At 38.5% G+C, this 57,671-nt stretch carries 63 protein-coding genes (2 of these 63 running past the window's edge); 56 read left to right on the top strand and 7 right to left on the bottom strand.

Annotation, left to right across the window (positions count from 1 at the left end; all coding sequences use genetic code 11):
- Both FLK20_RS00935 and FLK20_RS00930 read left to right on the top strand, forming a co-directional pair.
- Positions 1–325: the end of a M20/M25/M40 family metallo-hydrolase gene (locus FLK20_RS00935; RefSeq protein ID WP_152654684.1), read on the top strand. Its footprint begins 803 nt before the window's first position; the window shows 325 of its 1,128 coding nt (coding positions 804–1,128); the start codon falls outside the window, past its left edge; it ends in the stop codon at positions 323–325.
- 97 nt (positions 326–422) lie between these two features.
- Entirely contained in the window at positions 423–1,676 is a 1,254-nt protein-coding gene (locus FLK20_RS00930; RefSeq protein ID WP_152654683.1) for a DNA polymerase IV, read from the top strand.
- Positions 1,677–1,800: 124 nt separating this feature from the next.
- Here FLK20_RS00930 and FLK20_RS00925 read toward each other — a convergent pair whose 3' ends face one another.
- From FLK20_RS00925 to FLK20_RS00915, 3 genes are all read right to left on the bottom strand, one after another.
- A complete protein-coding gene (locus FLK20_RS00925; protein WP_152654682.1) occupies positions 1,801–3,180 on the bottom strand; it encodes an aldehyde dehydrogenase in 1,380 nt (459 codons plus the stop codon).
- A 42-nt stretch (positions 3,181–3,222) separates the two neighbouring features.
- Entirely contained in the window at positions 3,223–4,140 is a 918-nt protein-coding gene (gene rnz, locus FLK20_RS00920) for a ribonuclease Z (RefSeq protein WP_152654681.1), read from the bottom strand.
- 102 nt (positions 4,141–4,242) lie between these two features.
- The gene (locus tag FLK20_RS00915) at positions 4,243–4,986 is read right to left on the bottom strand and encodes a glycerophosphodiester phosphodiesterase (protein WP_152654680.1); all 744 of its coding nucleotides are present in this window, start codon (positions 4,984–4,986) and stop codon (positions 4,243–4,245) included.
- Between the two features lie 141 nt (positions 4,987–5,127).
- Between FLK20_RS00915 and FLK20_RS00910 the strand changes: the two genes are divergently transcribed.
- Complete coding sequence (locus tag FLK20_RS00910; protein WP_152654679.1) at positions 5,128–5,934, top strand: SDR family NAD(P)-dependent oxidoreductase; 807 nt, start codon at positions 5,128–5,130, stop codon at positions 5,932–5,934.
- Between the two features lie 97 nt (positions 5,935–6,031).
- Here the strand turns inward: FLK20_RS00910 and FLK20_RS00905 are convergent, their stop codons facing one another.
- Positions 6,032–6,952: an aldo/keto reductase gene (locus tag FLK20_RS00905; protein ID WP_152654678.1), complete on the bottom strand. Its 921-nt coding sequence runs from the start codon at positions 6,950–6,952 to the stop codon at positions 6,032–6,034.
- Positions 6,953–7,207: 255 nt separating this feature from the next.
- Here FLK20_RS00905 and FLK20_RS00900 point away from each other — a divergent pair, with 255 nt between their 5' ends.
- From FLK20_RS00900 to fur, 3 genes are all read left to right on the top strand, one after another.
- The gene (locus tag FLK20_RS00900) at positions 7,208–7,750 is read left to right on the top strand and encodes an NUDIX hydrolase (RefSeq protein ID WP_152654677.1); all 543 of its coding nucleotides are present in this window, start codon (positions 7,208–7,210) and stop codon (positions 7,748–7,750) included.
- Between the two features lie 209 nt (positions 7,751–7,959).
- Positions 7,960–8,604 carry a stage II sporulation protein M gene (spoIIM, locus tag FLK20_RS00895; protein ID WP_152654676.1) on the top strand — a complete coding sequence of 215 codons (645 nt, stop codon included), beginning with the start codon at positions 7,960–7,962 and terminating at the stop codon, positions 8,602–8,604.
- A gap of 181 nt (positions 8,605–8,785) precedes the next feature.
- Positions 8,786–9,259: a ferric iron uptake transcriptional regulator gene (gene fur / locus FLK20_RS00890; RefSeq protein ID WP_152654675.1), complete on the top strand. Its 474-nt coding sequence runs from the start codon at positions 8,786–8,788 to the stop codon at positions 9,257–9,259.
- 130 nt (positions 9,260–9,389) lie between these two features.
- Here the strand turns inward: fur and FLK20_RS00885 are convergent, their stop codons facing one another.
- On the bottom strand, positions 9,390–10,256 hold the full coding sequence (locus tag FLK20_RS00885; protein ID WP_152654986.1) for a fructosamine kinase family protein: 867 nt from the start codon (positions 10,254–10,256) through the stop codon (positions 9,390–9,392).
- 240 nt (positions 10,257–10,496) lie between these two features.
- On the opposite strand from FLK20_RS00885, the gene FLK20_RS00880 reads away from it, so the two are divergent.
- The 4 genes from FLK20_RS00880 to FLK20_RS00865 all read left to right on the top strand — a co-directional run bounded on the left by FLK20_RS00880 (position 10,497) and on the right by FLK20_RS00865 (position 14,342).
- On the top strand, positions 10,497–10,694 hold the full coding sequence (locus tag FLK20_RS00880; RefSeq protein WP_152654674.1) for a DUF4227 family protein: 198 nt from the start codon (positions 10,497–10,499) through the stop codon (positions 10,692–10,694).
- A gap of 2 nt (positions 10,695–10,696) precedes the next feature.
- A complete protein-coding gene (gene xerD, locus FLK20_RS00875) occupies positions 10,697–11,587 on the top strand; it encodes a site-specific tyrosine recombinase XerD (protein ID WP_152654673.1) in 891 nt (296 codons plus the stop codon).
- 135 nt (positions 11,588–11,722) lie between these two features.
- Positions 11,723–12,901: a phosphopentomutase gene (gene deoB / locus FLK20_RS00870; protein ID WP_152654672.1), complete on the top strand. Its 1,179-nt coding sequence runs from the start codon at positions 11,723–11,725 to the stop codon at positions 12,899–12,901.
- A 148-nt stretch (positions 12,902–13,049) separates the two neighbouring features.
- Positions 13,050–14,342, top strand: a complete 1,293-nt coding sequence (locus tag FLK20_RS00865) for a pyrimidine-nucleoside phosphorylase (protein ID WP_152654671.1) — start codon at positions 13,050–13,052, stop codon at positions 14,340–14,342.
- Between the two features lie 80 nt (positions 14,343–14,422).
- Here the strand turns inward: FLK20_RS00865 and FLK20_RS00860 are convergent, their stop codons facing one another.
- Entirely contained in the window at positions 14,423–15,145 is a 723-nt protein-coding gene (locus tag FLK20_RS00860; protein WP_152654670.1) for a 3-ketoacyl-ACP reductase, read from the bottom strand.
- A gap of 154 nt (positions 15,146–15,299) precedes the next feature.
- Between FLK20_RS00860 and FLK20_RS00855 the strand changes: the two genes are divergently transcribed.
- The 10 genes from FLK20_RS00855 (at position 15,300) to FLK20_RS00810 (ending at position 23,728) form a co-directional block, all read left to right on the top strand.
- Positions 15,300–16,478, top strand: a complete 1,179-nt coding sequence (locus FLK20_RS00855; RefSeq protein WP_152654669.1) for a D-alanyl-D-alanine carboxypeptidase family protein — start codon at positions 15,300–15,302, stop codon at positions 16,476–16,478.
- A gap of 182 nt (positions 16,479–16,660) precedes the next feature.
- Positions 16,661–17,014: an anti-sigma F factor antagonist gene (gene spoIIAA, locus FLK20_RS00850; RefSeq protein WP_152654668.1), complete on the top strand. Its 354-nt coding sequence runs from the start codon at positions 16,661–16,663 to the stop codon at positions 17,012–17,014.
- Positions 17,011–17,451: an anti-sigma F factor gene (gene spoIIAB / locus FLK20_RS00845; RefSeq protein WP_152654667.1), complete on the top strand. Its 441-nt coding sequence runs from the start codon at positions 17,011–17,013 to the stop codon at positions 17,449–17,451. Before spoIIAA ends, spoIIAB begins: the two co-directional genes overlap by 4 nt.
- Positions 17,447–18,214 carry an RNA polymerase sporulation sigma factor SigF gene (sigF, locus tag FLK20_RS00840; RefSeq protein WP_370453149.1) on the top strand — a complete coding sequence of 256 codons (768 nt, stop codon included), beginning with the start codon at positions 17,447–17,449 and terminating at the stop codon, positions 18,212–18,214. Before spoIIAB ends, sigF begins: the two co-directional genes overlap by 5 nt.
- 172 nt (positions 18,215–18,386) lie before the next feature.
- Positions 18,387–19,004, top strand: a complete 618-nt coding sequence (locus tag FLK20_RS00835; RefSeq protein ID WP_152654665.1) for a stage V sporulation protein AA — start codon at positions 18,387–18,389, stop codon at positions 19,002–19,004.
- On the top strand, positions 18,982–19,410 hold the full coding sequence (locus tag FLK20_RS00830) for a stage V sporulation protein AB (protein ID WP_152654664.1): 429 nt from the start codon (positions 18,982–18,984) through the stop codon (positions 19,408–19,410). Before FLK20_RS00835 ends, FLK20_RS00830 begins: the two co-directional genes overlap by 23 nt.
- 203 nt (positions 19,411–19,613) lie before the next feature.
- A complete protein-coding gene (locus FLK20_RS00825) occupies positions 19,614–21,086 on the top strand; it encodes a spore germination protein (protein WP_152654663.1) in 1,473 nt (490 codons plus the stop codon).
- 214 nt (positions 21,087–21,300) lie between these two features.
- On the top strand, positions 21,301–22,635 hold the full coding sequence (gene lysA / locus FLK20_RS00820) for a diaminopimelate decarboxylase (protein ID WP_152654662.1): 1,335 nt from the start codon (positions 21,301–21,303) through the stop codon (positions 22,633–22,635).
- A gap of 59 nt (positions 22,636–22,694) precedes the next feature.
- A complete protein-coding gene (locus FLK20_RS00815; RefSeq protein WP_152654661.1) occupies positions 22,695–23,126 on the top strand; it encodes a peptidylprolyl isomerase in 432 nt (143 codons plus the stop codon).
- Between the two features lie 236 nt (positions 23,127–23,362).
- The gene (locus FLK20_RS00810) at positions 23,363–23,728 is read left to right on the top strand and encodes a GNAT family N-acetyltransferase (RefSeq protein WP_152654660.1); all 366 of its coding nucleotides are present in this window, start codon (positions 23,363–23,365) and stop codon (positions 23,726–23,728) included.
- 49 nt (positions 23,729–23,777) lie between these two features.
- Here FLK20_RS00810 and FLK20_RS00805 read toward each other — a convergent pair whose 3' ends face one another.
- Positions 23,778–23,870: a YjcZ family sporulation protein gene (locus FLK20_RS00805; RefSeq protein WP_040981479.1), complete on the bottom strand. Its 93-nt coding sequence runs from the start codon at positions 23,868–23,870 to the stop codon at positions 23,778–23,780.
- Positions 23,871–24,147: 277 nt separating this feature from the next.
- Between FLK20_RS00805 and FLK20_RS00800 the strand changes: the two genes are divergently transcribed.
- The 36 genes from FLK20_RS00800 to spoIVA form a co-directional block, all read left to right on the top strand.
- Positions 24,148–24,903, top strand: coding sequence for a segregation/condensation protein A (locus FLK20_RS00800; protein ID WP_152654659.1), 756 nt, complete (start codon positions 24,148–24,150; stop codon positions 24,901–24,903).
- Entirely contained in the window at positions 24,894–25,469 is a 576-nt protein-coding gene (gene scpB, locus FLK20_RS00795; RefSeq protein ID WP_152654658.1) for an SMC-Scp complex subunit ScpB, read from the top strand. The genes FLK20_RS00800 and scpB overlap by 10 nt, the downstream gene beginning before the upstream one ends.
- A gap of 250 nt (positions 25,470–25,719) precedes the next feature.
- Positions 25,720–26,760, top strand: coding sequence for a D-alanyl-D-alanine carboxypeptidase family protein (locus FLK20_RS00790; protein ID WP_152654657.1), 1,041 nt, complete (start codon positions 25,720–25,722; stop codon positions 26,758–26,760).
- The gene (locus FLK20_RS00785; protein ID WP_152654656.1) at positions 26,753–27,343 is read left to right on the top strand and encodes a nucleoside recognition domain-containing protein; all 591 of its coding nucleotides are present in this window, start codon (positions 26,753–26,755) and stop codon (positions 27,341–27,343) included. The genes FLK20_RS00790 and FLK20_RS00785 overlap by 8 nt, the downstream gene beginning before the upstream one ends.
- A complete protein-coding gene (locus FLK20_RS00780; RefSeq protein WP_152654655.1) occupies positions 27,343–27,873 on the top strand; it encodes a spore maturation protein in 531 nt (176 codons plus the stop codon). The genes FLK20_RS00785 and FLK20_RS00780 overlap by 1 nt, the downstream gene beginning before the upstream one ends.
- Positions 27,874–28,236: 363 nt before the next feature.
- Complete coding sequence (locus FLK20_RS00775) at positions 28,237–28,971, top strand: pseudouridine synthase (protein WP_152654654.1); 735 nt, start codon at positions 28,237–28,239, stop codon at positions 28,969–28,971.
- Positions 28,972–29,036: 65 nt separating this feature from the next.
- Positions 29,037–29,615, top strand: a complete 579-nt coding sequence (gene resA / locus FLK20_RS00770; RefSeq protein WP_152654653.1) for a thiol-disulfide oxidoreductase ResA — start codon at positions 29,037–29,039, stop codon at positions 29,613–29,615.
- A gap of 25 nt (positions 29,616–29,640) precedes the next feature.
- Positions 29,641–31,281 carry a cytochrome c biogenesis protein ResB gene (resB, locus tag FLK20_RS00765; protein ID WP_152654652.1) on the top strand — a complete coding sequence of 547 codons (1,641 nt, stop codon included), beginning with the start codon at positions 29,641–29,643 and terminating at the stop codon, positions 31,279–31,281.
- A gap of 42 nt (positions 31,282–31,323) precedes the next feature.
- A complete protein-coding gene (ccsB, locus tag FLK20_RS00760; RefSeq protein ID WP_152654651.1) occupies positions 31,324–32,514 on the top strand; it encodes a c-type cytochrome biogenesis protein CcsB in 1,191 nt (396 codons plus the stop codon).
- 193 nt (positions 32,515–32,707) lie between these two features.
- A complete protein-coding gene (locus tag FLK20_RS00755) occupies positions 32,708–33,424 on the top strand; it encodes a response regulator transcription factor (protein WP_152654650.1) in 717 nt (238 codons plus the stop codon).
- Positions 33,424–35,178 (top strand): ATP-binding protein, encoded by a 1,755-nt coding sequence (locus FLK20_RS00750; protein WP_152654649.1) that lies wholly within the window; start codon positions 33,424–33,426, stop codon positions 35,176–35,178. Before FLK20_RS00755 ends, FLK20_RS00750 begins: the two co-directional genes overlap by 1 nt.
- 103 nt (positions 35,179–35,281) lie before the next feature.
- A complete protein-coding gene (locus FLK20_RS00745; protein WP_152654648.1) occupies positions 35,282–35,713 on the top strand; it encodes a DUF4430 domain-containing protein in 432 nt (143 codons plus the stop codon).
- A gap of 3 nt (positions 35,714–35,716) precedes the next feature.
- Complete coding sequence (locus tag FLK20_RS00740) at positions 35,717–36,223, top strand: ECF transporter S component (RefSeq protein WP_152654647.1); 507 nt, start codon at positions 35,717–35,719, stop codon at positions 36,221–36,223.
- 230 nt (positions 36,224–36,453) lie between these two features.
- Entirely contained in the window at positions 36,454–37,188 is a 735-nt protein-coding gene (locus FLK20_RS00735; RefSeq protein ID WP_152654646.1) for a YkgJ family cysteine cluster protein, read from the top strand.
- Between the two features lie 42 nt (positions 37,189–37,230).
- Positions 37,231–38,274 carry a YpbB family protein gene (locus tag FLK20_RS00730; protein WP_152654645.1) on the top strand — a complete coding sequence of 348 codons (1,044 nt, stop codon included), beginning with the start codon at positions 37,231–37,233 and terminating at the stop codon, positions 38,272–38,274.
- Between the two features lie 12 nt (positions 38,275–38,286).
- Positions 38,287–39,831, top strand: coding sequence for a RecQ family ATP-dependent DNA helicase (locus FLK20_RS00725; protein WP_152654644.1), 1,545 nt, complete (start codon positions 38,287–38,289; stop codon positions 39,829–39,831).
- Positions 39,818–40,384, top strand: coding sequence for a CPBP family intramembrane glutamic endopeptidase (locus tag FLK20_RS00720; protein ID WP_152654643.1), 567 nt, complete (start codon positions 39,818–39,820; stop codon positions 40,382–40,384). Before FLK20_RS00725 ends, FLK20_RS00720 begins: the two co-directional genes overlap by 14 nt.
- A 10-nt stretch (positions 40,385–40,394) precedes the next feature.
- The gene (locus FLK20_RS00715) at positions 40,395–40,673 is read left to right on the top strand and encodes a hypothetical protein (RefSeq protein ID WP_152654642.1); all 279 of its coding nucleotides are present in this window, start codon (positions 40,395–40,397) and stop codon (positions 40,671–40,673) included.
- A gap of 458 nt (positions 40,674–41,131) precedes the next feature.
- On the top strand, positions 41,132–41,719 hold the full coding sequence (locus tag FLK20_RS00710) for a genetic competence negative regulator (RefSeq protein WP_152654641.1): 588 nt from the start codon (positions 41,132–41,134) through the stop codon (positions 41,717–41,719).
- Between the two features lie 162 nt (positions 41,720–41,881).
- A complete protein-coding gene (locus FLK20_RS00705; RefSeq protein ID WP_152654640.1) occupies positions 41,882–43,165 on the top strand; it encodes a Glu/Leu/Phe/Val family dehydrogenase in 1,284 nt (427 codons plus the stop codon).
- A 303-nt stretch (positions 43,166–43,468) separates the two neighbouring features.
- Positions 43,469–44,440, top strand: a complete 972-nt coding sequence (locus FLK20_RS00700) for a YpdA family putative bacillithiol disulfide reductase (protein WP_152654639.1) — start codon at positions 43,469–43,471, stop codon at positions 44,438–44,440.
- Positions 44,441–44,573: 133 nt separating this feature from the next.
- Positions 44,574–45,539 carry an asparaginase gene (locus FLK20_RS00695; RefSeq protein WP_152654638.1) on the top strand — a complete coding sequence of 322 codons (966 nt, stop codon included), beginning with the start codon at positions 44,574–44,576 and terminating at the stop codon, positions 45,537–45,539.
- A 22-nt stretch (positions 45,540–45,561) separates the two neighbouring features.
- Positions 45,562–46,239, top strand: a complete 678-nt coding sequence (gene prsW, locus FLK20_RS00690; protein WP_152654637.1) for a glutamic-type intramembrane protease PrsW — start codon at positions 45,562–45,564, stop codon at positions 46,237–46,239.
- Positions 46,240–46,542: 303 nt separating this feature from the next.
- Complete coding sequence (gene sleB, locus FLK20_RS00685; protein WP_227994822.1) at positions 46,543–47,253, top strand: spore cortex-lytic enzyme; 711 nt, start codon at positions 46,543–46,545, stop codon at positions 47,251–47,253.
- 16 nt (positions 47,254–47,269) lie between these two features.
- Complete coding sequence (gene ypeB / locus FLK20_RS00680) at positions 47,270–48,613, top strand: germination protein YpeB (protein ID WP_152654635.1); 1,344 nt, start codon at positions 47,270–47,272, stop codon at positions 48,611–48,613.
- A 198-nt stretch (positions 48,614–48,811) separates the two neighbouring features.
- On the top strand, positions 48,812–49,498 hold the full coding sequence (cmk, locus tag FLK20_RS00675; protein ID WP_152654634.1) for a (d)CMP kinase: 687 nt from the start codon (positions 48,812–48,814) through the stop codon (positions 49,496–49,498).
- Positions 49,499–49,584: 86 nt separating this feature from the next.
- Complete coding sequence (locus FLK20_RS00670; RefSeq protein WP_152654633.1) at positions 49,585–50,166, top strand: lysophospholipid acyltransferase family protein; 582 nt, start codon at positions 49,585–49,587, stop codon at positions 50,164–50,166.
- A 116-nt stretch (positions 50,167–50,282) separates the two neighbouring features.
- Positions 50,283–51,413, top strand: coding sequence for a 30S ribosomal protein S1 (rpsA, locus tag FLK20_RS00665; protein WP_152654632.1), 1,131 nt, complete (start codon positions 50,283–50,285; stop codon positions 51,411–51,413).
- Positions 51,414–51,779: 366 nt separating this feature from the next.
- Positions 51,780–52,676 (top strand): YIEGIA family protein, encoded by an 897-nt coding sequence (locus FLK20_RS00660; protein WP_152654631.1) that lies wholly within the window; start codon positions 51,780–51,782, stop codon positions 52,674–52,676.
- Entirely contained in the window at positions 52,677–52,862 is a 186-nt protein-coding gene (locus FLK20_RS00655) for a capping complex subunit for YIEGIA (RefSeq protein ID WP_152654630.1), read from the top strand.
- A 197-nt stretch (positions 52,863–53,059) separates the two neighbouring features.
- Positions 53,060–54,370, top strand: a complete 1,311-nt coding sequence (gene der / locus FLK20_RS00650; RefSeq protein ID WP_152654629.1) for a ribosome biogenesis GTPase Der — start codon at positions 53,060–53,062, stop codon at positions 54,368–54,370.
- Between the two features lie 14 nt (positions 54,371–54,384).
- Positions 54,385–55,425 (top strand): NAD(P)H-dependent glycerol-3-phosphate dehydrogenase, encoded by a 1,041-nt coding sequence (locus FLK20_RS00645; RefSeq protein WP_152654628.1) that lies wholly within the window; start codon positions 54,385–54,387, stop codon positions 55,423–55,425.
- A gap of 57 nt (positions 55,426–55,482) precedes the next feature.
- On the top strand, positions 55,483–55,743 hold the full coding sequence (locus tag FLK20_RS00640) for a stage VI sporulation protein F (RefSeq protein ID WP_152654627.1): 261 nt from the start codon (positions 55,483–55,485) through the stop codon (positions 55,741–55,743).
- A gap of 407 nt (positions 55,744–56,150) precedes the next feature.
- On the top strand, positions 56,151–56,348 hold the full coding sequence (locus tag FLK20_RS00635; protein WP_152654626.1) for a DUF2768 family protein: 198 nt from the start codon (positions 56,151–56,153) through the stop codon (positions 56,346–56,348).
- 13 nt (positions 56,349–56,361) lie between these two features.
- A complete protein-coding gene (locus FLK20_RS00630) occupies positions 56,362–57,084 on the top strand; it encodes a hypothetical protein (protein ID WP_152654625.1) in 723 nt (240 codons plus the stop codon).
- A 400-nt stretch (positions 57,085–57,484) separates the two neighbouring features.
- Positions 57,485–57,671: the 5' portion of a stage IV sporulation protein A gene (gene spoIVA / locus FLK20_RS00625; protein ID WP_152654624.1), read on the top strand. The gene runs 1,292 nt beyond the window's last position; only the first 187 of its 1,479 coding nucleotides appear in the window; the start codon lies at positions 57,485–57,487; its stop codon lies off the right edge, out of view.

Raw genomic sequence — 57,671 nt, 5'->3', positions numbered from 1 at the left:
TTTTGAAGAGGCTGCTGAAGAGCTTGGCGGCGCAGCAGATGTGAAAATAGTTGTAGCATATCCAGGTTATCACTTTAAAGAAGGCGACCAGGTTGTTGAGGTTGCCAGAGAAGCTGCAAAAGCTATTGGCAGAGAGAGCAAATTAGAACAAAGTGGCGGAGGCAGCGATGCGAATGTTATTGCAGGATACGGCATTCCTACAGTCAACTTAGCTGTCGGCTATAAGGAAATTCATACGACCAATGAACGAATCAAAGTAGAGGATTTAGTGAAAGTAACAGAATTTATTGTAGAGATTGTTAAAGTCTCAAGTAAAATAAGATAAAGCCCATCTTTACAATAATTATTTTGTGAAAAAAGGAGAAAGAGCGCATTCGATGACGGATGTGTTCTTCTCTCTTTAAGGGAGAGTTGTTGCTGCTATGACCCAATCAGCTAATTCAAAAAGACGTGTCATCTTTCATATTGATATGAACTGCTTTTATGCATCGGTAGAGATGGCTCATAATCCGGAGTTAAAAGGAAAGCCGATTGCTATCGCCGGTAATCCGGAAGAGCGGAAGGGCATTATTGTTACAAGCAGCTATGAGGCAAGGGCAAAAGGTGTAAAAACAACAATGCCTGTTTGGCAGGCTAAAAAATTATGTCCTGATTTATTATTAATGCGTCCTAATTTTGACAGATACCGGGAAGCCTCCCGAACGATTTTCAAGATGCTTGCAGAAATCACCCCATTAGTCCAGCCTGTTTCGATTGATGAGGGATATTTGGATGTGACAGATACAACAGGATTTGGGACACCCATAGAAATTGCTGACTATTTGCAGCAAAGAATCTTAACAGAGCTGGATATCCCATGCAGTCTCGGCATTGCTCCAAATAAATTTTTGGCAAAAATGGCATCAGATATGAAGAAGCCTTTAGGAATAACGATCCTGCGGAAGCGAGAGCTGCCTCAAGTGCTATGGCCGCTTGCCATTGAAGAAATGCACGGAATTGGCAAGAAAACAGCAGCAAAGTTGAGAAAGGTATCCATTCATACTATTGGCGATCTGGCTGCACATGATGTGTATCAATTAAAGCAGCTATTAGGTGTAAACGGAGAACGAATGAAGAACCTTGCCAATGGGATCGATTATCGTCCAGTTGATCCGGAAGCAGTACACGATTTTAAGAGTATCGGCAGTTCACAAACGCTGGCTCATGACTCTACAGATTGGAACGAGCTTCATCAGCTTCTGGATCAGCTTGTTACGAATGTTGCCAGAAGGGTGAAAAGGAAAAGTGCAACAGGGAAAAGTGTCCAATTGATGATTCGCTTTCATAATCATCAAACCATTACACGCAGTAAAACCTTGCAAGGATATATCGATGAAAAAGAAGATATTCTTTTTGTTGCAAAAGAGTTATTAAAAGCACATTGGAATGAAGAGCCTGTACGGCTGTTAGGTGTCTCTTTACAAAATTTAGAGGAGAAAAGGCAGGTAGGAGAGCAGCTTGATTTGTTTACCTATCGGGATAATGCCAAGAAGGAAAAGTTTTACGAAACAATGGAAGAATTGACTGATAAGTACGGCAAAGATGTATTTTTATCTTTAAATAGTGAAAAGGATAAAGAACAGCAGCCACGAACAAGCTTTCAAAAAGATTTTTTAGATGATTATAAAAAGCCTTGATTTTATTTTATGTTACCAGAGATAAAATAAAATCAAGGCTTTCATTTATTGGATCATCAGAATTAATGGTTGCGATTTATCACAGATAACCGTCCGTAAAAATCCCACTGATTGAAGTTTCGTTTTATGATAAAAATTTCTTTAAAATATTCGAAGTAACTGTGCCGCCTGAATAACGAAAAGGAAAATCAAATTTTGTTGTTTGTTTTAAGATGCTTTTCTGGTGTGAAAAAGTATCAAAGCCTGCCTTCCCATGATAGCTTCCCATCCCGCTTTGACCGACACCGCCAAATGGCAGATGCGGATTTGCAAGGTGGAAGAATGTATCGTTTATCGAACCGCCTCCAAAAGAAGCATATTCCATTACTTGCGATTGCATTCTTGGATTTTCTCCAAAGTAATAAAGAGCTAATGGTTTTTCCCTGGATTTAATAAGCGCAAGAGCATCTTCTATATTTTCAAATTGCAGCACTGGCAGAATCGGACCAAATATCTCTTCTTGCATGATCGGGTCTTCCCAATCTATTTTATCAAGAATAGTAGGTTCAATGACTAACTCTTCCTCATTATATTCTCCGCCATGAACAATATGGTCACTATTTAAAAATGCTTTTAAACGGTTAAAATGGTCCAGATTAATGATTCTTGAAAAATTTTCACCCTGAAGTACATTCTTTCCGTATAACGACTTAATTTGTTTTTTCATTGCTTTTAAAAGCTTGAATTTAACAGATTCCTGTACTAATAAATAATCTGGAGCCACACAGGTCTGACCAGCGTTTGTATACTTCCCCCATACAATTCGCTTGGCAGCCATTTGGATATTTGCATCTTCATCAACAATAGCAGGACTTTTTCCACCCAGCTCTAACGTTACTGGTGTCAGATACTCGCTTGCGGCACGCATGACTATTTTACCTACATTACTTCCGCCGGTGAAGAAAATGTGATCAAAACGCTGCTTTAACAGCTCTGTTGTTTCCTCAGCAGCTCCTTGAACAACGGTGAAATAAGAAGGATCAAAATTTTCTTCTGCTATTCGGGCGAGAAAATCTGATGTGTGCGGTGCATGCTCAGAAGGCTTTAAAATAACCGAGTTGCCTGCTGCTATCGCTCCAATAATCGGTACCAGAGATAATTGTAAAGGATAGTTCCATGGCGCAATAATCAGTACAACACCGAGCGGTTCTTTTATAATGTAGCTTTTCGAACCTTTATGCGTTAACGGAGAGGCCACTTTTTCAGGCTGCATCCAATAGCTGAGATTTTTGATAGCAACCTCCAATTCATTTTGAATAATGCCAATCTCTGTAAGCATGATTTCATGATCAGGTTTATTTAAATCTTTTCTCAGCACATCATATATCTCTGTTTCATAATCTTTTAGTATCTTTTTTATCGTTTCTAATTGTTGTTTGCGAAAAGTATAATCAATCGTATTTCCTTGATCAACATATTTTCGATGATCATCAACGATTTGTTGATAGTTTTCTTGTAAGGTCATCAAATCTGTCTCTCCCTTTCTCACTTCAAGAGGATGTTCAAGCTATAATGAAAACACACTAAAATCTTTGGCGACGAATGTATTCGAAAATACTTTTTTCGCCTCTTCCAGAAATGGATCCATTTCCGGTAATTGATATCTTGAAGATATATGTGTCAAAATTAATTGTTTACAGTCTGCATCAAATGCTAATTTGGCAGCTTGTGTGTTTGTTGAATGAAAATATTCCTCTGCAAGTGTCTCTTTATCTGCAGCAAAAGTGGCTTCGTGAATAAACAGATCGCTATTTTTTACAAATTCTTTATGCGATGCTTGATAGATCGTATCGCCAAGAATGGAGATGACTCTCCCTTTCTTAGGTTGGCCAATAAAATCACGTTGGTAAATTATACTGCCATTTTCCAGCGTGACAGAAGGATTTTTTTTAATTTCTCCATAAATAGGACCAGGCTGTATCCCTTTGGCTTTTAATTTTTCAACAAGCAGCTCCCCGGGCTTATTTTTTTCAACAATACGGAAGCCAAAGCTTGGGACACCATGTACCAGCTTTTTTGTATATACTTTAATCGCTTCGGTTTCAAACAATAATCCTTCTTCTATTTCAATGACGGTAAGAGGATAAGTTAAATGGGTATAGCTTAATTTTAAAGCAGATTGAATAAATTCCTTTATCCCTTTTGGACCATAAATGGTTAAAGGTCTATCTGTACCTGCTTGAAAAGAACGGCTGCTGAGAAAGCCCGGCAAGCCATAAATATGATCCCCATGCATATGGGTAATAAAGATTTTATTTATTTTTCCTGGTTTAATTTTTGTATGAAGCAGTTGATGCTGTGTTGCTTCTCCGCAATCAAACAGCCAAACTTCATTCAATTCCTGCAGCATACTGAGCGTGATGGCTGTTACATTCCTTTCTTTAGAAGGAAGGCCGGCTCCAGTGCCTAAGAAGGTTATCTCCATATGTCCCATCTCACCTTAATTTTTTATTATAATTTAAAATTTTACCCAAATATGCAGTAATCATCAATCTATAAGGTTAAAAAATAGTATAAACTCCTAATTTTAAATCAGAAAACTCCGATATAGTTTTTTACGTGCAGCAAATGCTTTGTCGGGTACATCTGTAAATATGCTGTTTACTTTGTATGAAAAACAGCGATGGAAAAGGCGGGATGAATTAACCGTATAAACCCTGACAGGAACATCGTTTTTCACCGCATCATTTATAAGCCGCTGCCGCAAGAGTGTATGTCTGATATGGATAGCGGTTGCTCCAATAGATAAAGCATATGCTAATAGATTTCTTTTGGGGCGCTTTGTTAGCCAGCCGATATTTGAAACATCCGGTAAGCTCGCCAAACGGGAGATACTAACATCCGAAAATGTAGAAAAGCATGTCTTATCTAACATTTGATACTGTTTGACAAGCTGATATGTAATTTTCTCCAGATCCTTATGAATGATCTTATTATTTTTCAGTTCTAAATGCAGTATTAATGGTTTATCTTGTATCCAAATAAGAAATTCCTCAAGTGTCACTATTTTTTCGCCCGCAAATTTAGAATGGAAGGATTTCCCCATGTCCAATTGTTTTAATTCGGTCAGCGTATATTGATTAATCCATCCTTTTTCTCCAAAAATTCGATATAAGTTTTCATCATGAAAAAGGACCGGGATATTATCTTTCGTAAGCTGAACATCTGTTTCAATTCCATCTGCCTTCATTTCGTAAGCAAGTTTAAATGCCGGGAAACTGTTCTCAGGGGCATAACTGCTTGCTCCCCGGTGTGCAATAATGGACGTCATCGAGTCACCTCCTATCTTATTGTGTTAGATTTTCGTTTATAAGTCAATGTTTAAACAGGTGTACTGGACTATTGTTTCGTTGTACAATATATATAATAGTATGTCCATTTAAATAATTATATGAAGTAAGGATCGATAAAAATGAGAATAGGAAAAAATCGTTTTGTCAATGGCAAGAAAATTATTGTTACTGGTGCATCAAAAGGGATTGGCAAAGAGATTGCCAAGAAAATAGCCGCTCATGGAGGTATACCTGTTTTAATAGCAAGATCGGGAGAATTGCTGGAGGAACTGGCTGATGAAATAGAGGCGAACAATGATGTTTGTAAGATTTACCCGATTGAAACATTTTCAAAAGAGGCAATTGAAGAACAAATCAATGAAATAATGAAAAAAGAGAAACGGATTCATGGGTTAATTAATAATGCAGGATTTGGCGTCTTTGATTCCGTAGAGGATTTAAATATAGAAGATGTAGAAGAAATGTTTCAAGTCAATGTTTTAGCAGGGATTCAATATACAAAAGCATTTTTACCGCATTTTCTGCAGTTTAAAGGGAAATCACATATTATAAACATTGTTTCTCAGGCTGCAAAGTTACCAACACCGAAAGCAGCAGGCTATGCTGCTTCTAAACATGCCATGCTGGGGTTTACGAATGTACTCAGACAAGAGACAAGACAAAGCAGTCTGACTGTCACCTCTGTCAATCTCGGACCTGTGAAAACAAGCTTTTTTGATGTGGCTGATAAGGAGGGGAATTATCAGCAAAACGTCGAAAAATACATGCTTCAGCCTGAAAAAGTTGCTTCGAAAGTAGTTTATAGTTTATTTACTAATAGAAGAGAAATAAATATGCCGTGGTGGATGGAGGCAGGAAGTATTTTCTATCGGTTATTCCCTGGATTAATGGAGAAAATCTTGAAATCTCAATTTGATAAGAAATAATAGATTCCATAAAAGAAACAGATCTGCTTCAAACAAGGATAACGCTCCTTCGTGAGGCAGGTCTGTTTCTTTTAACTTGCATTGTTTATTAATGGTTTTAACGATGCTGCTCATATTGCGAAGCTTTAGTAATCTGTTGCAGAATCGGATAAGCTGCATCTGTGATTTCATTTATTGATTGGTGAACAGCGATATTTTGTTCTAGCTGCTCCAAAGAACTTGCTCCAAATACGGTTGATGTAATTGCAGGATGATTTGCAGTGTAATACATTGCCAATTGCTGCAGTGTACTTTCAGGTAACGCTTGTTCCAGTTCATAGTAAAGTGATTTTAAGTCGCTGTAAGAATAGTCGAGATAGCCCTCTGCCCCTTTTTTATTAAGAACTTCATCGGCTTTATTGCTCAATAGCCCCTTTGCTAATGGACCGCGGGCTACAACGCTGATTTGATTTTCTGCTGCAATTGGTAAAATTGCTTCTTCCGGCCGTCTGTCTAAAAGGCTGTATTGTGTCATTAAAATATCAATAGAAGACCGGATCGTGTATTCCCGGACGACATTTGGCCGAATCGAGGAAATACCGTATGCACGAATGAAGCCTTCTTTCTTTAATTCTTCAAAAGCCTCTATGGTTTCAGCCATTGGATCATCCAATGTACCACCATGAAGCATATACACGTCAATATAATCCGTCTTTAATCTTTGTAAACTATCACGGACAGCTTGATGAATATATTTTTTTGATGGATCCCAGAACCAGCCGTCTTTTCCTTCTTCAAAATGATTCCCTACTTTTGTTGTAATAATTACATCTGACCTGCGATGTTTTATTGCTTCTCCAACAATTTTTTCATTCTTGCCAAAATGATAAAGGTCTGCCGTATCTAAATGGTTAATCCCTTTGTCTAACGCATAATCGATCATTTTTTTGCCCTGCTGCACATCCGTTCCCAGCGACATGCAGCCAAGGGTTAAGTCAGAAATCTCTATATCGCTCTTGCCAAGCTTTCGTTTCTTCATATTATTCCTCCTTGCGTGGATAACGTATGCATATATTGTAGAGGGAGAAGAAAAAGAATACAATGAATATACATTATTGGCAGGTATTTTGTAGAATAAGAAAGTATAAGTTTTTGCAAATGTTCTCGAGGGTGTGGGTAATCGAAGCCTTTTTCCTTTTTTTAAATGAAAAACAGAATAGACTTGCTACAAGATAGACTGACCAATTAAAATAAATAGAAAGACACATAAACTAAAAAAGGTGGAATAGCAAATATGAACCGTTTTGAAGAAAAAACAATCTCATCCCAGAAAATTTTTCAAGGAAATATAATAGATGTTCAACTGGATGAGGTAAAACTCCCAAATGGAGAAACAGCCCAAAGAGAGCTTGTCTATCATCCTGGTGCTGTAGCAGTCATCCCAATTACCCCTGATAATAAAATTGTACTCGTAGAACAATACCGTAAACCATTAGAAAGAACATTAATAGAAATTCCGGCAGGGAAGCTGGAAAATAATGAGAACCCTTTGACTGCTGCAGTCCGTGAGCTGGAAGAAGAAACAGGTTATACCACAACCAATTTGACGCAGGTAACTCATTTTTATACGTCTCCAGGATTTGCTAACGAGCTCGTGTATATCTATGTTACCGATGATTTAATCAAATTGGAACACCCACCCGCCGGTGATGACGATGAATTTGTTGAAATAATAGAAGTAACCTTAGACGAAGCTAAAAATCTCGTAGATGAGGGCCGTATTCAGGATGCAAAAACAAATTATGCTATTCTTTATTTACATGCATTAAACAAGTAAGGAAGCTAATGCTGTTATTGGTACAGTTCTATTTTAAGAATGTTCAAGTTGTCCTCAAATGATAAGCTGCGATGACTCGCCTCATCAAAAATCGTTGGCCCTTTTTGAACACGTACTATTTGGTCTATGAAAAGATAAAAATTAATAGGTATGTTTACAGAGGAATTCTCATAGTTTGAAGTATAGGAACTATAGTCAGGAGGATTCCAATGCATAACACCTCTAATCATTTAGTAATCAGACATATAAAGCGGCATACGACAGTTTATTTATTTACAACGATTCTTTTTCTGACAGGTATTGTGTTCGGGGCTATTTTAGTAAATAGTATGGATTTTGTACAGAAGCAAAATCTATTCTTTTACTTGGAAAGGTTCTTTACGCAGCAAACAAATGCCGGAGAAGTAATTGGGCGGCAGGATATATTTATTGGAAGTCTTCTCTATCATATAAAGTATCTTTCCTTAATGATTTTACTGGCGCTTAGTATGATTGGACTGCCAATTATTTGGATTATGATATTTATGAAAGGACTCGTAGTCGGCTTTTCTGTCGGTTTTATGGTAAATCAGCTGGGAGGGCAGGGGCTGCTTTTATCTGCTATATCGATTGCTCCTCAAAACCTGTTCATTATCCCGATCTACATCATTGCTGGAAGTATTGCGATGATATTTTCAATTGGATTATGGCAGAAGCTGCTATTAAAACATCATTATCAGGAAGTCTTGCCATCGTTTATCCGGTTGATTATCATTTTTGCCGTTTTAATGGCATTGACAGCGTTAGCTGCATTGCTGGAAGCTTATTTATCCAATACGTTTTTGTTAGAATGGATTGAAAGATATACGAATTAATGGTTGTGTTTTATGCGCCTGTCACTTTACATTATTTGTTTACAGCTTGAAAAATCGCATTTATTATAATATGATAATAAATACTACTTTATAATTATTATTAATAATAATTGAGAATACCTTTGACACATGGAAGATAGATGCATATAATGAAGATGTAAAGTGAGGGAGGCGACTATCCATGGAACATCGGATTGAAAAGATAAAAAAACAGCTACATTCGCATAGCTACAAACTAACTCCCCAAAGGGAAGCTACGGTTCGCGTGCTTCTGGAAAGAGAAGAAGATCATTTAAGTGCGGAGGATGTTTACCTTCTTGTCAAGGAGAAATCACCAGAAATTGGTCTGGCAACCGTGTATCGTACATTAGAATTATTATCTGAATTGAAAATAGTAGACAAAATTAATTTTGGTGACGGCGTCTCCAGATATGATTTGCGAAAAGAAGGCGCAAAGCATTTTCACCATCATTTAGTATGTATTGAATGTGGTTCTGTAGAAGAAATTGAGAATGATTTATTAGGTGAAGTAGAACAAATTGTTGAAAATGATTGGGGCTTTGAGGTGAAGGATCATCGGCTGACTTTTCACGGGATTTGTCGCCAGTGCCAAAAAGCTGCAGTAAAAGAAGAAGATGTTCAAAAAGCAACATAGTCATCAGAGTAAAACCTTTTTCCAAAAGAGAGAAAGGTTTTATTTTAATTGCTGATAAATCAATGGATAAAAATCAAATGTGGCAGAATAACAAATATATGCTAATCTGCCAGTAAGGAAAATGGATTATTTAGTTGGTATATCTTTTTAGAATATGATCAACGCTGCTTCCATAAGCTTCCCCAAACATATTTAAATGAACGAGCAGGTAGAACAGCTGGTAAATCGGCTTTACATCCTGATAATAATCTTCTAGCGGCAGAATTTCCTGATATGAAGAATAAAAAGCAGCTGAGAAACCGCCAAAGAGCTCTGTAAAAGCAAGCTCAAATAAATAATCTCCATACAATACGGATGGATCAATCAAATAAGGTTGTCCTGCTTGCCCTGTAATCCAATTGCCTCCCCATAAATCGCCATGCAATAAGGAAACCCGTGGCTGGTTTGGAAGATATTTATCTAAATCACAAATTAATGCATCCAGTTTTAAGCGTCTTTTTTGGTGCATTCGATTGTATTGCGCAGCCAGACCTAATTGAGGTTGCAGGCGATGTTCACGAAAGTAGTCAACCCAGTCATCGTGCCATCCATTTGTCTGAATTAGTTCTCCTGCATAAGTTGACTGCTCCAATCCATACTGCGAGAATCCGTCAGCTAAATGCATGGTCGCCAGCTGCCTGCCTAGTTGTTGCTCTGCAGCTGTTGTTTTCTCTCCCTGAACCCATTCCATGATCAGCACCATCTCCTGGACTTCTTCAGAGGGTTTGTCAAAGTAATAAACTTCCGGGACAGCAATTGTTTGTGTCGAACGGATTCTTTCCAGTCCATTTACTTCCACTTCGAAAAAATCGCTGTTTACATTACTATTCGCTTTTATAAAATATGCTTGCTTTGCGGTTTTTATATAGTAAGTCCGGTTAATATCGCCTCCAGAAACAGGAGTCACTGTTTCGATAGTGGAGTTATCACCAAGCTGTCTTAATTTTTCTTCTAGCATCTGCACGGTTTCGACCTCCTTTTCATTCACTTCAGTATGTCATATAACTGGATAACACAAAAGCGTCAAAGTGTTTGTAGTTTAACTCTGCTTCCAATCAATGTATAATATTAGCAGAAAGGGATGTATTGATTTTTTTACGTCAGCATTTTTTCAAGTATTTTTGAAAGGCTTATTTGCATATTCTAACTGTAAACGTGTTTACTTACGATACAATCTACGGCGGATGGAGGTTAGAATATGGAAAAGCATGCTAAAGAAGTTGTTAAAATATTTATTTGGTTTATGCTAGGAGCTTGTTTCTTTACAGTATGTCTGTATTTTATATATAACGAGTTTCAAGAAATACATCGTTATGATTTGCCGGAGGGGCCGGCGATGAAGGTAATCGAGGAACGAATTTCTTGGTTTCCATTTAATATTTTGAAAGGGGAATAGACATGTTGAAATACGCATTAGAAGATTTCTTTCATTTCCTTCGGGTAGAGAGAGGGCTGTCGGATAATACCGTTGTCTCTTATCAAAGAGATCTTACTGCTTATGAAAAAAATGTAACAAAAGCTGGTCACCGGACATGGAATGGTATAACTCGAAACGATATTATGCGTTTTTTATATGAATTAAAAGACAGCGGCAAGTCAACTGCGACGATTTCCAGACATATTTCCTCTATCAGGTCCTTTCATCAGTTTTTAATACGGGAGAGGATCGCGGATACAGACCCAAGCTTGCACATTGAGACGCCCAAAAGAGACCGAAAGCTTCCAGACACACTTTCTCAGGAAGAGGTAGACAGATTATTGAATATCGACACATTAACACCGCTGTCTCTTCGTAATAAAGCCATGTTAGAATTATTATATGCTACCGGCTTACGTGTTTCTGAAATGATCGGCTTAAAATTGGAGGATTTACACTTAATGATGGGCTTTGTTCAATGCATGGGGAAAGGGTCAAAGGAAAGAATTGTGCCTTTGGGAGATACCGCAAAAAATGTTCTGGAGGAATATATCCAGACTGCGAGAAAAAAGCTTGTCAGGAAAAACAAACAGGAAAATGCCCTTTTTGTAAATCAGCATGGACGCCCTTTAAGCAGACAGGGATTCTGGAAAATTCTAAAAGGATTAGCGCTGGAAGCCGGGATTCATAAGACCATCACCCCGCATACATTAAGGCATTCTTTTGCAACGCATTTATTAGAAAATGGAGCAGATCTGAGAATTGTACAAGAGATGCTTGGCCATGCAGATATATCAACGACACAAATTTATACGCATGTAACCAAAGCGAGATTAAAGGACATTTATCAATCGTATCATCCGAGAGCATAATTACATATTTACAGCTAAAAACTTTTCAAGTAAACGAAATTCCTTTATGCTTATGATGTCAGACATCTAACATCTATAAGAGATGTCATACCGGGTAGTAGTTTCGGGAATATAGTACATAGGAGGCAGATACAAATGATACCATTTAAACGTATATTTTTAATTGTTATGGATTCAGTTGGAATAGGAGAAGCACCCGATGCGGAGAAGTTTGATGATTTGGGAGCGGATACACTGGGACATATTGCAAAGGAAATGAACGGGCTTGATATGCCCGCCATGGGCAGCTTAGGTTTAAGTAATATCCGGGAGATTAAAGGAATAGCACCGGCAGAGAAGCCAAAAGCACACTATACAAAAATGCAAGAGGCCTCTAACGGGAAAGATACCATGACTGGTCATTGGGAGATTATGGGGCTACGTATCGATCAACCGTTCCGGACATTTCCAGACGGATTTCCGGATGAGCTTATTCAAGAATTAGAAGAAAAGACTGGAAGAAAAGTGATTGGCAATAAGCCCGCATCCGGAACAGAAATATTAGTAGAGCTCGGGAAAGAACATGTTGAAACAGGCAGCCTGATTGTGTATACATCAGCAGATTCTGTCTTACAGATTGCTGCCCATGAGGATATTGTTCCAATCGATGAGTTATACCGGATTTGTGAAATTGCCAGAGAGCTTACGCTGGATGAAAAATATATGGTGGGACGTGTGATTGCCCGTCCGTTCATCGGTGAGCCAGGGGCCTTTGAACGGACATCTAATCGTCATGATTACGCCTTAAAGCCATTTGGACGCACGGTTATGAATGAATTAAAAGATGCTGGAATTGATGTGATTGCCCTCGGTAAAATTTCCGATATTTATGATGGAGAAGGTGTTACCGAAGCTGTCCGTACCAGAGATAATGATGACGGCATGGTAAAGCTAAGCGATTCTCTGAAAAAAGATTTTACCGGATTAAGCTTTCTTAACCTTGTAGATTTTGACGCAAAATATGGTCATCGCAGAGATCCAATTGGTTATGGAACAGCTTTGGAGACATATGATAAGCAGCTTCCGGAAATTCTCGAACAGCTGCGGGATAACGATTTATTAGTCATTACTGCTGATCATGGAAATGATCCGACTCATCATGGCACAGACCATACTCGTGAGTATGTACCGCTTCTTGTTTACCATACCAGCATTAAAGAAGGAAAGAAGCTACCGCTGCGGACAACCTTTGCGGATATCGGTGCAACCATCGCCGATAATTTTAAGGTAACATTACCCGAACACGGTACGAGCTTTCTGGATGAGATAAAGTGAAACTTCATTCAGTGGGGGTTTTCTTTTCATCCCCCGCTGAATAAGGAACAAAGGCTAAGTTCGCGACATCGTGTCGCAACGCCTTTGTGACCTACAGCCAGTTACACTGCGATAAAGTGATTTATTTTAAAAAGAGAGGGTGGCCAACATGAATACGGTAGAGATTATTAACAAGAAAAAATATGGTAAAGCATTATCCTATAAGGAAATAGAGCATATTGTAAATGGATATGTCAACGATACAATACCAGATTATCAAATCTCTAGCTGGCTGATGAATGTTTATTTTCAAGGCTTAAACAGTGATGAAACTTCTGCACTTACAGACGTCATGGTGAAGTCCGGAGAAACGATTGATTTATCCTTTTTAAATACAACCGTTGTAGATAAACATTCTACAGGGGGGGTAGGAGATAAGGTCAGTCTTGTTGTTGCACCGATCATAACAGCATTAGGAATTCCGTTTGCGAAAATGAGCGGGCGTGGACTTGGTCATACTGGAGGAACGGTAGACAAACTGGAATCGATTAAAGGGTTTCATACAGAGCTGCCGTTAGACAGATTTAAAGAACAGGTTAAAGAACTGGGCATCGCATTAGTCGGCCAGTCAGGAAATTTAGTACCGGCAGATAAAAAGATTTATGCATTAAGAGATGTGACAGGAACCGTGGACTCCATTCCATTAATAGCAAGCTCTATCATGAGTAAGAAAATTGCTTCCGGTGCAGATGCAATTGTTCTGGACATTAAAGTCGGAAATGGCGCATTTATGAAAACAGAGGAAGAAGCGGGAAAGCTTGCTGAGACCATGGTTGCTATCGGGAAAAAGCTGAACCGGGAAACCGTAGCAATTTTAACAAATATGGATCAGCCGCTCGGAGCAGAGATTGGTAATGGAAATGAAGTTTTGGAAGCAGTGAAATTACTGCGCGATCAGGAATATTGTCAGGATTTATACGATGTATCCGTAGAAATTGCAGCGCAAATGGTTTTCTTAGCTGGAAAAGCAACCACCGTGGAACAAGCAAGAAAGCTTGTTGAAGAGGTGATTCAAAATGGAGAGGCATATGAAAAGTTTGTTACCTTTATTGAAGCACAGGATGGAGATTTGTCCAGTATTGATGAGATAGAAGCAAAGGATTCTATTAATGTGACGACGGATGAGGCTGGATATATTGCTTCCATCGAAACACAGGAAATAGGGGAAGCCGCTATGCTGCTCGGTGCCGGACGACAAACAAAGGACGATCAAATTGATCACCAGGTAGGCATCACCTTCCATGTAAAGCTGGGGGAAAAGCTGCAAGCAGGTGATAAACTGGCAACCATTCATACCAATATGGAAAATAACGATGCTGTTATTCAAAAAATAAAAGATGCTATTTCCTTTTCAAAAAATCCTGTTCAAATAAAGCCAAGTGTTATAGATATTGTTCATTAAGAATGGCATTTAAAACAGGGCGGTTTAAAAAAGAGCTTTAGAAATCACTGTAGCAGGGTTTCTAAGCTCTTTTCTTACCATTAAAATGGATTGGTTGCCCATTGTGAGGATTGCTTAATAAAGATGCGCTGATTTAATTTTAATTGCGCTACCATATATTCCGCAATATCCTCCGGCTGCATATACTTATCTTCATTTTTTTCTTCTAATTCGTCACCAAAAGCTAACTCTGTTGCAACTAAGCTGGGGTTCATCGTAAATACGCGTATATTTTCTCTGCGAACCTCCTGCATCAGTGCTTCTGACATGCCCTGAATCGCAAATTTGGATGCGCTGTAGGCTGTCGAACCTGCAGTTGCTTTTAATCCATTGCTTGAAGAAATCGTAATAATATCCCCTTTTTGTTTGTTAACAAAGTGTGGCAGAACTTCTTTTAAGACATGATATGTTCCAAAAACATTCACTTCAAAAATATGCTTCCAGACTTCTTCAGCCATATCCTGAAAGTCGCCGTAGGCACTGATTGCTGCATTATTAATTAATATATCTGCTGTTCCTAATTGCTGTTCAAATGTCTGGACAGCAGCTTTTACTTGATCATGCTTGGAAATATCCGCACTGAAGGTAACTACATCGATATCATACACCTCTAATTCTTGTTGGACTTTCTCAAGCCTTTCCTGATTTCTGGCAATTAAACCAAGATGAATGCCTTCTTTTGCAAATTGGTGAGCAGCTGCTTTGCCAATTCCACTGTTTCCACCTGTTATATAAGCAATTTTACCACTTAGACTTTGACTCAATTCCAGATCTCCCTTCATTTTTCCAATTTAATTCCTAGTATAAATGAGAGGCGCTAAAACAACAAAAAAGATGCTTTTACTTCCTAAAAAATAGTATGAAATCTGCTCTATATGGAAACCCTAAAAGTATTATTGTAATTTGGAGGGAAGCAGTATGAAGCGACGAATTTTATTCGTGATTGGATTATTTATTGGAATGATGTTTTTCAACTACTCCATTGTTTTGGCAAACGAGGAAGGTGAAGAAGGCCGGGACTTAGCGGAGGATGCTTTATCAGGTATTTTAATAGAACAAAATACAGGTGCAGTATTATTTGATAAAGATGCACATGAACAATTGCCCCCGGCCAGTATGACAAAAATAATGACCTTGCTGCTCATTATGGAAGCTTTAGAAAAAGGAGATATCTCTAAGGAGGAAATCGTTGTTGTAAGTGAATACGCTGCTTCGATGGGAGGCTCCCAGGTATTTTTAGAAGCCGGGGAAGAAATGTCTGTAGATGATTTAATCAAGGGAATAGCGATTGCTTCTGGAAATGATGCCAGTGTTGCCATGGCAGAAACGATTGCAGGAACAGAAGAAGAATTTGTCAGAGCAATGAATGAAAAAGCGGAGGAATTGGACCTAAAGAATACACATTTTATGAATACCACGGGGCTTCCTGCAGCTAATCATTACAGCAGCGCTTATGATATGGCAGTAATGACAAGAGAATTATTAAAATATGAAGATATTACAAGCTATACTTCCATCTATGAAGATTACTTACGACAGGGAGAAGAGAATGAGTTTTGGCTTGTAAATACAAATAAGCTGATTCGTTCCTATCCAGGTGCAGATGGTATGAAAACAGGCTATACCAATGAAGCAAAGTATTGTTTGACAGCTACGGCCAAACGGGATGATATGCGGGTGATTGCTGTTGTTATGGGAGCTGAAACACCTAAGGAAAGAAATAAAATGGTATCCGGATTACTGGACTATGGCTTCCAAAGTTATCATACAAAACAGCTTTTTGCTAAAGAAGAGACGATAACGCAACTGAACAAAATAAAAGCAGAGCCGTATCATTTTGATATTGTAACAGAGCAGGGTGTTCACACTCTGCATAAAAAAGGAGAAGAGGAGCCTGCTGTTACAACGGAGGTTTCTATTCAAGAGGAATGGGATTTTCCTGTAAAAGAAGGCACAATTGTCGGCGAGCTCACTGTGAAAGAGAATAATGAACCTGTATATACTACTCCGCTTATTGTAAAAGAAGATATTACAGAGGCTTCTATTCTGGAATTAACCAAACGAACCTTGCAAAAAATGGTGAAAGCAGAAGATTAACACGTATTTCCACTTCTTTTGTCGAGTGGCAGGAAATAGATATTTGTTTAGAGAATCCCTTATATAAGGATGTTCAAAAGACCCGTCAAAATGGATATAGGGAAAATTTTTTCGGGTTTTTTGAACAGATACTTTAAGCAAAAAGGATAACTATTTCACAACAAAGAGGAGGAGCATTGCACATGGGATTACAAACTGAATTTGAAGTAAGAGGCGATGTGCTGATTGTACGTATGGAAGGTGAATTGGATCATCATGAAGCAGAAGGATTAAGAGATACGTGGAAGGATTGGATTTATCTGCATTCCATTAAACATATCATCTTAAATTTGAAGGGAGTAAGCTTCATGGACAGCTCTGGATTAGGAGTTGTTTTAGGACGTTATAAAGAGATTGTGCAATTAGGGGGAGAAATGGTTCTTTGTTCTGTAGCTCCTTCCCTGCACCGACTTTTTGATATGTCGGGATTTTTCAAGATTATCCGTTTAGAAGAAAATGAAGATCGTGCACTTCAAGGCTTGGGGGTGACATCATGAGGAATGAAATGTCATTTTCTTTTTCAAGCATAAGTGAAAACGAGGCTTTTGCCAGAGTTGCCGTTGCATCCTTTGTCACACAGCTGGACCCGACAATGGAGGAATTAACAGAAATTAAAACGGTTGTCTCTGAGGCGGTGACCAATGCCATTATCCATGGCTATGGAAGCGAGCCGCATCACAAGGTATATATTGATTGTGTCCTGTATGACGGGGAAATCGAATTGACCATTCGTGATGAGGGACAAGGTATTATAAATGTGGATGAAGCAAGGGAACCTTTATTTACATCAAAACCAGAAATGGAACGATCCGGCATGGGTTTTACGATTATTGAAAATTTCATGGATACCGTGGAAGTCATTTCTGCTCCTGAAAAAGGGACTTCCGTTTATATGAAGAAGCAATTATCAAAATCAAAAACGGTCTATAATTAGGGCATCTGACGTGAATATTCATAAAACGGAGGAAAGAGAGCAGCTTTCCAATGAACAGGTAAAGAAAATGATTCGATTAAGCCAATCAGGTGATAACGAAGCAAGGGAAGAGCTTATCCGCCGTAATGTCCGGCTTGTCTGGTCTGTCGTGCAGCGGTTTGTCAATCGGGGTTATGATCCTGATGACTTATTTCAAATTGGAAGTATTGGGTTAATCAAAGCAGTGGATAAATTTGATTTGTCCTACAATGTGAAATTTTCTACCTATGCTGTGCCTATGATTATTGGTGAAATACAGCGTTTCATTCGTGATGACGGCAGTGTAAAGGTAAGCCGGTCTTTAAAGGAGATGGGGAATAAAATTCGCCGTAAACGAGAAGAAATGGCGAAAGATTTAGGTCGTTCTCCATCGATTAATGAATTAGCAGAAGCACTGGAGCTGGATCCGGAAGAAATTGTCCATGCACAAGAGGCTGCAAAATCACCTCAATCCATTCATGAAACCGTCTATGAAAGTGATGGTGATTCCATTACTTTATTAGATCAAATTGCAGAACAGGATTCCAGGTGGTTTGAAAAATTATCCATTCAGGAAGCTGTCCGTTCCCTTACCGAGCGGGAAAGATTAATTATTTACTTACGCTATTATAAGGATCAGACACAGACAGAAGTAGCAGAAAGACTTGGAATTTCTCAAGTGCAGGTCTCCAGACTGGAGAAAAAGATATTAGAAGATATGAAGAAAAGTATGGATGCAGGATAAAATCCGAGCTTATTTGTGTAAATAGCACAGATAAGCTTTTTTTCATGTTAAGAAAAGAATAAGTCCACAATAGATTAAGTTGTTAACGAAATGAATTGTATTTAGAGCTCATAATTTGCTTACCTTTAACAAATACTATCTGTTAAGGAAATGAAGATAAGGGTGTGATGGTATGACCGAGCTTGTTTATATAAGAATGCGGAAAAAAGTAATCCTTGAAAAATGGCAAGAGCTGAAGCTGAAAGATATTGCTCATATATCCACACATACCAAGAAGAAAGAAATACTGGAAAACACACCGATTTACCGCTTATCTAAAAAGGATAAAAATATTTTAGTGATTGACAGCTTTTTAGTGATTGACCACCTTACAAAAGAGTACTCAAATATTGAATTTCAGCTGCTTGGATCAGAGCAGACCCTTATACAAATTGAACCGCATAAAAAGCCGACACATCCAGTGATTATTACGTTTGTCTGGTTGCTCCTGTTTGTTGGATCAGCAATGACGATTATGAATTTTCATTATGATGTAAGTATGCAGCCCGTCCAGCAAAAACTGCATTTTATCCTGACTGGGGTCGAAAACAAGTACCCTCTATGGATTCAAATTCCTTATTCTTTAGGTCTTGGGGTAGGAACAATTCTTTTTTTCAATCATTGGTTTAAAAAACGATTTAATGAAGAGCCGAGCCCGTTAGAAGTAGAGATCTTTAATTACCAGCAGGATTTACAGCAGTACATTAATACGATGGAAAATGAAATGAATGATCCGGGAAATCCTTCTTAATACCCTGCAAATTTTTATTGGCTTCAGTGGCGGTGTTGCTGTTGGTGCGGGATTTGTTGCTTTTATTACGGTATTAGGAATCATTCCAAGGCTGATTCAATTAAGCAAAACAGAAAAATATATAAAAATTTACGCGGCTGCAGTAATTATCGGGCTATTAGCCGGAGCTTATTTTTCATTTGCGCCTATTTCAACATCACAATCTATTTTCGCGTTAATTTTATGGGGGTTATTTCATGGCATTTTTAATGGAATGCTTGCGGCAGCATTAACAGAGGTATTAAATGTTTTTCCCATTCTTTCGCGGAGGATAGGAATGGAAGGCTATGTTGTTTTATTTATGATGGCATTAATGCTTGGCAAGGTGTTTGGATCATTGTTCCAATGGATTTATTTTGTGCATTAAGAAAGTGTGAAAGGACACGATGTAACCGTCATTTAATCGATGAAAGCGCAACGAAGGCGAGCAATCCTGCGCCTTTCCAAGGCGTGGTTTGCCAAGTTTTCTTTATCCGCCGGAGGTGAAACGAAAACTTGGCAAACGGTGAGGCTGATACGCTATTAAATTTTGCTTTTCATTATAGAAGCTTATAAACAGAAGGTGAGCACATGAAAACAGATAAAGAAAAGAAGATTTCTATTTCTCCTCATATTGAAGATACGTATGCATACATGAAAAAGAGAATAGGGCTGGAAAAATCATATGATTTAGGCTACAGAGAAGTAGTCATCCTAAACAGACGCTTACAGCTTTACTATGTAACGGGTTTATGTGATACCTCTGTAATACAAGAAATTTTAAAAGTGATAATTGAAATCAATGATAATGAATCAGAAAGCAATCAGATTGGTGAAATCATTGAGAATAGACTAATTCACCAGCAAGTAACACATGTAAACACAATGGATGAAGCTGTTGATGAGGTGCTAAGTGGTCTGATTGCTGTATTTATTGATGGAAAGGATTACGCACAGATTATTGATGTACGTAATTATCCGGGAAGAACTCCTGAAGAACCGGATACAGAGAAAGTCATTCGTGGATCAAGGGATGGTTATACAGAAAATATTGTAGAGAACACGGCACTGACCAGAAGACGGCTGCGTGATGAAAGCTTGCGGAACGAGATGCTAAAAGTAGGGGAGCGCTCGAAAACAGATGTTTGCGTCACCTACATTGAAGATGTGGCAAACCCTAATTTAGTAAAGTATTTAAAAAACTTGATTGAAAAAATCGAAGTGGATGGCATTTCTATGTCTGATAAATCATTGGAAGAATTTTTAATGGTCAAAAAGTGGAATATTTATCCGCTCGTCCGATATACAGAAAGGCCCGATGTTGCAACAAGTCACTTATTAGAAGGGCATGTTATTATTTTTGTTGATACTTCTCCCAGTGCAATCATTGTTCCCACAACTTTTTTTCATCATTTGCAGCATGCTGAGGAATACCGGCAAGTACCGACAATAGGTACTTGTATCCGATTTATCCGGTTTCTTGCTGTGTTAGCAGCTTTATTTCTATTGCCGACGTGGCTGTTGTTTGCTGTTGAGCCATCCCTGCTGCCGGACAAATTGAGTTTTATCGGCCCGAATGATGAAGGAAATGTACCTATAACCGTCCAGATTATCATTGCGGCTGTGGGAATTGAATTTTTAAGAATGGCAGCAATTCATACCCCGACCCCCTTATCAACAGCAATGGGGTTAATTGCAGCTGTTTTAATTGGAGAAATAGCTATTGAAGTTGGACTGTTCTCACCAGAGGTTATTCTGTATATTGCAACGAGCGCAATCGGGAATTATGTCACACCAAGCTATGAATTAAGTGTTGCCAACAAAGTGGTTACTATTTTGCTTGTCGTCGCTGTAGGATTATTTGGATTACCTGGATATATGATTGGGATTACACTTTATATTTTATTTATCATTCAGATCAGATCTCTAAGAACACCCTATATGTGGCCTTTGCTTCCTTTTAATTTAAAAGCAATGACACATATTATATTCCGGATGCCGGTTCCATACACAAAACACCGCCCAAGCATTGTGCACCCGCGTAATAATTACCGGCGTCCTTAAAAGGGGAGCAGATGCCTGAAGAAGTTTAAAGAATTTGAGGAGTAATGGGAGTCCCAGTCCCAACTAAGGCAGCCCTGCACCTTTCAGAATTGGTTTTCCAAGTTTTCTTTAGATAAAATACAGTTAATTTAGATGCTGTAGCTTTATTCAGGCTTTCATTATTCCTTGTATTATGATAAAGTATTTTATTATTTGAAATAATGGGGGAAAAAGAATGATACTTGATGCACACCCCTTTAACGTAAATACAAAGGGACATTTAGAAATTGGTGGTATCGACACCATTGAATTAGCTGAAAAATACGGAACACCTTTATATGTCTATGACGTGGAAATGATTCGGAACCATGCCAGAGCTTTTGTGCAAACTTTTCGTGATGCCGGAGTTACTGGCAGGGTTGCCTATGCAAGCAAGGCGTTTTCGACAATCGCAATGCTTCAGGTGGCAAAACAGGAAGGCTTATGCTTAGACGTAATTTCTGAAGGTGAATTATACACTGCACTTCAAGCGGACTTTCCAACTGAGAGAATTCATATGCATGGCAATAATAAAAGTGAAAAAGAAATAGCGATGGCAGTAACACATAACATCGGCTGCATTGTTATTGATAACTTTCATGATATTGATTTATTAGAGCAAGAGCTAATTAAACAAGAAAAAACAATGGATGTGCTATTTCGTGTAACACCGGGTGTGGAATCGAAAACACATAAATATATTATGACCGGAAATGAAGATTCTAAATTCGGCTTTAATCTGCAGAATGGGCAAGCGGAGGCTGCTTTAAAAAGTGTTCTGGGACATCCCCGCATTCAATTAAAGGGCCTTCATTGTCATATTGGTTCACAAATATTTGAAACAGACGGCTTCCGTGCAGCAACGGGTATTCTATTTGCTAAATTAGAAGAGTGGAAGCAAAAATATCATTTTGAATCAGATATTTTAAACTTAGGCGGAGGTTTCGGAATTCGTTATACAGAAGACGACCAGCCGCTTCCGTTAGCAGAATACGTGAAAGATATGATTGATAGCGTGAAAGAAAATTGTGATAAATACAAGATGAAATTCCCGGAAATTTGGATTGAACCAGGCCGTTCTATTGTGGGAGATGCAGGGATAACTTTATACACAATTGGAGCTAGCAAGACCATTCCCGGTGTCAGAGAATATTATTCTGTTGATGGCGGTATGACAGATAATATCCGTCCAGCTCTATACCAATCTAAGTATGATGCAGTCATTGCAAATCGTCCGAAGGCAAGTCCGGAAAAGGAAGTTTCCATCGCTGGAAAATGTTGTGAGTCTGGGGATATGCTGATTTGGGATCTGCCAGTACCGCAAATTAAAGATAAAGATATACTTGCTGTGTTTTCAACAGGAGCTTACAATTACTCTATGGCAAGTCATTATAACCGTTTACCAAAACCTGCAGTTGTTTTTGTGGAAGATGGTCAGGATCATCTTGTTGTTCGCAGAGAAACATACCAGGACATTGTTAAAAACGACTTATCCTACGATGGGATAAAGAACTTTACTTGTGTAGAATAAATGGTAAAATAAAGATTAATTGCTATTAAATGAGGATGTTTAAAAGGAGATTTGCTGAAATGAAAAAAGGTTATATTGAAATGGAAAATGGAAATAAAATTGAATTTGAATTGTACCCGGAGGAAGCACCGGGAACAGTGGCTAACTTTGAAAAATTAGCAAATGAAAAGTTTTATGATGGTTTGACTTTTCACCGCGTCATCCCTGGTTTTGTCAGCCAAGGAGGATGCCCGGTTGGTAATGGTACAGGTTCAGCAGGATATACAATCAAGTGTGAAACAGAAGAAAACCCGCACAAACATGAAGAAGGTTCCCTATCTATGGCACATGCCGGAAAAGATACTGGAAGTTCTCAATTCTTTATTGTACATGAACCACAGCCGCATCTAAATGGTGTTCATACTGTTTTTGGAAAAGTAACGTCCGGTATTGAACTTGCAAAAGCAATGTCAAACGGTGATACAATGAAAGAAATTCGTGTAGAAGGATAGTTATCATTTAAATGAAGGATGACCTTAGAAAAATAGTTAGAAAACGTTGTCTGTAAAGACGACAGAATGTACTTGGCAAACTATTTGGAGAGGCATCCTTTTTATGCATGTATTGCTGATTTACTCAAATTTTAAAATGATGCTTTTCATTATATTGGAAATGCGTTATACTTTCAGAGTAAATACTGATTGAAACTTTAAAGGATTACCATACAAGAAATTAATGAGGGGTAATTATGTTAATTCGCTTTAAAAGAAACTTAGAAAAAATTGCTATGGGTTTATTATCATTTATGCCAGAGGAAAAAGACGTAAAAAAACTGCAGGCGACAATTCGCGAGTATGAGGAAAACGACCATTTACATCTGCATTTGTGGAAAGAAGGCGATGATGTTCTTGGAGCAATAGGTGTACAAACTGTGAATGACAATCAATTAATGATTAACCATCTTACTGTGAACCCTTCTCATAGAGATCAGGGGATTGGTTCGCAAATGATTGCCGAAATTCATCGTATCTATGCAGATAAATACGATATTGTACCCTCTGAAAGTGTCAAAGCCTTCTATGAGAAAGCAAAGGACGATAAAAGCCAACCCTGAAAGGGTTGGCTTTTCATTCGTTGCTGCTTCTATTTATTTCAAGTATATTTTAGTACCAAGCTGCTCCTACAATTACTAATAAGATAAATAGTACAACGATTAAAGCAAATCCACCTGCGTAACCACCAGAATAACCGCTCATTTTATTTCCTCCTTTTTAGTTCAATCCATAAATGTTTTGTGCTAACATTTATATTACGCTATAACTTATGTAAGCTTAGCTAAGAGTGTATGGGCTCTTGCAATTAAATTTAAGCTGCTTCTTAGAATGGTTTATAGTAGATGTTCAAAAAAATTCAAGCAACATAACATGGCAGGAAAGAAGCTGCTGCTGAGAATTCCTGCAATATTTTCCAAATAATCTTTTTTTGAACATATATGAATACAATATTTGAGTAAGCTTGAGAGGAATTACAGCGATGATTCAAGGGTATGAAGTGAAATTAGAAACGTTTGAAGGTCCATTAGATTTGTTGCTTCATTTAATAAATCAGTATGAAATCGATATTTATGATATCCCTGTTGCTCAGATTACCCAGCAATATATGGATTATATTCACACGATGCAGCATTTGGAATTAAACATTGCCAGTGAATATCTGGTCATGGCATCTACATTGCTCGCCATTAAAAGCCAGATGCTTCTTCCCAAGCAGGAATTTGAAGAGGAAGAGATGGATGAAGCATATACGGAGGACCCTCGGGAAGAACTGATGCAGCGCTTGATTGAATATCGAAAATATAAAGAAGCCGCAGAGGCATTAAAAGAAAAAGAAGCAAAAGAACAGCAGGTATATACGCGCTCACCAGTCATTTTTGATTTTAAAGATATTCCCATTGAAAATACGAATGCTGGAAATGCGTCTATTTTTGACATGATTCATGCTCTAAAAAAACTGATGCAGCGAAACCAATGGAAAGAGCCGCAGGATACCGTTATTGAGCGAATGGATATACCGATAGAAAAAAGGATGGATGAAGTACTGCAGCAGGTTAGAAATAGTAAAGATGGGATTGCATTTCATGCGTTGTTCCCTGTTCCAACAAAATCATATATCGTAACAACCTTTGTAGCGATTTTAGAGTTAATGAAAAAAAGAGAAGTATATGCAATGCAAGAACAGCATTTTGAAGAATTATATGTTTACAACATGGAGGAATCATCGTGGAGTTAGAATATTTAAAAGGAGTTGCAGAAGGTCTGTTATTTGCTGGCGGTGACGAAGGGATAACTGTAAATGAGCTGAGTCATGTCCTGGGTGTTTCCTTAGATAACGTTCGTCAAATTATTGATGAACTTCAAACAGACTATAAAGAGCAGCATCGCGGACTAATGATTCTTAACGCAAACGGGATGCTCAGCTTAACAACCAAACCGGATCACAGTGATTACTTTAAGAAATGGGTTATCCAGCCAAAGCCTAATAGAATGTCTCAAGCAGCATTAGAAACACTGGCAATTATTGCATATCAGCAGCCGATAACGCGGGCTGAAATTGATGAAATTCGCGGCGTTCGCAGTGAAAGGCCGCTGCAAACTTTAATATCCCGGATGTTAATCGAAGAATGCGGGCGGAAGGAAACAGTAGGCCGCCCAATTCTTTTTCGAACAACCAAGGAGTTTCTTACCTTCTTTGGTTTATCTACCCTGGAGGAATTACCTGAATTAGAAAGCTCTTTAGATTCTGAAGCAGATGCAGCTGATGTGGATCTATTCTTTGACCGGTTTCAGGATGAATAATTTTTGATTAGAAGACCTTATAGGTGAGTTAAATCTATAAGGTTTTTTCATTGAGTAAATCAGAATACTGCAATCCAGGTTTCAGCAGCAGATCCTGCCTCATTTTCTCCGCTTATCTAGTCCCTTATTCCATTTTAATCATAACAGCTTGTTTCATGCATATAAATAAATTAGAAGCATTTATCAAGCTCTTAAGAGAGGATAGAATTTCTAGACATAAAGCTGTGTTTTATGAGGAGGAGCCAGCCTGATGCGCTTTTTAGTATGGATGGTCATATTTATCATTAGTTTCTTATCTTTCCCAATTTATGGACATGCTGCACCGGATGTTTCGGCACAGCAAGCCGTTCTAATCGAGCAATCGTCAGGGAGGGTATTATTTGCAAAAGATGCTGATGAACAGGCTTCTATTGCAAGTATTACGAAGGTGATGACCGCAATTATTGCTATTGAATCTGGGAAAATGGATGAAAAAGCCACTGTTTCCAGAAATGCTATTTATACAGAAGGATCTTCTATTTATTTAGAGCAAGGGGAAAAAATGTCTTTGACTGATTTAGTATATGGTCTCATGCTTCGCTCGGGAAATGATGCTGCTGTTGCTATTGCTGAACATGTTGGTGAGAGCGAGGAAGGCTTTGTTTACTTAATGAATGAAAAGGCTAAATGGCTTGGAATGGAAAATACGCATTTTGATAATCCGCATGGACTCGATTCAGAAACGCATTATTCGAGCGCTCATGATATGGCAATTTTAATGCAGTATGCGATGGAAAATCCTATTTTTCAAGAGGTAAGCGGTACGAAAAGCTATATGTCTGAAAACAGATCTTACTATTGGCAAAATAAAAATAAGCTTCTGACCAGACTTTATGACTATTGTACAGGAGGCAAGACCGGCTATACGAAGCAGACCGGACGAACACTGCTGACTACAGCTGAGAAGGACGGAATGACATTAATTGCTGTCACCCTTGATGCTCCTGATGATTGGCAGGATCATATAGCTATGTATGAATGGGGCTTTGAACAGTTTGAAATGAAGGAAGTGGACCAGAATGGCGAGGTCATAACAGATGAAAAGAATTTATCAAAAGACACTGTCATTTTACCACTCTATAAACATGAAAAGGACACTTGGGCAAAAGAAGTTTATTTGAGAGGAGAAGGCGTATCCTGTCAGGCAAGCAATACGGTATTAAACCAGCAAAGTAATCATAAAGAAGAGCATTTTATGGATGATATAGTGCATGTATTTCATTCTATTCTAAGGTGGGATACAAATGATTAATTGGATATGGATCGGTATGGCTGCGATTGGCATTATTTATGCGATGTTTTCAGGGAATATGGAAGCAGTCAATGAGGCTATTTTTGAAAGTGCTGCCCAGGCTGTCTCCTTAGCGATAGGGCTAATTAGTATTTTAGTGTTTTGGTTAGGTATGATGCGTATTGCAGAGGAAGCTGGTATTTTACGGGGTCTTGCCAAGCTGTTTCGTCCGATTATTTCTAAAATTTTCCCGGAAATACCAAAGGATCATCCAGCATTAGGTTATATTTTATCTAATTTAACAGCAAATATGTTTGGTCTGGGCAACGCTGCCACGCCTTTAGGAATTAAGGCGATGGAAGAAATGAAAAAACTCAACAACCATGCCGAGACAGCTTCTCGTTCCATGATTACCTTTCTTATCTTAAATACGACTGGATTAACATTGATTCCTACAACCGTCATTGGAATCAGAATGCAATACGAATCAGCATCTCCAACAGAAATTGTCGGTATTACCTTACTGGTTACCTGTATAGGCACGCTTGCCGGACTGGCTATCGATCGGTTTTTTTATTATAAAAGTACGTGGGGGAAATCATAATGGGGCTGATCAGCTTACTTAGCATTTGGATGATACCTTGTTTTATTTTAATCATTATGATAACAGCAAGTATTCGGAAATTACCTGCATATGATTTGTTTGTAGAGGGAGGGAAGGAAGGAGTAAAAACAGCTGTTTCCTTGCTTCCTTTTTTAGTTGGAATGATTACAGCTATTTCGATATTGCGAAGCTCGGGCGCTTTAGATGCATTTGTGGACTTAATCGCTCCACTGCTGGCCTTTATCGGATTTCCTGCAGAAGTGTTACCGCTGGCACTTATTCGCCCGATATCAGGAACAGCAGCATTAGGAATGACAACCGAAATCATCGCAACCTATGGCCCCGACTCGTTCATCGGCACGCTTGCTTCAGTTATGCAGGGGAGTACGGATACGACCTTGTATGTGCTTACGATTTATTTTGGAGCAATTGGTATTAAAAAAATCCGTTATGCACTGCAGGCAGGGCTGTTAGCTGATTTAATTGCTATACTTGCGGCTGTGTTTCTTGTTACAATGATGTTTGGGTAAATAATCTGCTTCCGTTGAAATACTTTTTCCTAAAAAATGATACTTTCCTGACAGCCAGAATAAGACTATGATGAAGATAGGTGAAAAATTATCTTTTATCATAGGCTTTCTTAATGTATAAGAAAGTATATAATTTAAGGCAACGGTTTTAATAAACCAAGTAATCGCAGTCCCGGCCCCGGTCCCAACTAAGGCTTGGCAAATGCCGAGTTTTCTTTATTTGTGTGAAAACAGCAGATTATTAGGTAAATCAAATGAAAATAGTATAATATAAGAAGGCAATACATGAATTGAAGTTCGGATATCAGATACAGCATGCTATCCGTTCCCGGGAAAATAAAAGAAAAAAGATAGGAGATTTATATGTCAAAGCATGAAGAAAGATTACAAAAAATCATTGCTCAAAGTGGATTAACATCCAGAAGAAAGGCGGAGCAGCTGATTTCAGATGGAAAAGTAAAAGTAAATGATAAAACCGTAACAGAAATGGGAATAAAGGTCACCTCTGATGATAAAGTAGAGGTAGATGGGGTGCCGCTTGAAAAAGAGGAGTTTGTATACTATCTCTTGTATAAGCCTAGAGGAGTTATTTCCAGTGTCAAAGATGACAAAGGCAGAAAAGTAGTTACAGACTTTTTTCCGGAAGTAGAAGAACGCATTTTTCCGGTCGGCAGATTGGATTATGACACATCAGGAATATTGCTGTTAACCAATGATGGTGAATTTGCCAATCGGCTGATGCACCCAAGCCAAGAGGTTAATAAAGTGTATGTGGCAAAAGTCAAAGGTATTCCTCACAAAAAAGAATTGTTAAAATTACGCAAGGGTGTTGTCGCTGATGGAGAAAAGCTGAAGGCAGTCCATGCGAATTTGCTGTCCACTGATAAAGAAAAGAAGACAGCTATTGTTGAATTAACATTACATGAGGGAAAAAATAGACAAGTACGCAGAATGCTTGAAGAAATCGGTTTTCCGGTGGTGAAGCTGAAGCGTGAGCAATATAGTTTTTTGACATTACATGGATTAAATGCTGGAGAATATAGAGCATTAACCCCAAAAGAAGTCAATCAACTTCGGAACATGTCCACAAAATTGTAAGATAATATTCAAATTTAAACACTTTAGTCAATGTTATAATGAGTTGGAAAGGAGGACGGGAAATCATGAGCAAGGAAGAAAGAAATATTTACAAACAGAAAAAGAAACGAAATCGCTTCATTTTTCGTTCTTCTATTTTAGCTGTGCTGATCGGGGCTGTCATATTTGCACTGTTTTCAAATTCAAAGGATGATGATGAAATATATCGTGCCGGTGATATGGCTCCTGATTTTAAATTAAGTCAAATTAATAACAACTTTGATGCTGAGGCGACACAGCTCAGTGATTTAGAAGGTAAAGGGGTCATGCTGAACTTCTGGGCGACCTGGTGCGGACCGTGTAAAGAAGAAATGCCGTATATGCAGGAATTATATCCGGAGTATCGGGAAAAAGGTGTCGAAATTGTAGCTGTCAGTCTCGATAGTACAGAATTAGTAGTTGATAATTTTATAAATGAATATGGGTTGACATTTGCAATCCCTCATGATGCCAATAGTGATGTTAGAGATCTATATAAAATCAGATCAATGCCGACAACTTTTTTTATTAATCCGGATGGGACGATAGAAGAAATTGTTCAAGGAGCTCTGACATTAGATAGATTAGAAGGATACTTAGACGCAATTACACCGGATGCATCATGATAATCCATGAGAATGGAGGTAGACAATGAATAAAATAAAGTGTGAGTGCGGTCATATCAATCCCGAGGGTACCGTATTATGTGAAGCATGCGGAAAGCCTGTTGAAGGGAATCAGCATATTGATGGAAACGATGACAAAAAGCTGCTAAATATGCGTTATGACGGAAGTGCCCGCCGTTCACAAACATATCAAAAATCAATTGTAGATAAAATTTGGAGCTTTTTCTCTTCGGTAAAAGTAGGCGTCTGGCTGATTGTATTGGCATTAATCGCCTCTATATTTGGTACAATTTTCCCGCAGGAGCAATTTATACCGCAGGATGCTGTATCAAGAGATCCGGCAATCTTTTATGAAGATAGATATGGTATTTTAGGATTGATGTACTATCAGCTTGGGTTTCATCATATGTACAGCTCTTTTTGGTTTATCACGTTACTTGCTTTAATCGGGATATCCTTGGTTATTTGCAGCTTGGACCGTTTTGTCCCGCTTTATAGAGCACTCAGAAACCAGAGAGCCAAGAAGCATAAGAAATTTTTATCGAGACAGCGGCTATATAGTGAATCAACTAATATTCATGACAACGATATAGACAAGCTGGTGGCAAGTTTAAAAAATTCCAGATATAAAATAACAGAAGAAAATGGATATATATTAGCAGAGAAAGGCCGTTTTTCCAGATGGGGTCCTTATGTAAATCATATTGGTCTTATTATTATATTACTGGCGGGGATTTTACGTACAACGCCAATCATGTTTTCCGAAGAGTATATGTGGGTTCGTGAAGGGGAACAGAGGGTGATTCCTGGCACAAATAACCAGTATTACATAGAAAATCAGGAATTTATATTGGAAACACATGATCAGGAAGATGAACGTTTTCAGGGAGGCTCCTTGGAAGAAGAGATTGCAACTAACTTCCAAACCGACGTTATTATTTACGAAGCTGAAAATCCAGATGTTGTTGGTGCTGAGCCTGAATTAGAACCAATTCTTGAGTATTCTATTCAGATGAATAATCCGGCAAAGTTTGATAAATACACGTTATATCAGCAAGGTTATCAGTTAAATGAATTTAAAAATATGTCTTTTTATATTCATGACGCAGATGACGAGGCTGGAGAGTCACTGGGTACGTTTACGATTGATTTAACAAATCCGGAATCCGTTTATGAAACAGACAGCGGTTTTCGAGTCGAGTTAACAAATTACTATCCTGATTATGTGATGACAGAAGAAGGGACCCCCGTTTCGGAAACGGATTTTCCTAGAAATCCGGCATTTGTTGTAACTGTATATCCTCCAGATTCCGATGAGGGTGAAGTCAGCTTTCTTGGTATCGGCATGAACATTGATGCTACCGGAGAAAATCAATACAAGGTAGCAATTGATGATGTTGAATTCAGGGATGTCAGCGGGATTACAGTAAGCTCAGACCGGACACTTCCATTCTTTTTTGTCGGTGCTATGATCTTTATGATCGGTGTTATTCAAGGAATGTACTGGCAGCATCGCCGGGTTTGGATTAATAAGCAAAAGGACAATTCTCTTCTTGTCGCAGCGCATACGAATAAAAACTGGCACGGAATCAAACGGGATATTGAAAAGGCTGTGGAAGGTACAAATGTTACCATGGTGAAGGACCAGCAGGAATTGGACGAATAAATATTATATTTAGAGGGTTAAGAGAGGATTGGAGGTAAGCGAATGGGTTTATATAGTACTAGCAGCAGTGCCCTGCTCATTGCATTTATTTTATATTTAGTTGCAACCTTCTTCTTTGGAGGGGCAATCCGGCAAGATAAAAAGGAACGTCATCAGAAAACAAAAGCAGGAACCATCGGTTTAGTTATCACAATAATTGGTTTTATATCTCAAATTGTTTACTTTATTACAAGGTGGATATATACAGGCCATGCACCGGTAAGTAATCTTTTTGAATTTACAACCTTCTTAGGTATGTCAATGATTTTGGCATTTATCATTATTTACAGCTACTATAAAACTGCATTTTTAGGAGTATTTGCATTACCTTTAGCAACGATCATTATCGCTTATGCAAGTATGTTTTCAACAGATGCAGCGCCATTGGTAGCGTCTCTGCAAAGTTATTGGCTGCCGATTCATGTTTCAACAGTGGCATTGGGGCAAGGGATTTTATTTATCAGCTTTGTCGCCGGGTTAATGTATTTAATTCGGCAGATTGATCAAACAAAGCTGACTTTACGAAACACGATGCTTGAGCTTGTTATTTACGGTATCTTTTTATTTATTGGATTTATTGCTGTTACAACAATATTTAATGCCGTTTCATATCAAGCAACGTTTGAAGTGGAAAGAAACGGACAGCAAATCATGGCAGAATATCATCTTCCGCCAATCGCAGAGCCGCAGGATAGTACATTATTATCTGAAAATGTCATGACTCCATGGTTTGCAGCACCGGATTGGATGCATGGGGATGAAGCCGGTAGAAAATTAAATACAGTGATCTGGTCATTCTTTGCAGGAACAATTATTTATGGCATTACTATGTTAATCTCTCGTAAGCGAATTGGAAAAAGGCTGCAGCCACTTCTCCAGGGAGTAAAACCGGACATGCTGGATGAGATTATGTATCGCTCTGTTGCAATTGGTTTTCCTGTCTTCACTTTAGGAGGATTAATCTTTGCAGCTATTTGGGCTCAGATTGCCTGGGGTAGATTCTGGGGCTGGGATCCAAAAGAAGTCTGGGCATTAATTACCTGGTTCTTTTATGCGGCATTCCTGCATCTGCGCCTTTCCAGAGGCTGGCATGGGGAAAAATCAGGCTGGCTTGCAGTAGTCGGTTTTGCGATTATTATGTTTAATCTGATTGTAGTAAATCTGGTACTTGCCAGCTTACACTCTTACGCATAATTTGCATGACGGCAGATGGCAGATAGTGCTATCAAAAAGAGAATTGTTATTAATCCGTTGGTTGGTAGCAGTTCTTTTTTCTATAAGCGCATGCTGCAATCGTTAAGAACCTGAGGTTTCTCTTAATTCCTTAACTTTTCAAACGGCTTCGTTTATAATGCTAATTAGAGTTGATATGAGGAGTGAAATACAAATGAGTGAAGCACAGAAGCTATTAGTTGTAGATGACGAAGAAAGAATTCGGCGTTTAATAAAAATGTACTTGGAAAAAGAAGATTTTGAAATAGATGAAGCAGCCGATGGAAAAACGGCTTTAGAAATGGCTTTGCAAAATAATTACAGTGCGATTATTTTGGATATTATGATGCCGGAAATGGACGGTATTGAAGTTTGTGAAGAGCTGAAAAAAGAAAAGGATACGCCAGTTATTATGCTGACGGCACGCGGAGAAGAATCGAACCGTGTACAGGGCTTTGAAGTAGGGGCAGATGATTATATTGTGAAACCATTCAGCCCGAGAGAAGCTGTATTGCGGGTGAAAGCAATTTTACGCCGGGTTTCCAACTTAAATTATCATCAGTCAGATACGACTGCCAAAAACTTATTAGTATTTCCGCATTTAACCATTGATCATGATGGACACCGGGTTACAGCCGATAATCAGGAGGTCAGCTTAACACCAAAAGAATATGAGCTGCTTTGTTTTTTAGCAAATTCACCGGATAAAGTATTTAATCGTGAGCAATTATTAAAAGAAGTGTGGCAGTATGAATTCTTCGGCGACCTTCGTACCGTAGACACGCATGTTAAACGATTACGCGAAAAATTAAATTCTGTTTCCCCGCAAGCAGCGAAAATGATTGTAACTGTCTGGGGCATTGGCTATAAGTTTGAGGTTGAACACGACTGATGTTTTGGAAAAGTGTTGTAGGAAAATTATCATTAACGATTCTGTTATTAGTCTCTTTTGTTTTAAGTGTTTTAATGTTTTTTTTAATGCAGTTCTTTGAAAACTACCATATACAAGAAGCTGAAAATGACATGACACAAATGTCCGAGAAAATATCTTCATTGGTTGATTCGGATTATGATTTGGAATTTATTGAGGATGCCACGGAGGTACTGAGAGATCCTACCAGCCGCGTAGTCATTTATTATTCAGGAGAAGAGCAATGGATTTCTAACACCGAAGATACAGACTTGGATTTTATCGATGCTTCATGGATGTTAAATGATACAGAAGCACAGGAGCTGCTGGGGCAAATCACATCACAAGGCTCTCAAGGCTTAGTTGTAGATAATAATGAAATAATTTCCGTAGGCTCCCCTCTAGAAAATGGAGGGGCTGTGTTTGTGTTTAAATCTTTGGATATGATTAATGAAACAAGAGATCAAACAACAAAGCTGATCTTGCTGAGTGGCGGGATTGCAATTCTGCTAACAACATTTTTTGCTGTATTTTTATCATCGCGAATTACTGCACCATTAATGAAAATGCGGGAAGCAGCTTATAATCTGACCCGTGGCGAATTTAACACCAAAGTACCTGTTTTAACACGTGATGAAATTGGTGATTTAGCAATAGAATTTAATCGGATGGGCAGTCAGCTCAATTATCATATTCAGGCCTTAAGGCAGGAGAAAGAACAATTATCAAGTATTGTCAGCTCAATGGCAGATGGTGTATTTACACTGAATAGGGATGGTGAAATTGTTGTCATCAATCCGCCTGCAGAAGCTTATTTGGATAACTGGAACTATGAACATAATCAGGACGAAGAGACAAAAAGGCAGCTTCCGACTGAGCTCAAGGATGCGCTTAATAAAGTAATTGCCGAAGAAAGGGCTGTTTTAAAGGAATCGGTTGTACAAGGCAGAAACTATGTAATGCTTGTTACGCCTTTATATGACGAATCGCATGTCCGGGGCTGTGTCGCTGTTGTTCGTGATATGACAGAGGAACGCCGGCTTGATAAACTGCGAAAAGACTTTATCGCAAATGTTTCGCATGAATTACGTACACCTATTTCCATGCTGCAGGGCTATAGTGAGGCAATTGTCGATGATATTGCCGAAACAAAGGAAGATAAGAATGAGCTGGCTAAGATTATTTATGAAGAATCTCTCCGGATGGGCAGACTTGTCAATGAGTTACTTGATTTAGCCAGAATGGAAGCAGGTCAAATCCAGCTCCATATGGATTCTGTTGCTGTTCAGGCATTTGTAGAGCGTATTGTTCATAAGTTCCAAGGACTTGCCGCGGAAAATGAAGTAGAGCTTTCTTTAACGTTAGATATGCAGGAACAAATTGGTGAAATGGATCCAGATCGAATCGAGCAGGTATTAACCAATTTAATTGATAATGCACTCCGTCATTCAAGGAAAGGCGGAAAAGTGAAAGTATATGCACTTAGTAATTCCGATTTCCTTCATATAGAAGTGGAGGACAATGGCAGCGGTATCCCTGAAGAAGATCTGCCATTTGTTTTTGAACGCTTTTACAAAGCAGATAAGTCACGAGTGAAGAAAGAGAAGCAAGGAACGGGATTAGGGTTAGCTATTGCCCGAAATATCATTGAAGCACACCAAGGGAAAATTCAGGTTAGAAGTAAGCTTGATATTGGTACAACCTTTAGTTTTGAAGTACCTATGAAACATTCCTAAAAAATGATAGTTATGATAATATAAGGATATATAAAACTTAGCCTGTCAGCGAAGCAGGCTTTCTTCACGGTAAAAGGGATTTGATTATGAAGGGAGATTAAAAATGAAGAAGTGGTTGAAATTTTTAGGTATTATGCTCTTATCTTTTGTTTTTATGGCAGCCTGCGGTAACAATGAAGAAGAAAATGAAAATTCGAATACTACTGTCAGCACCAATGAATCAAGCGGAAACGATCAGGAGCTTGCTGAAGATGAAGTACGTTTAACGATAACGATTGATGAGGGAAGTCAGTATGTATCAGAACAAGTTGTTCAGGTGGAAGAAGGAGACATTCTTTTAGATGTGCTGAAGGATGCTTTCTATGTTGAAGAAGACAGCGGGTTCATTACTTCTATCGAGCGGGTATCAGATGATGCTAATGAAGGAAAGTATTGGATGTACTCTGTAAATGGTGAAGCTGCACAGGTTGGAGCTGGAGAATATGAGCTGAATGGCGGCGAGGAAATTATCTTTGATTTGCAAACAATGGAATAAAAGATGAACCTATACAAGCTGACATTATTGGCGCTGCTCGCAGCTCTGGCTGTCATCGGCAGATATGCGTTTCAATTTATCCCTAATGTCCAGCCCATTACAGCAGTTATTATTTTAACAGGGATTTTTCTTGGTTCGTTGTCATCTGTTATTCTGGGAATTTTAGTTGTATTTCTTTCAAATATGCTGCTTGGAATGGGAATCTGGACTATCTGGCAAATACTTGCATGGTGTATTATCGGTTTAACAGCAGGAATCATAGGAAGTGTATGGAAAAAGGTTCCATTCCTTTTTATTATCCTTTTTGCTGTGTTCAGCGGTTATTTTTATGGATTTATCATTTCCTTGACGACATACCAGATAACAGGGCACTTTTGGCCGTATTATTTGGCCGGTCTTCCTTTTGATACAGCACATGCCATTGGTAACGCTGTATTTACCTTTCTTTTATATCCATTACTTCATACACTGCTGCAAAGGTATGCCAAAGGTAAATTTCGTATGATGTAAGTAGTAAGTATGAAAAAAAGCTGCGAATCCGCTCATTATCATATGAATTCGCAGCTTTCTTCATAAACACTGAAAAAGAGCCCTTATTCACTCCGTATGTTTTTTATAAGCCTTAATCCTCAAATATATATACAATCCATTATTCATGATATACTTTTCCTTGAAAATAAAATCAATCTTTACGATATGAAAATTTTCCTTTTTCATATATAAAAATAGGAGTTTAACGAATGTCTAAATTTTTAACCTACGAAGAAATCCTGCTCAAATGCGAGGAAATAAATACAACATATGAAATTAATCAAAAGCGCTTCGATAAAATAGTTGATTGTATACTAGATAATGAAGAAATATCAGCCGATCATAAAATCGCAGAAGCATTTGCCCAATTATTGAAGGCAGTAAGTGAAGAAATCAGCGAGATGGAAACAACAGCTGAGCTTGTGCCGACATGTCAGATGGGCTGTGCTTTTTGCTGTTATTTTCCTATTGTTACAAATAAAATGGAAGCAGCGCTTATAAAAGATGCTATTTCAAAAATGCCTGCGGATAGGAGGCATTTTATTGAAAATCACCTTGTTCAATACTATCAAACTTATGAGGAAAAGGTTGAACGGCTGGGCAGGATCGATTGGGCTTCTGATTCAGATGCAAAATATAGATACAAAAAAGAAAATCTCCCCTGCCCATTCCTGAACTTGGAGACAAATGCCTGCATGATTTATGAAGTGCGCCCATTGCCGTGCAGAACCTATGTGAACTATACGGACCCTAAAGTTTGCTCGGCTAATGTCATGCCGAAAGAAACGATCAGCTATGAATTCTTGTATCAGGAATATATGGGAGCTATCAATGAATTATTACAGTATCTGTATGAAAATGAAAAGATAGAAAAAATCGATTACCCTGGTGATTTATATCAGGAAGATTTATTAATAAATTGGATGAAAAAAATTAACCAATAGCTGTCTTTTGCAAGGATATTTCAGACGAATGGTGGTGACCGGATGCTTTTCCGAGGAATTCTTATCGATTGTTTTCAAAAAATAAATCAGGAGCGTACGTCTTCCAGTATTTACAACCTGTTAATTGGAAAAAAAGCTATTCAGACGATACAGGATGCAAGATTTTATCATATGGGTAATTATTATGGCATTTATCCTGGCTTAACAAAAGCAGAATATCTTCAGCAGCTTCAACAATTACTAAAGTTGGATTATTTACTGGAAGCGGATGGTGAGGAGCAAAAGCTACAAATCACAGAAAAGGGAAAAGCTTGGCTCACATCTTATAAAGAAAGCCTTGACGGCTTTTACGGATCGAAATACAAAAATATGCTGGAGCCTTTTAAACAGCGGTTACTGCTTTTTATTCAGACTTTCACGAATACGGCCAAGAATCATTATCGATTTATTCCCATCACAGATAATCATGATATTGAGCGATTTATTAAAGACTTTTACACACAATATAAGCACCGCTCAACAGAGGTACTGCAACAGCTATATAAGGAGCTGGAACAGGCGTTATCCGGGCTGTCTGATCTGGAAGCTTCCATGTTTGTGGATCGCATCACGAGCTACTATTCCTATGGGAGCAGTTTGCAGCAGCTTTCACAAGATTACCGGCTTTCGATTCCGGATTGCTACCTGACTTTACAAAAGTCATTTTATCATTTGCTAAATGTACAAACGAACAGTGAAAATTATCCAATACTCAAGCTTTTTACGAAACATTTACACACTGCTGAAACACCTTTAAGTCAAACTGCACAATTTACGCTTCGTTTATTGCAAAAGCAGCACTCTCTTGAAGAAATTATGAAAATTCGCCGATTAAAGGCAAATACAATACAGGATCATCTCGTAGAAATTGCTATGCATGAGGATGAATTTCCTTTTTTTGATTATTTAGATTCTGCAATTTATGAAGAAATTAAAACAGCCGTATATAATAAACAGACCTATCGTTTAAAAGAAATTAAAAATCATGTCCATCCAGAAATCAGTTACTTTCAAATTCGTTTGGCATTGATCCTGTACAAGAAGTAGGAGGTAAGAATAATGCTTTTAGAAGAAGCATTGAATCATTATTTTCATTATGATTTTTTTCGTGAAGGGCAGAAGGAAATCATTTCTGATGTCCTGCAGGGAAAGGATGTACTCGGTGTATTGCCGACAGGCTCCGGAAAATCAATCTGCTATCAGCTTCCTGCAAAACTGCTGGATGGCATAACCGTTGTTGTATCTCCGTTAATATCTCTAATGATTGATCAGGTAAAGGAATTAAAAGCGGCTGGCTTTAAAGAAGTCATTGCATTAAACAGTTTTCTACCTTTTCAGGAGCAGCAGAGAGTTCTAAAAAGTTTGGATGCGTTCCGGCTTATCTATGTTTCACCAGAGTGGCTGCAAAAAAGAAGCCATCAAAATTATTTGCAGCAGCTGCCCATTAAACTATTTGTGGTGGATGAAGCTCATTGTATATCACAATGGGGACATGAGTTTCGCCCAGATTATCAGCGGCTGCATGAAGGAATAGAAGCTTTAGGTAACCCCCCAGTGTTAGCACTAAGTGCCACAGCAACTCCAGATGTGCAGGCGGATATTTTGCAAAGCTTGCATAAGCCGAATATGAAAAAGCATATCTATCCAATGGATCGGGAAAATATCGCTTTTTGTGTGGAAGAAGTGGAAAATGACCAAGAAAAATTAGAGCGTATTGTAGGAATTACAAAATATTATTTCGTTCCCGCGTTAATTTATTTTACTAGCAGACAGGCTGCTGAAGAGGTTGCTCTGTCCCTTGCTGCCAAGCTCCCGGATCGAAAAATTGCTTATTACCATGGCGGCATGGAAGCAACGGAACGCCTGCGAATTCAGCAGCAGTTTATGAATAATCAAATAGATATCATTTGCTGTACAAGCGCCTTTGGAATGGGAATCAATAAGCCGGATATCAGACTGGTCGTTCACTATCACCTTCCGTTGCAGGTGGAATCTTATATTCAGGAGGCAGGAAGAGCCGGAAGAGACGGGAAATCAAGCGTTGGCGTTATTCTTTATCAAAAAGGGGATTTCCGTTTGTCAGCAAGCATGGTGAAAAATGAACTGCCGGCGATGGAGGAGATTGACCGTTTGATTACGATGATCTTGACCTGTCAGCATAATCATATGGATATACCACCTCCTGAACAAATGCATACACTTCTTGATCTCCAGGAGGGAGCAGTCCGGTTTATTCAAAGGCAGCTGCAAAAACATGGACTCATTCATGATAACAAGTGGATGATAGATGATGCAAAATGGCAGCAGGTTAGAGGCAGTGTGATGAATTATTTAGAAAAACGGAAGCGATATAAAAACAGCAAGCTGAATGAATTATATCAGTGGGTTCAGACAAAAGCTTGTTTGCGGAAAACACTTTACCAGTCTTTCCAGGATGAATTTAAGGAGCCTCTGGATCAATGCTGCAGTAATTGTGGTTTTGATTGGAGCAGATGGCAGCCCAAATTATCATTTCAGGCTACAGAAGCATTTCATCCTGCTGACTGGCGCAAAAAGCTTCAAAGAACCTTGAATTTAGAAGAGGCGCAAGATGAAACAGTATGATCTGATCAAGCAATTGTCCAAAAAAGAGTTAAGGATACAATTATTTCTCTCGCAAGGCTTATTTTTATTATTAGCAATTGTTTTAAGCTTTTTCCTGTTTGATTCATTTTTTGATTGGATGACGCTTTTCAAATGGAATATAAAGGAAATATTTATCTTCGGATTCTTATCTGCAGTTATTGTTGTCCTGATGGAACTAGCTATTGTATATCTAACACCAAAAACATGGTGGGATGATGGCGGGATTAACGAGCTCATATTTAAAAATCAGCCGCTCAGCTTTATATTTGTATTTACACTCACCGTAGCGATTTGTGAAGAATTTTTATTTAGAGGTGTGATTCAAACAACTTTTGGATATACATTTGCAAGTATACTTTTTGCAGTCGTTCATATACGATATTTAAAGAAACCTTTACTATTTTTTGCTGTTCTGTTGCTAAGCTTTTATATCGGCTGGGTGTACAAGCACACAGGTAATTTAATTGCCCCCATTGTCATGCATTTTTTTATTGACTTTCTACTCGGTTTAGTTATACGGTTAAAGAAATGAGGTGATGGCTTTGAGCACTAAGCAAAATGATCAAGCAGAAGCATTAAGACAAGCTGTTGAAGACGTTATAGAGCATAAATCAGAGGAAACAGAACAAGCTATGCAAGATGAAGCTGAACAACTGAATCAGGCTGCTGTTGAAATAGATATTTTAAACTTGCCTCCAAGAAACGAAGTACATAAAAGCAATAACAAAATACAGTTTAAACTAAACCTTTCTTTACTGCGCTTTATTTTTATTGTTGTTTTACTTCTGGCTCTTGCAGGTGTTATTGTTTGGATTATTTAATTTTCCGGGTAAGCATAATATGATTCAACAAACGCATAAAATGTTATAATTAATGTACAAGCAAATGAAAAAAATATACAAGAGGATGTTCAAAAAGTCCACAAATGATAAGCGGCGAACTCTTTAGTTGATATGATTTTTCCGATGGGACCAGGAGATTACTTGTTCACCGAAAAGCGTTACTCGCATATTGAAAAGCGCAGGGGAATTTCTGTTAAGTTTTCCACGTTGTGTGGACAACAAAGAAATCATCACAACATACGGGAAACACGTTTAAAAAATCATATCTCCTTGACCTTCAGAACCAATTCAGCACTTTTGAGCGCGCACTACAATAAATACATTTCATACGACCATTTTTAAAACGATACAGGCAGGTTGTGTTCATCATTTGAAAATAATGCATATATTAATATTAATACTTGTTGCAAAAGCGAAGAAGATAAGGGGGATGCAGTATGCGGATCGAACGAATTTCTACAGACCAGTTTAAAATTTTTCTGACGTTCGATGATCTTATAGAAAGAGGGTTTACCCGTGAGGACTTATGGCATGATGCATCTAATGTTCGTACGCTGTTCAGTGATATGATGTATGAAGCAAGCAGTGAGCTGGGAATGGAGTTTGAAGGAATGCTACTTGTTCAGGTACATCTCATGCAAGCTCAAGGAATGCATATTTTTGTTACGCATCAATATGACGATGCTGATATAGAAATAGATGATGAATACATTGAGATGAAAGTGACACTTGATGAAAGCAAGGAGCTTATTTTCTCATTTGATGATTTTGAAGATGTTATTTCAGTAGCAGGTTATTTATCGAATATGCAATTCAAAGAATCAAATGTATATTTTCTGGAAAATCGCTATTTTATGACGCTGGACCCTGACGTGCATACGGTCAGCCATAAAGAAAATATTATTGGACTGATGTCTGAATTTGCTCATCCAAGCATATTAACCTCACATCGTTTACAGGAGTACGGTAAGGTTATTTTTGAAAAAGATGCTATCTCTAAAATTAATCATTATTTTGCTTCATAACAGAGGATATTTAAAAAGAAGAAACAAAGGATGATCCAGGAATATTGTTTGAATAAAATCTTACTATCAGCCGATCACCTCTTTCATTGCATATTTTGTATGAAAGTGTATACTAATTCTTGAATGAGTAAAACATTGTATAATGGTAGGGGGTAAATATGAATGGCAGGCGATAAAGCAGGAGATGCTTCCCAAGAACAAAAACAAGAAAATACAGACGTGTTAAATTCAACGTTATCTATTGTGGAAACCGCATTAAATAAACTTGGTTACCCTGAAGAAGTATTTGATTTATTAAAAGATCCTTTGCGTATGCTTACAGTCCGTATCCCAGTCCGTATGGATGATGGAAAGGTGAAAGTTTTTACCGGCTACAGAGCACAGCATAATGACGCTATTGGACCAACCAAAGGAGGAATCCGCTTCCATCCGGATGTTACCGAAACAGAAGTGAAAGCACTTTCAATCTGGATGAGCTTAAAAGCCGGTATTGTCGATTTGCCTTATGGAGGAGCAAAAGGCGGAATAATCTGTGACCCGAGAGAAATGTCTTTTAGAGAGTTGGAAGCGCTGAGCCGCGGTTATGTTCGGGCTGTAAGTCAGATCGTTGGTCCAACAAAGGACATTCCTGCTCCAGATGTATTTACGAATTCACAAATCATGGCATGGATGATGGATGAATACAGTAAAATTGATAAATTAAATAATCCTGGTTTCATTACTGGAAAACCAATTGTTCTTGGCGGTTCTCACGGCAGAGAATCTGCTACGGCTAAAGGGGTAACCATTGCTTTATATGAAGCAGCGAAAAAGAAAGGCATCGATATCAAGGGTGCCCGCGTCGTTATTCAGGGGTTCGGAAATGCAGGAAGTTTCTTATCTAAATTTCTGCATGATGCCGGTGCGAAAGTTGTCGCAATTTCTGATGCATATGGAGCTTTACATGACCCGAAAGGCTTAGATATTGATTATTTGCTGGATCGCCGGGATAGCTTCGGAACAGTAACAAAGCTATTCGATAAAACGATTACCAATAAAGAATTATTTGAGCTCGATTGTGATATTATTGTTCCAGCTGCAGTCGAAAATCAAATTACAAGGGATAACGCTCATAATATCAAAGCATCCATCATTGTAGAGGCAGCAAATGGACCAACTACAATGGAAGCCACTAAAATTCTTACAGAAAGAGATATTCTGATTGTGCCGGACGTTCTGGCATCCGCAGGCGGAGTTACTGTATCCTATTTTGAATGGGTACAGAACAATCAAGGCTTCTACTGGTCCGAAGAAGAAATCGATAGACGGTTACATGAAATCATGATTAAATCTTTTAACAACATATACAATATGGCAAAAACAAGAAAAATCGATATGCGGCTGGCAGCTTATATGGTAGGTGTAAGAAAAATGGCCGAAGCATCCCGTTTTCGGGGCTGGGTTTAATAAAACGTATCGCTTTTTACGCTTGAGTCAGGATACAGCGTAAAAAGAAGGTCACATACTAATAGCTAAAGAAACAAATAAAAAACTCTTCGATACCAAGAGTTTTTTATTTATTTAAGTCTTCTTAAAGCACGTGAATATCCTATTTAAAGAAGATAACCTTTTGTATTTGCCATGCAGTAAGCTTCGTTGTACGATAGATATTGATAAATTAACATGAGACTCTAAGAAAAAAGCGATTGATTTACGAATCGAAAGTGAAGGAATCGTTTTTCCAGGCGATGAACGAAGGAAGGATAAGAAATGCTAAACGAAAAGATTATTATTATTGGAGCTGGTCCATGTGGAATGGCATGTGCATTAGAGCTTCAGAAAAAAGGGGAACATCCATTATTAATTGAAAAAGGAAATGTCGTTCAAACAATTAGTAACTTTCCAACACACCAAACATTCTTTAGTTCAAGTGAACGTTTAGAAATTGGGGGCATTCCTTTTATTTCTGAAAATCAAAAACCAGTGCGGAACCAGGCAATGGTCTATTATCGGGAAGTTGCTGAGCGAAATGAACTGCGCATAAATGCGTTCGAAAAATTAGTATATCTGGAAAAGGATGGAGACCTTTTTTTCTTAAGAACGGTGAAGAGCAACGGCGATGAGAAGGAATATTGTGCTGAAAAAGTAATTATGGCGACAGGATATTATGATCAGCCAAATTATTTAGATATTCCGGGAGAATCATTGCCAAAGGTAACCCATTATTTTAAAGAAGCACATGAATATTTTAATCAAAGGGTTGCCGTTATTGGCGGTAAAAATTCTTCCGTAGATGCGACGCTGGAGTTGCATAAAGCAGGGGCGCATGTCACAGTGATTTATCGCGGCGATGGTTATTCAGAGAGTATTAAACCATGGATTCTGCCCGAATTCGAATCACTTATTCGAAATGGAAAAGTAGAGATGGTTTTTAAAGCATCCGTTACTGAGATAACAGATACACATCTTACTTATAAAAAAGATGGGCAGGAGAAAACGATAGAAAATGATTTTGTCTTTGCAATGACAGGCTATCGTCCAGATTACAGCTTATTAAAGCAAGCTGGTGTAGAAATAAACCTCGAAAATGGCAAGCCAGTTCATGATGAGAACACGATGGAAACGAATGTGAAGAACCTGTACATCGCAGGTGTTGTGGCTGCCGGGTATGATAATAACAAAGTATTTATTGAAAACGGCCGTTTTCATGGCGAACAAATTGCTGCATCTATTTTCTCTTAAAGTGCTTGCTCAAAAAATACGATGAAAGAAAGTAATTTTGAGCTATACGTGAGAGGTTCTGTACCTCTCACGATAAAATATAATCAGTATTTTCATGTCGATATACATAACTAATAAAAAAGAAGGTAATTACATGAACAAGGTCTTGATGATTGCAACAGGCGGCACGATTGCAAGTGATGAAAATGAAAAAAGCGGTAAATTAGCTTCAGGTGTTCTGACTGGAGAAGATATTATTGAAAAATGTGATATTCCAGACAATATACAGGTAACAGTGGATTCTTTCTTTCAAAAGGCAAGTATGCATTTAAATTTTTCGGATTTAATACAAATCAAAGAAAAGTTAGACGAATACTTAAATAAAGAAGCTTTTGATGGTATTGTTATTACACAAGGAACGGATACATTGGAAGAAGCTTCTTATTTTATGCATCTTATTTCAAACTATAACATCCCAATTGTATTTACTGGATCACAGCGTTCTCCTAAGGAAGTAGGTACAGATTCCTTTATTAATATTAAAAATGCTGTCCTGGCAGCTTGCAGTGAGGATTTAAAGGATGTTGGCGTGACGGTTGTATTCAATGAGCGTATTTTCCATTCCCGCTATGTTCGCAAAGAGCATGCTTCCAATATTCAAGGCTTTAATGCGTTTGGTTATGGTTATTTAGGTATCATTGATAATAATACTGTGCGCGTATTTCAAAAGCCGACATACCGTGAGCATTTGGAGTTAAAAAAAGAGCTTCCGACCGTAGATATTATCAAAGTATATATGGACGCTGATGGAAAATATATTCAAGCAGCAATAGACAGCGGCATAGATGGTCTTATCTTGGAAGGTGTCGGCAGAGGACAAGTATCGCGGACAATGATGCCTGCTATTAAAGAATGCATCCGGCAAGGAATAAAAGTAGTGATTACGACCTCGGCTGTAGAAGGAGAGGTTTATCCTACCTATGATTATGAAGGAAGCACGTACGATTTAATGGAAAATGGTGTTCTTTTAGGAAAAGATTATGATAGTAAAAAAGCAAGAATAAAGCTTCTTGTTGGACTGGCAAGTAATGTGGAATTAGAACACTTATTTGATATGTAACTAAGAAGAGGAGTAAGAATCAATGATAGCTGCTCTATCTGCTGGTATAGCCCCTGCTGTAGCTTTTATGACTTTTATTTATTTACGTGACCGCATCACAGAACCGCTTTGGCTGATAACGCGGATGTTTATTACTGGTGCTTTAATTGTGCTGCCGATTATGTTTATTCAGTACGGCATTCAGGCTGAGCTGACCAATATCCCAATTGTTGCAGAAGCCTTTCTTTTTAGCGCATTTTTAGAAGAGTTCTTCAAGTGGTTTATGTTCATGTTCCTAATTTATCAGCATGAGGAATTTGATAACCACTATGATGGAATAGTCTATGCCAGTGCTATCAGTCTCGGGTTTGCTTCCTTGGAAAATGTATTTTATTTATTATCAAATGGAGTTGAGCTGGCATGGATGCGTGCGCTGTATCCCGTCTCCTCGCATGCTCTTTTTGGTATTATTATGGGATATTATTTAGGAAAGGCGAAAATGCAATCAAAATACAGACGCACGTACTTAACCATCGCATTTATACTGCCATGTTTATTACATGGCATCTATAACTACATATTACTTGCATTCAATCAATTTATTATTATCTTATCGCTATTTTTAGCTGTTGTCTGGATTTTTGCAATTTATCGATTAAAGCATGCCAGAATGTATGATATTCGGTTTCTCCCGGAGCAAATACATAAAGAAAAGGAATAAAAGCTGACGAAAAAATCCGTCAGCTTTTTTTTGATAAAAAAACGGTAAATACATTAGCTGGAGAGATACAAAAGATATTCACTAATAGTAATTGATTTGATTTTCATTGTTTATGAATAAAAAGTAGAATTGCACAAAAAATAGGCTTAGTTAAAAATTTCTCTAATCCCCTCTTTCATCCATTGATTTCACATGCAGGGAGGAAAGGGGGGCAATAGAGAAGAAAATGGAGGCATAAGTATGAAAAGACATCACAAGCCCATGGTTTATACCTTAACATTTTTGGTATTACTATCTGGATTTATGTTTACGAAACCTGAACAGACAAGCGCATTTAGTGATCAGGTGATCCAACAGGGAGCAGTTGGCGAGGACGTTATTGAATTACAAGCCAGACTGAAGCATATTGGTTTTTATAATGGCAAAATTGATGGTGTGTTTGGCTGGGGGACTTACTGGGCTTTAAGAAATTTCCAATATGAATTCGGAATGGAAATCGATGGGCTGGCCGGACAAACAACGAAGGATAAGCTCACACAGGTAACAAATTATGATAGAGAAAAAGTGCAGCAGGAAATGTATGGCACTGCTCCATCAGGTGGAAACAATGGAGGTGGAGAAAGTACGCCGACCAGCTCGGTAAATGTTCCTCAAGGGTATTCTAATAATGATATTCAACTAATGGCAAACGCGGTTTATGGGGAAGCAAGGGGAGAACCTTATGAAGGACAAGTAGCGGTTGCAGCGGTTATCCTCAATCGATTAAATAGTCCGTTATTTCCTGACACAGTATCCGGAGTTATTTTTGAACCGAGAGCATTTACTGCAGTTGCAGATGGACAGATATGGCTGGAACCCAATGAAAGAGCAAAAGAAGCAGTGCTTGATGCCATTAACGGCTGGGATCCTTCCGGCAACGCACTTTATTATTTCAATCCGGATACGGCAACCTCCGGATGGATTTGGACAAGACCACAGATTAAAACGATTGGAAAACATATATTCTGCAGTTAGAAAGGTGTGAACACTAATGTATCGTTGGATTACAATTGCATTATTAACAGTAGCCCTTATTTCCGTATCCATCTGGGGCTATTATACAAATCAGCAAAAAAATGATTTATATGTACAGGCAGAAAATGAATATCAAAGATCCTTCCATGAGCTTACCTATCACATGGATGTATTAAATGATCAAATAGCAACTTCCTTAGCAATGAATTCACCGGAAAAATTGTCACCGCAGTTTGTTGATATTTGGCGAATCAGTTCCAATGCGCATGCGAATGCTGGTGAATTGCCAATGGGGCTATTGCCGATTCATAAGACAGAGCAATTTTTATCAGAATTAGGTGATTTCACTTATCAGACAGCGATTCGCAACCTGGATGATGATCCTTTGACAGAGGAAGAAACTGCGCAATTGGAAGAATTCTATCAGCAGTCAGGAGAGATAAGAGATGAGCTTAGGCAGGCGCAGCATCTTTCCTTGAACAATGGAATGAAATGGATGGATGTGGAACAGGCGCTATTAAACACAGACGATGCCAAGGATAACGAGATTGTCAATAGCTTCCAGGCTGTAGAAGATTCTTTTGACAGCTTTACGGAAGGTGCTCCGGAAGACACTTCGATCGGTACAAGAACGAAGGATCATTCCTATAAAAATGTAACAGGTGATGACCTTACAGAAGAAGAGGCGCTAGAGGAGGCGGCAAACATTTTTGGTAAAGAAAATGAACCAGATTGGACAATTACAACATCTGGTGATGGCGCATTAACACCAATGTACAGTATTTCCTATGAGGAAAATGGGGAACGGGGTTATGCAGATTTAACAGTGAAAGGCGGGCATCCGCTTAACTTGCTTGTTTCCAGGGAGATAGGCGAAAAGCAAGTAAGCTTGAATGAAGGCTATGAAATTGCAGCGGACTATCTTTCGGAGCTTGGATTTGATGAAATGGAGCTTTTCCAAAGTAGTGAATACGACCAGATTGGTGTATACTCCTTCCTTTATGAAGATAATGGCGTTCGCGTTTTCTCGGATGCTGTTGAGGTAAAAGTAGCTCTGGATAATGGTGATATTACAGGGCTGACCGCAAATAATTATTTTAAAAATCATGTTGAACGCGATATACCGGATCCTGCTATTACAGAGGAAGAAGCCCGTGATGCAGTGAATCAGGGAGTTACTATCCAAGAGAGTCATTTAGCGATTATTGATGATAGTCAGGGAGAAGAGATGCTCACTTATGAATTTTTAGGAACACGGGATGATGCGACATACAGGATATTTATTAATGCAGAGACAGGAGCAGAAGAAAGAATCGAAAAAATGACAGATGCTGAAATTAATTACGACTCTGTGATATAAGAGAACATTAAAAAATGCCTTCGAAAGTTATCTGTTTCTTTTCGAAGGTGTTTTTCTTTAAATCATGCTGAAAACAGGACTTGTTGAACATTCTGCAGAACCTTGCAACGTGCTAAATAATTTAGGAATATGTTATGATAAGGTAGTACAGAACTTGCTTGACAATTGTCAGGCCTTTTAATGGCAGGAGTGAAGAGAATGGAGAGTATTTCAATTGCAATTGATGGTCCGGCGGCAGCAGGAAAAAGTACTGTTGCTAAACGGATTGCAAAAAAGCTGGGGATTATTTATGTTGATACAGGAGCCATGTATAGAGCGCTTACTTATCAGGCGCTTCAAGAGAAGCTTGATTTGGAAGATGAACAAGCAGTCATGAAAATTTTGAATCAGATCGATATCCGGCTTATGCAGCATGAAGAAGGTCAGCGTGTCTTTATCAATGAAAAGGATGTCAGCGAGGTTATCCGCTATCCGGATGTGACAGCATCTGTTTCTATCATAGCTAAGCATCCATTAGTGCGAAAAAAAATGGTGTCAGCACAGCAAGAGCTTGCTCAGGATCACAGTGTTGTGATGGATGGACGTGATATCGGGTCTCATGTATTGCCAGATGCGGATGTGAAAATATTCCTTATTGCTTCTGTAGAAGAACGGGCAAAACGCCGCTTCGAGGAAAACAAACAGAAAGGCATCCCTACTGATTTACATACACTGGAACAGGAAATTGAGAAGCGGGATCAGCTTGATTCCACCCGTGAAGCATCTCCATTGGTCAAAGCAGAGGATGCGATTGAATTGGATACTACTTCCTTGTCTATTGATGATGTGACAGAAAAAATTCTCGCGATATGCCAGCCATTCATCAAAAAACGCAGCATTCGCTGAGCCTTTTGGGCGAATGCCTCTGTCAAACAGGAAAGTTGATACTTTTTATTTGACAAAGAAAGTGTAAGGAACAGGAGGTGTATCCCATGCTATACCAGTTAGCAAAATTCGTTGTAAGTATTCTTTTTTTCCCATTTTACCGAATTAAGGTAACAGGAAAGCATCATATACCGAAAGAGGGACCGGTTATTATTTGCACGAATCACATTTCTAATCTGGATCCCCCCGTAGTAGGAATTACCGTATCCCGAACTGTTCATTTTATGGCAAAGGAAGAGCTTTTTGAAGGGAATTTCTTAGGGGGATTATTAAGAAGAATTCATGCTTTTCCTGTAAAAAGGGGGCTGGCTGACCGAAATGCGTTAAGAAGCGGCTTAAAAATTTTAGAGGACGGAAAAGTACTTGGTTTATTTCCCGAAGGAACCAGAAGCAAGGATGGTAAACCGGGCAAAGCGTTGCCGGGAGTTGGCTTTTTTGCACTCCGGTCCCAGGCAGAAGTCGTTCCATGTGTGATTATCAGCGACTATAAATTATTTCGCCGAACGAAGGTTGTTTATGGAAAACCAATGGATGTAGCGTCATTTCGAAGCAATAAAGCTTCTGCGAAAGAAATGTCAGAGGGAATTATGGAAGAAATCAGAAATTTATACGAAATTCATAAAAATTAATTGACTTTACTTGACAAATAAAACTAATTATTAGAAGTTATAAGTAGAGTATAATGAATAATCTTTTGGCTATTCGATTGTTTGAATAGGTGAACTGTAACTAGGAGGCTAAGGATATGAGTGAGGAAAATAAAGACCTTCAAGCTTTAGAAGTTGGTGCCACGGTAACGGGGACAGTTGTAAAATTAGAAGAAAAACAAGTTCTTGTTGATATCGGATATAAAACAGAAGGTATTTTACCGATAAGCGAGCTTTCTACGCTTCATGTAGAATCCACAACTGACGTGCTATCTGAAGGAGAAGAAGTGACATTAAAAGTAAAAAAGATTGACGATGATGAAGTAGTATTATCGAAAAAAGCCGTAGATGCAGAGCAATCATGGGAAGAGCTTGAAAGAAAATACGAGCAAGGAGAAGCTTTTGAAACAACCGTTAAGGAAGTTGTTAAAGGCGGACTTGTTGTTGATGTCGGTGTGCGGGGCTTTATCCCTGCATCATTAGTGGAAACATATTATGTGGAGGATTTCAGTGATTATTTAGACCGTACATTAAAAGTGAAAATTACTGATATTGACCGCACACAAAATCGTGTTATTTTATCTCATCGTGCAATTGTTGAGGATGAAGAAAAAGAAAGAAAAGAAAAAGTGCTGCAATCCTTAAATCCCGGCGATGTGATTGAAGGCGTTGTACAACGCATCACAAATTTCGGTGTGTTTGTCGATTTAGGCGGTGTTGATGGACTTGTCCACATCTCACAATTAGCACACGAGCATGTTGAAAAGGCTTCCGATGTTGTTTCTGAAGGAGATAAAATTAACGTGGAAGTAATTTCTGTCGATTTAGACAGCGAGCGTATCTCCTTATCTCATAAAAACACTTTACCTGGACCATGGGCGGATGTAAGTGAAAAGATTAAGCCTGGCTCTACTACAGAAGGTGTTGTAAAGAGATTAGTCAGCTTCGGAGCATTTGTTGAGCTGTTGCCTGGCGTTGAAGGCCTTGTTCATATTTCCCAAATCGCTAACCGTCACATCGGTACGCCACAGGAAGTTCTTGAAATTGGACAAACTGTTACGGTGAAAGTATTGGATGTGAATGAAGAAGAGCAGCGTATCTCTTTAAGCATTAAAGAGCTGGAGCAGGAACAGGAAGAAAAGGAATACAAGCAATACGAAAAATCCGATGATCAGCCGGGCTTCCAGCTTGGTGATGTGATTGGCGATCAGTTGGATAAATATAAATAAAGATACTATTTAAAAAGCTGTGCATGCCTATGTACAGCTTTTTTTATGGATGAAACAAAAAAGAACCTATAAGAGGATGTTCAAAAAGTCCAATGAAGTGACACACCGTGCTACTAAGAACGCCTATGTCATGTGGGCAACATAGAAATCACCACGTCCTGTGGAAGCCCGTTCGTAAAAACACGCCGCCTTGAACTTTCGACGCATAAATGTTTTCGGTAGGGTGAGTAATCTTAGGTCCCAGGACGTTGCGACTTAACGGACTGATCCATTTTATCGAACTTTTTGAACATGTACTATAACAGTTTTCCTGATATTTCACTAAAAAAAAGCCATACTAACACATAAGAAATTGAGGTGGTATGTATGGGAATTGAATCTTATTTAAATGCAATCTTATTTGGCGTTGTTGCAGGAACATTGGCAAGGTTAATCACGTTACGGAGTGATTATAGACAGTATCCTACGTATTTGCATGGCAGAATTATTCACTTATCATTAGGATTTATTGCTGCGTCGCTTGGCGCATTGGCAATCCCGGCACTGCTGGAACTGGAATTTACAGCTGTAACCTTCTTAACATTAGCAGCTACTCAGTTTCGAGATGTGCGAAATATGGAAAGGAATACGTTGACAGAGCTGGATCAATTTGAACTGGTATCCAGAGGAAGCACGTATATTGAAGGTATTGCTATTTCTTTTGAAGGAAGAAACTATCTTGTTATGTTTACAGCCTTTCTAACCTCTCTGGCTTATATTGCATGGGGATGGTTTCCTTCCACCGTCGTCGGCATGCTGTCTATCATTGCCGCTCTCAGCTTTATGAGTGGTTCCACATTAAGAGATATTGTTGAAATAGAAGAATCCGCGATATCCTTCGACGGAGCCGGGTTGTACGTCGATAATATTTATATTATGAATATCGGACTGGAAGAAAGACAGGAAGAAATTTTAAAGTATGGAATGGGATTCATCCTAAAGCCTAAGAATATGAATGTGATTGCCACGATAAGTAATTTAGGGCAGCGGCAGGCTATTTTACATGATGTTTCTGTAACACTGGGTATTTATAAAGATTCAGGGACACCAGCGTTAACTCCTTTGATTAAGCGTGATTTAGATGATGGAAGACTGGGTGTTTTCATTTTACCGCTTGTCCATGATGCAGAACTGGCCAAAAAAGTAATCGGCTCCGTTCCTGTATTAGAAAATGCAATTAAAATGCCTTCCGAAGCCACTTTTTTAAAAGGAGGAAAAAAGTAAATGATTGTCGAAAAAGCAATTTTAGCTGTCATTACAACAAAGGAAGAACAGGTTGGAGGGGGCGCTCCTATTTTTATTTGCACATCACAGGAAGAGCTTGAACTATTTTCAACCAATTTAGAAGCAATTATGGATGGCATTGCCCATCGTTTAAGTGACGAGGTTTATATTATTGTCAAACACTAACGTTATAGGGATATTGAAAATAACTGCTGAGAAGGACACTTAACAGTCATTTTGAACAGATGCTTATATATTTCATTGTGGAACCTTCCTTCTTTTGCTAGAATAAGACTGAGATGCAGTGAGACTGTGTGTTACTGTATCATATAACCTGCTGATATTTTAGAAGGAATTTTGAAAAAAGAGAGGATGTTCCTTGCGTGAGGAAATCTGTAGTAGCGATTGTTGGTAGACCAAATGTAGGAAAATCAACGATCTTTAATCGATTAGTTGGAGAAAGAATTTCCATCGTGGAAGATACACCCGGTGTTACCCGCGATCGTATTTATTCGGAAGCTGAATGGCTAAATCAAACATTTAACATAATAGATACTGGCGGTATTGAAATGGTCGATGAGCCATTATTAAATCAAATGAGGCAGCAGGCTGAAATCGCGATTGATGAAGCGGATGTCATTATTTTTATGCTTAACGGCAGAGAAGGCATCACAGCAGCTGATGAAGAGGTTGCAAAGCTTTTATTCAAGTCAAATAAGCCTGTTGTCTTAGCCGTTAATAAAATGGATAACCCGGATATGCATGAAATGATTTATGAATTTTATGCTTTAGGATTTGGACAGCCATTTCCTATTTCCGGTACACATGGTCTGGGCCTGGGAGATATGCTCGATGAGGTAGTTACACATTTCCCGGCTGATGAGGAAGCGGAAAAGGATGACGATACTATTTATTTCAGCTTAATCGGCCGGCCAAATGTAGGAAAATCATCGCTGGTAAATGCTTTATTAAATGAAAACCGTGTCATCGTAAGTGAGATTGAAGGCACAACAAGAGATGCCATTGATACGAAATTACGCAAGGATGATCAGGATTTTGTCATTATCGATACGGCTGGAATGCGGAAACGTGGAAAAGTTTATGAAAGCACAGAGAAATATAGTGTTCTAAGAGCGTTACGGGCGATTGAGCGCTCGGATGTCGTCTTAGTATTGATTGATGCAGAAACAGGCATCAGAGAGCAGGATAAGAAGGTTGCAGGCTATGCACATGAAGCTGGCCGGGCCATTGTTATTGTTGTGAATAAATGGGATACGGTTGATAGTGATGAAAAAGCAATGCAAGATTTTGAAGCGAAAATTCGGGCACATTTTCAATATTTAGATTATGCACCAATTGTATTTTTGTCTGCGAAAACGAAAAAGCGGCTTCACACGCTGATTCCAATGGTTCAATTAGCCAGTGAAAATCATGCGAAGCGCATACCGACAAATGTCCTTAATGATGTTATTATGGATGCCATCGCCATGAATCCGACACCGACACTGAAAGGGAGAAGGCTGAAAGTGTTATATGCAACACAGGTGGCTGTTAAACCTCCAAGCTTTGTCGTATTTGTAAACGATCCGGAGCTAATGCACTTCTCTTATGAACGATTTTTAGAGAATAAAATTAGAGATGCATTTGATTTTACAGGAACGCCGATAAAATTATTTGCACGACGGAGACAATAGAGGAGCGTGAGGATATGAGGAAGGTAGCAGTTCTTGGTGCAGGAAGCTGGGGAACAGCACTTGCCATTGTTTTAGCTGATAATGGACATGAGGTGCGGTTGTGGGCACACCGGCAGGAGCATGTCGATGAGATTAATCAGACACACCGGAATAAAAAGTATTTGGACGTAGATATTCCTGAAGCTATTACAGCATTTCATGACATGGAAGCAGCAGTAAAAGATACAGATGCTGTAATTATTGTTGTGCCGACAAAAGCAATTCGTGAGGTTTGCCGGCAGCTGGGAAAGTACATTACTTCAAGTACGCAGATTATTCATGCGACAAAAGGAATTGAGCCTGGCACATTAAAGCGTGTATCAGAAATGATTTTTGAGGAAATCCCGGCATTCCCTTATGAGAATATCGTTGTTTTATCGGGACCAAGCCATGCCGAAGAAGTAGCACTGCGCCACCCGACAACGGTATCTGTATCAGCGGTCAATCTGGATAGAGCACGACAAGCACAGGATTTGTTTAACAGTGAAAATTTACGTGTCTACACAAGTGATGATATTTTGGGAATCGAAGTAGGAGGAGCACTTAAAAATATCATAGCCCTAGGTGCCGGCATTTCAGATGGTCTTGGCTATGGGGATAATGCAAAAGCCGCTCTGATTACACGTGGTCTGGCCGAAATTGCCCGTCTTGGTACATCTCTTGGTGCTAATCCATTAAGCTTCTTGGGATTATCTGGTGTCGGTGATTTAATTGTTACCTGTACAAGCGTCCACAGCAGAAACTGGAGAGCAGGAAACCTTTTGGGGAAAGGAATGAGCCTCGATCAGGTTTTAGACGAGATGGGAATGGTGGTAGAGGGTGTCCGTACGGTTAAAGCGGCTCATCAATTCGCTAAAGAACAAGGGGTTGAAATGCCGATCACCAAAGGAATCTATCAAGTGCTTTTTGAAAATAAAAAACCAAAAGACGTTGTGGACGAATTAATGAACCGCTCGAAACGCCAGGAAATAGACGATATCAGTAAGCTCTTAAAAGAGCGTTATTCGGATCAATAACACATAATTTTACTTCTTGCATATACTGTCACGAATGAATTGCAAGGAGGAAATCATGTGAATAATTTTCAAAAAGGTATGTTTGATAAAATACAAAAGAATACAAACATTCGCCCGGAGGAAGTCTATAAAGTAGCTGATTCGGTTAAGCATGCAGATTTTTCAGATGAGAGAACAGTCCGTAATCTTGTCAGACAGCTTTCACAAATGGCGAACAAACCCCTTTCAAAGGAAAAAGAAGATAAAATTGTACAATCCATTGTCAAAAATAAAATGCCCGGAGATATCCATTCGTTAAATAACCTTTTTAAGAAATAGGATATTATATTATCGCAGTGTAACTGGCTTCAGGTCACAAAGGAGCTGCGATACCCCTTCTCGGGTAACCGCAGCTCCGGACCGCCTGAGACAGCAGGCGGAATAAAGTTTTATTTTATAGGCAGTTGAGTATACAGATGTTTAAGATAATGCATAAGATAAATCGCACCAGCATTCAAGGAATAGAGTTGCTGAGGATTTTATTTAGTCAGCCTATGGTAAAGATACCCCCTTTGCCATAGGTTTTTGCATACTCATGAGAAAGGTTCTATTTACGGAAGAACAGCTCTGCCTAAGCGTTTAAATTGTTCAATCTTTCGTCAGTTATCTAAGCGTACACAGCTAATGAGTTATGTTATAATAGCATCTGGTGAAATGTTATTTTGATTGAAATAGGAGTGAGCGCTTTGTCAGTATCTATGTTAATGATGTACATATCCTTTGTAGGGATGTTTTTATTAATCTTAGCAACTGGGTTAATTGTTTGGAGCAGAACAAAGCTGCAAGGCTGGTTTAGTGGTATTATTACATTTTTAGCTTATATAAGTCTTGTCAGCGGAGCTTTAATTATTTTATATGTTACCTTTAGCGGGCCAACAAGGTAGAGAAGGGAGTTTCATGATGAAATATACATATTTAATGACGATACCCTTTATTCTCTTGCTCTTAGGCGGCTGCATGTATCCTCAAAGCGAACGGACAGAAAATCAGATTCCGAATGAAGAGCAGTTAGCTGTTGTTCAGCAGGCAGTTGAAACCTACAGGGAAGAAGAGGGCGGTTTAGTGCCGATACAGACAAAAGATAGCGATACGCATATCTTTGAAAAATATTTAATTGATTTCAGAGTGATGCAGGAGAACGGCTATCTTTCAGAAATACCTGGAAATGCTTTTGAGCAGGGAGGGATATATCAATATACGATTGTCGATCCAGAAGATGATCTTTTAGTCCGGCTTATTGACTTACAAACTACCGAGCAATTACGGAGTGTAAATGTACGGCTAGATGCTTATAGACAGGAGCATACATATCCAGCCTACGGACAGCAAATTACAGATCAGGTATATACAGTAGATTATGAAAAGCTTGGATTAAATGAAGCGCCGACAGTGAAAAGTCCTTTTTCACAAGCTGATTTGCCGATTGTTATGGATTTAGACGGAAGGTTGTATATCGATTATTCTTATGATTTAAACCAAGCATTGGAAGAAGACGATCACAGCTATGAAGAGGGCGAGGATATCCGTTATCTTCTGGTGGATAATTCGCCGTTTGTTCCTGCGTATTCACTGCCATATACAGTGAAAGATGGACAAGCGGTGTTTATGAAAGAGGAGTAAATAGAAAAGCCATGCAGTTTTAATAATAAACTGTGTGGCTTTTTTAGCGTCAAGCATAGTCAATAGGATTTTTTGTCTGAACCTCTTTCATACACCGGGAATTTATAAAATGGTCTGGTTTTGGATAATTATTTATAGATTAAACGGGTGTTTTTTGTTCTATCTAAAAAACAAAACAGAATAAATAGATTCATGACGCATATACATGAGATATAAAGTTTGTTTTATAAAATGCCATCTTTCATTTGTAACTTGCTTAGAGGACCTTTTAAAGCCAGATATGACGTCTGATAAAAATATGTGAAACGAGTCATAATCCAATAGGACAACGTCATAGACTGTTAGTGTCCAACTATTACGGGTGATGTATATCAAAGTACGGAGATCGGGAGGGGATCTTTTGGAAAAAACAGATATTTTTAAGGATATATCGAAACGTACCAATGGCGACATATATCTTGGAATCGTCGGAGCAGTCCGTACGGGAAAGTCCACCTTTATTAAGAAATTCATGGAGTTAGTTGTACTTCCTAATATCGAAAGTGAAAGTGAAAGAGCAAGAGCGCATGATGAATTACCGCAAAGTG

Source organism: Oceanobacillus sp. CFH 90083 (assembly GCF_009389585.1).
Lineage (GTDB): Bacteria > Bacillota > Bacilli > Bacillales > Amphibacillaceae > Oceanobacillus.
The sequence above is the reverse complement of the archived record's forward strand: the minus strand, read 5'-3'. Positions and strand labels throughout refer to the sequence as shown.

Coding starts and splice junctions, on each gene's coding strand:
- FLK20_RS00930 (WP_152654683.1), top strand. CDS start 423: ATGACCCAATCAGCTAATTCAAAAAGACGTGTCATCTTTCATATTGAT.
- FLK20_RS00925 (WP_152654682.1), bottom strand. CDS start 3,180: ATGACCTTACAAGAAAACTATCAACAAATCGTTGATGATCATCGAAAA.
- rnz (WP_152654681.1), bottom strand. CDS start 4,140: ATGGAGATAACCTTCTTAGGCACTGGAGCCGGCCTTCCTTCTAAAGAA.
- FLK20_RS00915 (WP_152654680.1), bottom strand. CDS start 4,986: ATGACGTCCATTATTGCACACCGGGGAGCAAGCAGTTATGCCCCTGAG.
- FLK20_RS00910 (WP_152654679.1), top strand. CDS start 5,128: ATGAGAATAGGAAAAAATCGTTTTGTCAATGGCAAGAAAATTATTGTT.
- FLK20_RS00905 (WP_152654678.1), bottom strand. CDS start 6,952: ATGAAGAAACGAAAGCTTGGCAAGAGCGATATAGAGATTTCTGACTTA.
- FLK20_RS00900 (WP_152654677.1), top strand. CDS start 7,208: ATGAACCGTTTTGAAGAAAAAACAATCTCATCCCAGAAAATTTTTCAA.
- spoIIM (WP_152654676.1), top strand. CDS start 7,960: ATGCATAACACCTCTAATCATTTAGTAATCAGACATATAAAGCGGCAT.
- fur (WP_152654675.1), top strand. CDS start 8,786: ATGGAACATCGGATTGAAAAGATAAAAAAACAGCTACATTCGCATAGC.
- FLK20_RS00885 (WP_152654986.1), bottom strand. CDS start 10,256: ATGCTAGAAGAAAAATTAAGACAGCTTGGTGATAACTCCACTATCGAA.
- FLK20_RS00880 (WP_152654674.1), top strand. CDS start 10,497: ATGGAAAAGCATGCTAAAGAAGTTGTTAAAATATTTATTTGGTTTATG.
- xerD (WP_152654673.1), top strand. CDS start 10,697: ATGTTGAAATACGCATTAGAAGATTTCTTTCATTTCCTTCGGGTAGAG.
- deoB (WP_152654672.1), top strand. CDS start 11,723: ATGATACCATTTAAACGTATATTTTTAATTGTTATGGATTCAGTTGGA.
- FLK20_RS00865 (WP_152654671.1), top strand. CDS start 13,050: ATGAATACGGTAGAGATTATTAACAAGAAAAAATATGGTAAAGCATTA.
- FLK20_RS00855 (WP_152654669.1), top strand. CDS start 15,300: ATGAAGCGACGAATTTTATTCGTGATTGGATTATTTATTGGAATGATG.
- spoIIAA (WP_152654668.1), top strand. CDS start 16,661: ATGGGATTACAAACTGAATTTGAAGTAAGAGGCGATGTGCTGATTGTA.
- spoIIAB (WP_152654667.1), top strand. CDS start 17,011: ATGAGGAATGAAATGTCATTTTCTTTTTCAAGCATAAGTGAAAACGAG.
- FLK20_RS00835 (WP_152654665.1), top strand. CDS start 18,387: ATGACCGAGCTTGTTTATATAAGAATGCGGAAAAAAGTAATCCTTGAA.
- FLK20_RS00830 (WP_152654664.1), top strand. CDS start 18,982: ATGATCCGGGAAATCCTTCTTAATACCCTGCAAATTTTTATTGGCTTC.
- FLK20_RS00825 (WP_152654663.1), top strand. CDS start 19,614: ATGAAAACAGATAAAGAAAAGAAGATTTCTATTTCTCCTCATATTGAA.
- lysA (WP_152654662.1), top strand. CDS start 21,301: ATGATACTTGATGCACACCCCTTTAACGTAAATACAAAGGGACATTTA.
- FLK20_RS00815 (WP_152654661.1), top strand. CDS start 22,695: ATGAAAAAAGGTTATATTGAAATGGAAAATGGAAATAAAATTGAATTT.
- FLK20_RS00810 (WP_152654660.1), top strand. CDS start 23,363: ATGTTAATTCGCTTTAAAAGAAACTTAGAAAAAATTGCTATGGGTTTA.
- FLK20_RS00805 (WP_040981479.1), bottom strand. CDS start 23,870: ATGAGCGGTTATTCTGGTGGTTACGCAGGTGGATTTGCTTTAATCGTT.
- FLK20_RS00800 (WP_152654659.1), top strand. CDS start 24,148: ATGATTCAAGGGTATGAAGTGAAATTAGAAACGTTTGAAGGTCCATTA.
- FLK20_RS00790 (WP_152654657.1), top strand. CDS start 25,720: ATGCGCTTTTTAGTATGGATGGTCATATTTATCATTAGTTTCTTATCT.
- FLK20_RS00785 (WP_152654656.1), top strand. CDS start 26,753: ATGATTAATTGGATATGGATCGGTATGGCTGCGATTGGCATTATTTAT.
- FLK20_RS00780 (WP_152654655.1), top strand. CDS start 27,343: ATGGGGCTGATCAGCTTACTTAGCATTTGGATGATACCTTGTTTTATT.
- FLK20_RS00775 (WP_152654654.1), top strand. CDS start 28,237: ATGTCAAAGCATGAAGAAAGATTACAAAAAATCATTGCTCAAAGTGGA.
- resA (WP_152654653.1), top strand. CDS start 29,037: ATGAGCAAGGAAGAAAGAAATATTTACAAACAGAAAAAGAAACGAAAT.
- resB (WP_152654652.1), top strand. CDS start 29,641: ATGAATAAAATAAAGTGTGAGTGCGGTCATATCAATCCCGAGGGTACC.
- ccsB (WP_152654651.1), top strand. CDS start 31,324: ATGGGTTTATATAGTACTAGCAGCAGTGCCCTGCTCATTGCATTTATT.
- FLK20_RS00755 (WP_152654650.1), top strand. CDS start 32,708: ATGAGTGAAGCACAGAAGCTATTAGTTGTAGATGACGAAGAAAGAATT.
- FLK20_RS00750 (WP_152654649.1), top strand. CDS start 33,424: ATGTTTTGGAAAAGTGTTGTAGGAAAATTATCATTAACGATTCTGTTA.
- FLK20_RS00745 (WP_152654648.1), top strand. CDS start 35,282: ATGAAGAAGTGGTTGAAATTTTTAGGTATTATGCTCTTATCTTTTGTT.
- FLK20_RS00740 (WP_152654647.1), top strand. CDS start 35,717: ATGAACCTATACAAGCTGACATTATTGGCGCTGCTCGCAGCTCTGGCT.
- FLK20_RS00735 (WP_152654646.1), top strand. CDS start 36,454: ATGTCTAAATTTTTAACCTACGAAGAAATCCTGCTCAAATGCGAGGAA.
- FLK20_RS00730 (WP_152654645.1), top strand. CDS start 37,231: ATGCTTTTCCGAGGAATTCTTATCGATTGTTTTCAAAAAATAAATCAG.
- FLK20_RS00725 (WP_152654644.1), top strand. CDS start 38,287: ATGCTTTTAGAAGAAGCATTGAATCATTATTTTCATTATGATTTTTTT.
- FLK20_RS00720 (WP_152654643.1), top strand. CDS start 39,818: ATGAAACAGTATGATCTGATCAAGCAATTGTCCAAAAAAGAGTTAAGG.
- FLK20_RS00710 (WP_152654641.1), top strand. CDS start 41,132: ATGCGGATCGAACGAATTTCTACAGACCAGTTTAAAATTTTTCTGACG.
- FLK20_RS00705 (WP_152654640.1), top strand. CDS start 41,882: ATGGCAGGCGATAAAGCAGGAGATGCTTCCCAAGAACAAAAACAAGAA.
- FLK20_RS00700 (WP_152654639.1), top strand. CDS start 43,469: ATGCTAAACGAAAAGATTATTATTATTGGAGCTGGTCCATGTGGAATG.
- FLK20_RS00695 (WP_152654638.1), top strand. CDS start 44,574: ATGAACAAGGTCTTGATGATTGCAACAGGCGGCACGATTGCAAGTGAT.
- prsW (WP_152654637.1), top strand. CDS start 45,562: ATGATAGCTGCTCTATCTGCTGGTATAGCCCCTGCTGTAGCTTTTATG.
- sleB (WP_227994822.1), top strand. CDS start 46,543: ATGTTTACGAAACCTGAACAGACAAGCGCATTTAGTGATCAGGTGATC.
- ypeB (WP_152654635.1), top strand. CDS start 47,270: ATGTATCGTTGGATTACAATTGCATTATTAACAGTAGCCCTTATTTCC.
- cmk (WP_152654634.1), top strand. CDS start 48,812: ATGGAGAGTATTTCAATTGCAATTGATGGTCCGGCGGCAGCAGGAAAA.
- FLK20_RS00670 (WP_152654633.1), top strand. CDS start 49,585: ATGCTATACCAGTTAGCAAAATTCGTTGTAAGTATTCTTTTTTTCCCA.
- rpsA (WP_152654632.1), top strand. CDS start 50,283: ATGAGTGAGGAAAATAAAGACCTTCAAGCTTTAGAAGTTGGTGCCACG.
- FLK20_RS00660 (WP_152654631.1), top strand. CDS start 51,780: ATGGGAATTGAATCTTATTTAAATGCAATCTTATTTGGCGTTGTTGCA.
- FLK20_RS00655 (WP_152654630.1), top strand. CDS start 52,677: ATGATTGTCGAAAAAGCAATTTTAGCTGTCATTACAACAAAGGAAGAA.
- FLK20_RS00645 (WP_152654628.1), top strand. CDS start 54,385: ATGAGGAAGGTAGCAGTTCTTGGTGCAGGAAGCTGGGGAACAGCACTT.
- FLK20_RS00630 (WP_152654625.1), top strand. CDS start 56,362: ATGATGAAATATACATATTTAATGACGATACCCTTTATTCTCTTGCTC.